General features: G+C 64.3%; 58 protein-coding genes (2 of these 58 cut by a window edge). 39 read left to right on the forward strand and 19 right to left on the reverse strand.

The features are described 5' to 3' along the window. Positions 1-1,999 carry the 3' portion of a methionine synthase gene (gene metH, locus RQH62_RS12560; RefSeq protein ID WP_311269092.1) on the forward strand. 602 nt of this gene lie to the left of the window's left edge, so 1,999 of the gene's 2,601 nt are visible here — the last part of the coding sequence; its start codon lies beyond the left edge, outside the window; its stop codon occupies positions 1,997-1,999. A 107-nt stretch (positions 2,000-2,106) separates the two neighbouring features. On the opposite strand, the gene RQH62_RS12565 is transcribed toward metH, so the two are convergent. Next, complete coding sequence (locus RQH62_RS12565) at positions 2,107-2,517, reverse strand: hypothetical protein (RefSeq protein WP_311269093.1); 411 nt, start codon at positions 2,515-2,517, stop codon at positions 2,107-2,109. A gap of 162 nt (positions 2,518-2,679) precedes the next feature. Here RQH62_RS12565 and RQH62_RS12570 point away from each other — a divergent pair, with 162 nt between their 5' ends. The 4 genes from RQH62_RS12570 (at position 2,680) to RQH62_RS12585 (ending at position 4,884) form a co-directional block, all read left to right on the forward strand. Continuing rightward, positions 2,680-3,114, forward strand: coding sequence for a DUF488 domain-containing protein (locus RQH62_RS12570; protein ID WP_311269094.1), 435 nt, complete (start codon positions 2,680-2,682; stop codon positions 3,112-3,114). A 124-nt stretch (positions 3,115-3,238) separates the two neighbouring features. Continuing rightward, entirely contained in the window at positions 3,239-3,598 is a 360-nt protein-coding gene (locus RQH62_RS12575; protein ID WP_311269095.1) for an argininosuccinate lyase, read from the forward strand. Positions 3,599-3,707: 109 nt separating this feature from the next. Then, the gene (locus tag RQH62_RS12580; protein WP_311269096.1) at positions 3,708-4,646 is read left to right on the forward strand and encodes a right-handed parallel beta-helix repeat-containing protein; all 939 of its coding nucleotides are present in this window, start codon (positions 3,708-3,710) and stop codon (positions 4,644-4,646) included. Between the two features lie 43 nt (positions 4,647-4,689). After that, positions 4,690-4,884 carry a hypothetical protein gene (locus RQH62_RS12585; RefSeq protein ID WP_093013576.1) on the forward strand — a complete coding sequence of 65 codons (195 nt, stop codon included), beginning with the start codon at positions 4,690-4,692 and terminating at the stop codon, positions 4,882-4,884. Here RQH62_RS12585 and RQH62_RS12590 read toward each other — a convergent pair whose 3' ends face one another. Both RQH62_RS12590 and RQH62_RS12595 read right to left on the reverse strand, forming a co-directional pair. Then, entirely contained in the window at positions 4,885-5,913 is a 1,029-nt protein-coding gene (locus tag RQH62_RS12590; RefSeq protein WP_311269097.1) for a glycosyltransferase family 2 protein, read from the reverse strand. Positions 5,914-5,946: 33 nt separating this feature from the next. Continuing rightward, positions 5,947-7,344 (reverse strand): short-chain fatty acyl-CoA regulator family protein, encoded by a 1,398-nt coding sequence (locus RQH62_RS12595; protein ID WP_311269098.1) that lies wholly within the window; start codon positions 7,342-7,344, stop codon positions 5,947-5,949. Positions 7,345-7,487: 143 nt separating this feature from the next. Here RQH62_RS12595 and RQH62_RS12600 point away from each other — a divergent pair, with 143 nt between their 5' ends. After that, positions 7,488-9,086 carry an isocitrate lyase gene (locus RQH62_RS12600; RefSeq protein WP_311269099.1) on the forward strand — a complete coding sequence of 533 codons (1,599 nt, stop codon included), beginning with the start codon at positions 7,488-7,490 and terminating at the stop codon, positions 9,084-9,086. Between the two features lie 365 nt (positions 9,087-9,451). Here the strand turns inward: RQH62_RS12600 and RQH62_RS12605 are convergent, their stop codons facing one another. Next, positions 9,452-11,260 carry a DUF885 family protein gene (locus tag RQH62_RS12605; protein WP_311269100.1) on the reverse strand — a complete coding sequence of 603 codons (1,809 nt, stop codon included), beginning with the start codon at positions 11,258-11,260 and terminating at the stop codon, positions 9,452-9,454. A 298-nt stretch (positions 11,261-11,558) separates the two neighbouring features. Here RQH62_RS12605 and RQH62_RS12610 point away from each other — a divergent pair, with 298 nt between their 5' ends. The 9 genes from RQH62_RS12610 to RQH62_RS12650 all read left to right on the forward strand — a co-directional run bounded on the left by RQH62_RS12610 (position 11,559) and on the right by RQH62_RS12650 (position 18,366). Next, positions 11,559-12,245, forward strand: a complete 687-nt coding sequence (locus tag RQH62_RS12610) for a glutathione S-transferase family protein (protein ID WP_311269101.1) — start codon at positions 11,559-11,561, stop codon at positions 12,243-12,245. An 89-nt stretch (positions 12,246-12,334) separates the two neighbouring features. Continuing rightward, positions 12,335-13,786 carry a 3-isopropylmalate dehydratase large subunit gene (leuC, locus tag RQH62_RS12615; protein WP_311269102.1) on the forward strand — a complete coding sequence of 484 codons (1,452 nt, stop codon included), beginning with the start codon at positions 12,335-12,337 and terminating at the stop codon, positions 13,784-13,786. Then, positions 13,783-13,911: a hypothetical protein gene (locus RQH62_RS12620; protein WP_311269103.1), complete on the forward strand. Its 129-nt coding sequence runs from the start codon at positions 13,783-13,785 to the stop codon at positions 13,909-13,911. The genes leuC and RQH62_RS12620 overlap by 4 nt, the downstream gene beginning before the upstream one ends. Further along, positions 13,911-14,507, forward strand: a complete 597-nt coding sequence (leuD, locus tag RQH62_RS12625) for a 3-isopropylmalate dehydratase small subunit (protein WP_311269104.1) — start codon at positions 13,911-13,913, stop codon at positions 14,505-14,507. The genes RQH62_RS12620 and leuD overlap by 1 nt, the downstream gene beginning before the upstream one ends. Before the next feature lie 57 nt (positions 14,508-14,564). After that, on the forward strand, positions 14,565-14,888 hold the full coding sequence (locus tag RQH62_RS12630; RefSeq protein ID WP_311269105.1) for a DUF1476 domain-containing protein: 324 nt from the start codon (positions 14,565-14,567) through the stop codon (positions 14,886-14,888). Between the two features lie 11 nt (positions 14,889-14,899). Further along, positions 14,900-15,133 carry a BolA family transcriptional regulator gene (locus RQH62_RS12635; protein WP_311269106.1) on the forward strand — a complete coding sequence of 78 codons (234 nt, stop codon included), beginning with the start codon at positions 14,900-14,902 and terminating at the stop codon, positions 15,131-15,133. Between the two features lie 54 nt (positions 15,134-15,187). Further along, a complete protein-coding gene (gene grxD / locus RQH62_RS12640) occupies positions 15,188-15,520 on the forward strand; it encodes a Grx4 family monothiol glutaredoxin (protein WP_311269107.1) in 333 nt (110 codons plus the stop codon). A gap of 798 nt (positions 15,521-16,318) precedes the next feature. Next, positions 16,319-16,687 carry a BlaI/MecI/CopY family transcriptional regulator gene (locus tag RQH62_RS12645; protein ID WP_311269108.1) on the forward strand — a complete coding sequence of 123 codons (369 nt, stop codon included), beginning with the start codon at positions 16,319-16,321 and terminating at the stop codon, positions 16,685-16,687. Continuing rightward, the gene (locus RQH62_RS12650) at positions 16,684-18,366 is read left to right on the forward strand and encodes a M56 family metallopeptidase (RefSeq protein WP_311269109.1); all 1,683 of its coding nucleotides are present in this window, start codon (positions 16,684-16,686) and stop codon (positions 18,364-18,366) included. The genes RQH62_RS12645 and RQH62_RS12650 overlap by 4 nt, the downstream gene beginning before the upstream one ends. Before the next feature lie 62 nt (positions 18,367-18,428). On the opposite strand, the gene hemW is transcribed toward RQH62_RS12650, so the two are convergent. Next, positions 18,429-19,604 (reverse strand): radical SAM family heme chaperone HemW, encoded by a 1,176-nt coding sequence (gene hemW / locus RQH62_RS12655; protein WP_311269110.1) that lies wholly within the window; start codon positions 19,602-19,604, stop codon positions 18,429-18,431. Between the two features lie 117 nt (positions 19,605-19,721). On the opposite strand from hemW, the gene RQH62_RS12660 reads away from it, so the two are divergent. Continuing rightward, the gene (locus RQH62_RS12660) at positions 19,722-20,516 is read left to right on the forward strand and encodes a hypothetical protein (RefSeq protein WP_311269111.1); all 795 of its coding nucleotides are present in this window, start codon (positions 19,722-19,724) and stop codon (positions 20,514-20,516) included. Positions 20,517-20,520: 4 nt separating this feature from the next. On the opposite strand, the gene rdgB is transcribed toward RQH62_RS12660, so the two are convergent. Both rdgB and rph read right to left on the reverse strand, forming a co-directional pair. After that, positions 20,521-21,150 (reverse strand): RdgB/HAM1 family non-canonical purine NTP pyrophosphatase, encoded by a 630-nt coding sequence (gene rdgB, locus RQH62_RS12665; protein WP_311269112.1) that lies wholly within the window; start codon positions 21,148-21,150, stop codon positions 20,521-20,523. A 126-nt stretch (positions 21,151-21,276) separates the two neighbouring features. Next, positions 21,277-21,993, reverse strand: coding sequence for a ribonuclease PH (rph, locus tag RQH62_RS12670; RefSeq protein ID WP_311269113.1), 717 nt, complete (start codon positions 21,991-21,993; stop codon positions 21,277-21,279). 133 nt (positions 21,994-22,126) lie between these two features. Between rph and RQH62_RS12675 the strand changes: the two genes are divergently transcribed. The 6 genes from RQH62_RS12675 (at position 22,127) to RQH62_RS12700 (ending at position 26,686) form a co-directional block, all read left to right on the forward strand. Further along, positions 22,127-22,633, forward strand: coding sequence for a DUF6438 domain-containing protein (locus tag RQH62_RS12675; RefSeq protein WP_311269114.1), 507 nt, complete (start codon positions 22,127-22,129; stop codon positions 22,631-22,633). Between the two features lie 31 nt (positions 22,634-22,664). Continuing rightward, a complete protein-coding gene (gene hrcA / locus RQH62_RS12680; protein ID WP_311269115.1) occupies positions 22,665-23,708 on the forward strand; it encodes a heat-inducible transcriptional repressor HrcA in 1,044 nt (347 codons plus the stop codon). Then, the gene (grpE, locus tag RQH62_RS12685) at positions 23,705-24,259 is read left to right on the forward strand and encodes a nucleotide exchange factor GrpE (protein ID WP_311269117.1); all 555 of its coding nucleotides are present in this window, start codon (positions 23,705-23,707) and stop codon (positions 24,257-24,259) included. Before hrcA ends, grpE begins: the two co-directional genes overlap by 4 nt. A 160-nt stretch (positions 24,260-24,419) precedes the next feature. Further along, the gene (locus RQH62_RS12690; RefSeq protein ID WP_311269118.1) at positions 24,420-25,661 is read left to right on the forward strand and encodes a threonine synthase; all 1,242 of its coding nucleotides are present in this window, start codon (positions 24,420-24,422) and stop codon (positions 25,659-25,661) included. A gap of 96 nt (positions 25,662-25,757) precedes the next feature. Then, positions 25,758-26,405 (forward strand): PadR family transcriptional regulator, encoded by a 648-nt coding sequence (locus RQH62_RS12695; RefSeq protein ID WP_311269119.1) that lies wholly within the window; start codon positions 25,758-25,760, stop codon positions 26,403-26,405. A gap of 2 nt (positions 26,406-26,407) precedes the next feature. Beyond that, complete coding sequence (locus tag RQH62_RS12700) at positions 26,408-26,686, forward strand: DUF2218 domain-containing protein (protein WP_311269120.1); 279 nt, start codon at positions 26,408-26,410, stop codon at positions 26,684-26,686. Positions 26,687-26,807: 121 nt separating this feature from the next. On the opposite strand, the gene RQH62_RS12705 is transcribed toward RQH62_RS12700, so the two are convergent. Together RQH62_RS12705 and RQH62_RS12710 are read right to left on the reverse strand one after the other, a co-directional pair. After that, positions 26,808-27,938 (reverse strand): M14-type cytosolic carboxypeptidase, encoded by a 1,131-nt coding sequence (locus RQH62_RS12705; protein WP_311269121.1) that lies wholly within the window; start codon positions 27,936-27,938, stop codon positions 26,808-26,810. Beyond that, positions 27,935-28,552, reverse strand: a complete 618-nt coding sequence (locus tag RQH62_RS12710) for a hypothetical protein (RefSeq protein ID WP_311269122.1) — start codon at positions 28,550-28,552, stop codon at positions 27,935-27,937. Before RQH62_RS12710 ends, RQH62_RS12705 begins: the two co-directional genes overlap by 4 nt. Positions 28,553-28,764: 212 nt before the next feature. Between RQH62_RS12710 and ykgO the strand changes: the two genes are divergently transcribed. Further along, positions 28,765-28,890 (forward strand): type B 50S ribosomal protein L36, encoded by a 126-nt coding sequence (gene ykgO / locus RQH62_RS12715; RefSeq protein WP_004210176.1) that lies wholly within the window; start codon positions 28,765-28,767, stop codon positions 28,888-28,890. Between the two features lie 174 nt (positions 28,891-29,064). On the opposite strand, the gene pyk is transcribed toward ykgO, so the two are convergent. Continuing rightward, complete coding sequence (gene pyk / locus RQH62_RS12720; RefSeq protein ID WP_311269123.1) at positions 29,065-30,522, reverse strand: pyruvate kinase; 1,458 nt, start codon at positions 30,520-30,522, stop codon at positions 29,065-29,067. A gap of 110 nt (positions 30,523-30,632) precedes the next feature. On the opposite strand from pyk, the gene RQH62_RS12725 reads away from it, so the two are divergent. The 5 genes from RQH62_RS12725 (at position 30,633) to ruvC (ending at position 33,120) form a co-directional block, all read left to right on the forward strand. Further along, on the forward strand, positions 30,633-30,932 hold the full coding sequence (locus tag RQH62_RS12725; protein WP_311269124.1) for a DUF1244 domain-containing protein: 300 nt from the start codon (positions 30,633-30,635) through the stop codon (positions 30,930-30,932). A gap of 62 nt (positions 30,933-30,994) precedes the next feature. Beyond that, positions 30,995-31,237: a DUF2312 domain-containing protein gene (locus RQH62_RS12730; protein ID WP_056683669.1), complete on the forward strand. Its 243-nt coding sequence runs from the start codon at positions 30,995-30,997 to the stop codon at positions 31,235-31,237. A gap of 30 nt (positions 31,238-31,267) precedes the next feature. Continuing rightward, positions 31,268-31,594, forward strand: a complete 327-nt coding sequence (locus RQH62_RS12735) for a heavy metal-binding domain-containing protein (protein WP_184269933.1) — start codon at positions 31,268-31,270, stop codon at positions 31,592-31,594. Between the two features lie 112 nt (positions 31,595-31,706). Then, the gene (locus tag RQH62_RS12740; RefSeq protein ID WP_311269125.1) at positions 31,707-32,450 is read left to right on the forward strand and encodes a YebC/PmpR family DNA-binding transcriptional regulator; all 744 of its coding nucleotides are present in this window, start codon (positions 31,707-31,709) and stop codon (positions 32,448-32,450) included. A gap of 178 nt (positions 32,451-32,628) precedes the next feature. Further along, positions 32,629-33,120, forward strand: coding sequence for a crossover junction endodeoxyribonuclease RuvC (gene ruvC, locus RQH62_RS12745; protein WP_120250768.1), 492 nt, complete (start codon positions 32,629-32,631; stop codon positions 33,118-33,120). 9 nt (positions 33,121-33,129) lie between these two features. Here the strand turns inward: ruvC and RQH62_RS12750 are convergent, their stop codons facing one another. Genes RQH62_RS12750 through RQH62_RS12760 form a run of 3 tightly spaced genes read right to left on the reverse strand, consistent with a single transcriptional unit; the run spans position 33,130 to position 36,227 of the window. Continuing rightward, positions 33,130-33,846: a dienelactone hydrolase family protein gene (locus RQH62_RS12750; RefSeq protein WP_311269126.1), complete on the reverse strand. Its 717-nt coding sequence runs from the start codon at positions 33,844-33,846 to the stop codon at positions 33,130-33,132. Positions 33,847-33,857: 11 nt separating this feature from the next. Beyond that, positions 33,858-34,853 carry a 50S ribosomal protein L11 methyltransferase gene (locus RQH62_RS12755; protein WP_311269127.1) on the reverse strand — a complete coding sequence of 332 codons (996 nt, stop codon included), beginning with the start codon at positions 34,851-34,853 and terminating at the stop codon, positions 33,858-33,860. Between the two features lie 39 nt (positions 34,854-34,892). Beyond that, positions 34,893-36,227: a methyl-accepting chemotaxis protein gene (locus RQH62_RS12760; protein ID WP_311269128.1), complete on the reverse strand. Its 1,335-nt coding sequence runs from the start codon at positions 36,225-36,227 to the stop codon at positions 34,893-34,895. Positions 36,228-36,424: 197 nt separating this feature from the next. On the opposite strand from RQH62_RS12760, the gene sdhC reads away from it, so the two are divergent. From sdhC to RQH62_RS12780, 4 genes are all read left to right on the forward strand, one after another. Then, positions 36,425-36,820, forward strand: coding sequence for a succinate dehydrogenase, cytochrome b556 subunit (sdhC, locus tag RQH62_RS12765; protein ID WP_311269129.1), 396 nt, complete (start codon positions 36,425-36,427; stop codon positions 36,818-36,820). Then, positions 36,820-37,212 carry a succinate dehydrogenase, hydrophobic membrane anchor protein gene (sdhD, locus tag RQH62_RS12770; protein WP_311269130.1) on the forward strand — a complete coding sequence of 131 codons (393 nt, stop codon included), beginning with the start codon at positions 36,820-36,822 and terminating at the stop codon, positions 37,210-37,212. The genes sdhC and sdhD overlap by 1 nt, the downstream gene beginning before the upstream one ends. Then, positions 37,209-39,011: a succinate dehydrogenase flavoprotein subunit gene (gene sdhA, locus RQH62_RS12775; RefSeq protein ID WP_311269131.1), complete on the forward strand. Its 1,803-nt coding sequence runs from the start codon at positions 37,209-37,211 to the stop codon at positions 39,009-39,011. Before sdhD ends, sdhA begins: the two co-directional genes overlap by 4 nt. An 84-nt stretch (positions 39,012-39,095) precedes the next feature. Beyond that, entirely contained in the window at positions 39,096-40,151 is a 1,056-nt protein-coding gene (locus RQH62_RS12780) for a biotin carboxylase (protein ID WP_311269132.1), read from the forward strand. 306 nt (positions 40,152-40,457) lie between these two features. Here the strand turns inward: RQH62_RS12780 and RQH62_RS12785 are convergent, their stop codons facing one another. Further along, positions 40,458-40,913, reverse strand: coding sequence for a vgr related protein (locus RQH62_RS12785; protein ID WP_311269133.1), 456 nt, complete (start codon positions 40,911-40,913; stop codon positions 40,458-40,460). Beyond that, a complete protein-coding gene (locus RQH62_RS12790; protein WP_311269134.1) occupies positions 40,910-41,377 on the reverse strand; it encodes a copper chaperone PCu(A)C in 468 nt (155 codons plus the stop codon). The genes RQH62_RS12785 and RQH62_RS12790 overlap by 4 nt, the downstream gene beginning before the upstream one ends. Positions 41,378-41,552: 175 nt before the next feature. Here RQH62_RS12790 and dnaK point away from each other — a divergent pair, with 175 nt between their 5' ends. Both dnaK and dnaJ read left to right on the forward strand, forming a co-directional pair. Beyond that, a complete protein-coding gene (dnaK, locus tag RQH62_RS12795; protein ID WP_311269135.1) occupies positions 41,553-43,454 on the forward strand; it encodes a molecular chaperone DnaK in 1,902 nt (633 codons plus the stop codon). 66 nt (positions 43,455-43,520) lie between these two features. After that, positions 43,521-44,666: a molecular chaperone DnaJ gene (gene dnaJ, locus RQH62_RS12800; RefSeq protein WP_311269136.1), complete on the forward strand. Its 1,146-nt coding sequence runs from the start codon at positions 43,521-43,523 to the stop codon at positions 44,664-44,666. A gap of 99 nt (positions 44,667-44,765) precedes the next feature. On the opposite strand, the gene RQH62_RS12805 is transcribed toward dnaJ, so the two are convergent. Further along, positions 44,766-46,061, reverse strand: a complete 1,296-nt coding sequence (locus tag RQH62_RS12805; protein ID WP_311269137.1) for an amino acid permease — start codon at positions 46,059-46,061, stop codon at positions 44,766-44,768. A gap of 408 nt (positions 46,062-46,469) precedes the next feature. Between RQH62_RS12805 and RQH62_RS12810 the strand changes: the two genes are divergently transcribed. Further along, a complete protein-coding gene (locus tag RQH62_RS12810) occupies positions 46,470-46,625 on the forward strand; it encodes a hypothetical protein (RefSeq protein WP_311269138.1) in 156 nt (51 codons plus the stop codon). A gap of 59 nt (positions 46,626-46,684) precedes the next feature. Here the strand turns inward: RQH62_RS12810 and RQH62_RS12815 are convergent, their stop codons facing one another. Next, positions 46,685-48,487, reverse strand: a complete 1,803-nt coding sequence (locus tag RQH62_RS12815) for an acyl-CoA dehydrogenase C-terminal domain-containing protein (RefSeq protein ID WP_311269139.1) — start codon at positions 48,485-48,487, stop codon at positions 46,685-46,687. Positions 48,488-48,535: 48 nt separating this feature from the next. Continuing rightward, complete coding sequence (locus RQH62_RS12820; RefSeq protein WP_311269140.1) at positions 48,536-48,946, reverse strand: MerR family DNA-binding transcriptional regulator; 411 nt, start codon at positions 48,944-48,946, stop codon at positions 48,536-48,538. 106 nt (positions 48,947-49,052) lie between these two features. On the opposite strand from RQH62_RS12820, the gene RQH62_RS12825 reads away from it, so the two are divergent. From RQH62_RS12825 to RQH62_RS12840, 4 genes are all read left to right on the forward strand, one after another. Then, complete coding sequence (locus RQH62_RS12825) at positions 49,053-49,463, forward strand: DUF2946 family protein (RefSeq protein WP_311269141.1); 411 nt, start codon at positions 49,053-49,055, stop codon at positions 49,461-49,463. Positions 49,464-49,604: 141 nt separating this feature from the next. Next, entirely contained in the window at positions 49,605-51,626 is a 2,022-nt protein-coding gene (locus RQH62_RS12830; protein ID WP_311269142.1) for a TonB-dependent receptor, read from the forward strand. Then, a complete protein-coding gene (locus RQH62_RS12835) occupies positions 51,626-52,864 on the forward strand; it encodes a PepSY domain-containing protein (RefSeq protein ID WP_311269143.1) in 1,239 nt (412 codons plus the stop codon). Before RQH62_RS12830 ends, RQH62_RS12835 begins: the two co-directional genes overlap by 1 nt. A 35-nt stretch (positions 52,865-52,899) precedes the next feature. After that, positions 52,900-54,525 (forward strand): NAD(P)/FAD-dependent oxidoreductase, encoded by a 1,626-nt coding sequence (locus RQH62_RS12840; protein WP_311269144.1) that lies wholly within the window; start codon positions 52,900-52,902, stop codon positions 54,523-54,525. A gap of 24 nt (positions 54,526-54,549) precedes the next feature. On the opposite strand, the gene RQH62_RS12845 is transcribed toward RQH62_RS12840, so the two are convergent. Further along, a protein-coding gene (locus tag RQH62_RS12845) for a calcium-binding protein (protein WP_311269145.1) crosses the window boundary here: on the reverse strand, positions 54,550-54,829 show its 3' end. Its footprint extends 2,519 nt past the window's final position; the window shows 280 of its 2,799 coding nt (coding positions 2,520-2,799); the start codon falls outside the window, past its right edge — the gene reads right to left on this strand; it ends in the stop codon at positions 54,550-54,552.

A 54,829-nucleotide genomic window follows, 5' to 3' on the forward strand; every position in this document is an offset into this window, starting at 1 on the left:
CAAGAAGCGCTGCCCGCATGTCCATATTTCGGGCGGCCTCTCAAACTTCTCCTTCTCCTTCCGCGGCAATGAACCGGTGCGTCGGGCGATGCACAGCGTGTTCCTGTACCATGCGATTCCCGCCGGCCTCGACATGGCGATCGTCAATGCCGGGCAACTGGACGTCTATGACGCGATCGACCCGGCGCTGCGCAAGGCGTGCGAGGATGTGCTGCTGAACAGCGATCCCGAAGCGGGCGACCGGCTGGTGACGCTGGCCGAATCCTTCAAGGGCAAGGATGCGGCGTCGGAGAAGGCCGCGCAGGAATGGCGCGGCTGGCCCGTCGCCAAGCGCCTCGAACATGCGCTGGTCAAGGGCATCGACATGTATGTGGTGGAGGACACCGAAGAGTGCCGTCTCGCCGCGGCAAAGCCGATCGAGGTGATCGAAGGGCCGCTGATGGACGGCATGAACGTAGTCGGCGACCTGTTCGGCGCCGGCAAGATGTTCCTGCCGCAGGTGGTGAAATCCGCCCGCGTCATGAAGAAGGCGGTCGCCCATCTGCTACCCTATATCGAGGCGGCGAAGGAACCGGGCGCCAAGGGCAAGGGCAAGATCATCATGGCGACCGTGAAGGGCGACGTGCATGACATCGGTAAGAATATCGTCGGCGTGGTGCTCCAGTGTAATGGCTTTGAAGTCATCGACATGGGCGTGATGGTCCCCTGGCAGGACATCATCAAGGCCGCGAACGAGAATGACGCGGATATGATCGGCCTGTCCGGCCTCATTACCCCGTCGCTGGACGAGATGGTGACGGTGGCGCAGGAAATGCAGCGCGCCAATATGGTGATGCCGCTGCTGATCGGCGGAGCGACGACGTCACGCGTGCATACCGCGCTGCGCATTGATCCGGCCTTCACCGGCCCGGTCGTCCATGTGCTGGATGCCAGCCGCGCCGTGGGCGTGGCCACCGCGCTGGTGTCCGAAACGCAGAAGAATGACTTCGTCCAGAAGACCAAGGATGATTATGAACATGTCCGAATCGCCCGCGCCAACAAGGGGCAGAGCGCGCTGATCAGCATCGCCGACGCGCGCGACAATGGGTTCGAGATCGACGAGAGTCTGAAGGCGCCGCGCCCGCGCCTGCCCGGCGTGCATAAATTCCCCGACTGGGACTTGAAGGATCTGGTCCAATATATCGACTGGACGCCCTTCTTCCGCGCGTGGGAACTGGCGGGCAATTATCCCGCGATCCTGACCGATCCGGTGGTGGGCGAAAGCGCCACCAGCCTGTTCGCCGATGCGCAGAAGATGCTGGACAAGATCGTCAACGACAAATGGCTGACCGCGCGGGGCGTGGCGGGCCTGTGGCCCTGCCGGCGCAAGGGCGACGACATCATCGTCCATGTCGAGGACGAGAAGCACTACACCCTGCCGATGCTGCGCCAGCAGATCCAGAAGCGGGAAGGGCGGGCGAACATGTGCCTCGCTGACTTCATCAGCCATGATGGCGACTGGATGGGTGGCTTTGCCGTGTCGATCCACGGCATCGAGCCGCATCTGGCGCGGTTCAAGAATGCGATCGATGACTATTCGGATATCTTGCTCAAGGCGCTGGCCGATCGTCTGGCCGAAGCCTTTGCCGAGCGGCTGCACCATTATGTCCGCACCGCGCTCTGGGGCTATGCCGAGGGCGAGCAGCTGACCAATGAAGCGCTGATCAAGGAGCAGTATCGCGGCATCCGCCCGGCGCCCGGCTATCCCGCCTGTCCGGAACATAGTCTGAAGCCGATCCTGTTCGACATGCTGGACGCGCATCATGCCACTGGTGCGACCCTGACGGAGAGCTTTGCGATGTTGCCGACGGCGGCGGTCAGCGGCTTCTATTTCGGTCATGCGCAGGCGGAATATTTCGGCGTGGCGCGGGTCGGCCGCGATCAGCTGGAAGATTATGCCCAGCGGCGCGGCATCGATCTGGACACGGCCGAGCGATATCTGCGGCCGAATCTGGATTAAAACGCTCTCCCTTCTTACCCCCTCTTGCGCGGGCGGGGGCGAATGCCGTGCGCGTCCTGCGTTAGCGGGGGGCAAGGCCGGTCTATGTTTCCGTCATGCGCCCGCGCTCAGAAGCATCTCACTTCGAGGATCAGGTCCGTCAGGCGGTGGTCGATGCCTTCTGTTTTCAAGGCAGCAGACAGCGCATCTATCTCCTGCGTCTGCACCACCCATTTTTCCGGATTTCCATTCTTATCCGGATGCTCGCAGCCCCATTTTCTTGGAATGATGACATGGGCAAGTTGATCGAATGAAAATGGCTGTCCCCAAGTGCCGCCATCGGTGATCCAAGCTTCGTCTATTTCCTTTTTGTGCGGCAAGCCGGATTGCCAATAATGTAAATCTTCTTCAAGCCGCGTGAAAACCGTCCATGCGCAAAACGACTTGCTTCGGGGTAGCCGAATATCGCCCGGCCCCAGAATGTCAGCGCATAATAAGAAGAAGGTTCGCCATTGCGGCACGGTCAAACTGTGCGTCATCAAATTGCTCCGCACTGTAATAGTGGGTCGAATATATGGCGTAAGCGCGCTGCGGTACGCCATGACCATTGGGGGCAAGATGGAGCATCCATTGCACTCTGGCAATCTGGCGTTCGCGGCCAGATGGTTGGCACGCAGCCCTCCACTCCCCATCTCCTGCCCATGAAAATCTTCACGATCGGCTATGAGGGCGCGACCCAGCCCGAGTTGGTCGCCGCGCTGCAAGCGGCGGGCGTGCGCCTGCTGGCCGATGTGCGGGCGGTGCCTTTGTCGCGGCGGCCGGGCTTTTCCAAGAATATCCTTGCCGCGGGCCTGCGTGAGGCGGGGATCGACTATGTCGGGCTGAAGGCGCTGGGGACGCCGGCCGAAGGGCGGGAGGCGGCGCGCAAGCACCAGCATGCGCGGCTGGCCACCATCTACGCCCGTCAACTCGACCTGCCCGAAGCGATCGTGCAGGCCGAACAGTTGAAGGATATGGCGGCACACACGCCCACCGCCTTGCTCTGCTTTGAGCGCGATCCGTCCGGTTGCCACCGGTCGCTGTTGGTCGATAGTATCCTGCCTGATGCCGAGCGGGTGGACCTTTTTCCCGGCTAAAAAAACAAGGCGGGCGGGATTTCCATAATTTGGGTTAAGTATAACAGAATCCATCTATTCTGGCTGCCGATAATATGATTATCTCCGCGCCGGACCGGCAACCTGCCGGATCGGGGGGAAATTCATGAAATTCATTGCCATCATAATGGGCGCCTGCGCCCTTTCTTTTGCTGCGCCTGCGTTCGCCGGGGATCAGGACTTCACGCTGTTCAACAAGACCGGTTACGATATTGCCGAAGTCTATGTCTCGCCCGCCAAGGCCAAAAATTGGGGCGACGACGTGATGGAGGATGAAGTGCTGGAGGACGCCCATTCCGTGCCCATCACGTTCAAGGCGAAGAATGCGATCTGCAATTACGACCTGAAGGTCATCTTCACCGACGGCGATGAGGCCTATTGGACCAATTTCGATCTGTGTACGATCAGCAAGATCCAGATTTTCTGGAACGCCAAGACCCAGAAGGCGACCGCCAAGTGGGAGTGATGGTCCGCGGTTAACCTGACAAGTCCGGTCCGTCCCTTTATGGGGCAGTCGGATATTGGATCATGCCGGGCCATTGGCCCATCGGGGCGGGCGCTATAGCCTGCCCTGCATGCGCATCATCTCTACCAGCCTCCTCGTCTCCGTTGCCATCGCCTCGACCGCGCTGGCGCAGGGCAACGCCGCCCCTTTCACCGTCGCCGAGACAGGGCAGGGCTTTGCCTCCATCGGTGACGCGCTGGCCGCGATCGGCGATCGGCGTGGCACGGTGGTGGTGGCACCCGGCACCTATCGTCAGTGCGGCGTGCAGCAGGGCGGCGACGTCACCATCCGCGCCGCGACGCCGGGTACGGTGATCTTCGACGGGGTGCCGTGCGAGGGGAAGGGCGCGCTGGTGCTGCGTGGGCGGGCCAGCACGGTCGATGGCATCATCTTTCAAAATATCCGCGTGCCCGATGGCAATGGTGCGGGCATTCGTCTGGAAAGCGGGAACCTGACCGTCCGCAACAGCCTGTTCCGCAACAGCGAGGAGGGCATATTGACCGGCGATTATGACGGCGGACAGGTGGTGATCGACAAGTCGACCTTCCGCAAGCTGGGCCGGTGCGACCGCGATCTGGATTGCGCGCATGGTATTTATATCGGCCGGCTGGCCGGCCTGTCCGTCACCAACAGCCGTTTCGACCAGGGCGATGGCGGCCATTATCTGAAGACCCGCACCGCCCGCGTCACGATTAGCGGCAACAGCTTCGACGATAGCGGCGGGCATCTGACCAATTATATGATCGACCTGTCCAATGGCGCGACCGGCACCATCACCGGCAATGAAATGGTGCAGGGCAAGGACAAGGATAACTGGTCCGCCTTCATCACCGTCGCGCCGGAGGGCCGGGAACATTCAAGCGCGGGCCTTGTGATCGAGGGGAACAAGGCGGGATTCGTGCCGGGGCTGGAGCGTGGCTCCACCTTCGTCGCCAATTTCACCGACGATGCGGTGCGGATCGGGACGAACCAGCTGGCGCCGTCGATGAAGGTCAAGGATCGTCGTTAGTCCGGGCGCTGACTTCGCTGTGCCGATCTGATAAGGCAGTAGCATGCGAACTACCTATGACAGCGCGACCGTCCGCCTCTATCATCTGGGCGATGATGGGGCGGCCATGACGATCATGTATGGCCCGCTGAGCCAGGCCCTGCATGTCGCTGAACAGCAGCCGGCTGAGGTGCAGGACGGGCTGTTTCTGGCGACCGACAATGATGTGGTCGCCTATCTGGATCTGATCGAGAGTTGATTACCCGCCGAGCAGCGCGAGCTGCTGGCGGATGACGTCCAGATTATGCTGAGCCAGATGGCTGCCGCGCCCCTCGACCGACCCGTCCAGATCGGGCCGCTCGCCAATCTCCAGGCAGCGTTCCCACGCCGTTGCGGCCAGTGGCAGCCATTCGGTCAGGGCATGCGCCGGCTCCTCCAGCGCCCGGTCCATGGCGAGGTTGCCGAGCACGAAGAAAAAGTCGGGTGAGTCCTGCCAATGGGCCATCTGCTGCCCGGCGATGGCGATGCCCTGTTCCGATGCGCCAGACTGGCCAAGGCAATGAAGCTGACGGATCAGCAACGCGTGGGTCCATGCTGCGCCATCGGGGGTGCGGGCGCTCGCCTGTTCGTACCAGTCCGCCGCGCGGGCATAGTCGCGCGCCGTCTCCGCCTCCTTGCCCAATTGGTAGAGGATGTAGGGGTTTTCGGGATCGGCCTGCAATTCCGCCAGCAGCATCGGCGTGTTGCGGTCGCGCTTGCCCGCTGCCTGTGCATCCTCATAGCCGTCATGGTCGAGGATCAGGGCGATCCGCTCGACCGGCAGGTCCGATACTGGCTGTTCATGGATGCGCCCGGCATAACGCACGCCGCGCGGCAATAGTCTGGCGATCCAGCTGCGGGTCGAGGGCAGGGCGGGGCTGCCCGCTTGCGGCAGGTCGAAGCTGCTGCGGATGCAGAGCGCGCCCAGCCGTGGCGGCCCATCGCACCAGTTGCGTAGCGCCTCGCCACCCTCCGCGATCCATTCGTCGGCGTCGATGATCAGGTTCCAGTCGGCATCGGCCAGCGCCAGCACATGATTGCGCGCGGCCGAGAAATCGCCGGGCCAGTCGAGATGATGGACCTGCGCGCCGTACGCCCACGCGATCGCGACGCTGTCGTCGGTCGATCCGGTGTCGAGCACGACCATGGCGTCGACATAGGGACGCACGCTGTCGAGGCAGCGGGCGATGCAGCGCGCCTCGTTGCGCATGATCAGCGTCGCGGCGATGCGGGGACGGTCGGCGGTCATGCCCCTGTTTCGCCTCGCCGGCCTAAAAAGCCGTTAACCATCGGCAAAACCGAAGGGCGCGCGGGTTCGGCGGTAGTCGTCGGGGAGCATGTCGCGGCCGATCGGCGGGGCGGATCGGGCCATGCACTGGGCGCGGTGGCAGAGGCGACAGGTGACGCCGATCAGCGTGGGGTCGGGCGCGGGGGCATCCTGCGTGTAGATCAGCCGGTGGGCATGTTCCGCTGCGCAGCACAGGGCGATGGCGCGCTCCACCTTGGGCGCGCCCCAGCCGCCGCCGCCCGCCGTCACCGTGCGGGCGATCGAGAAGAAGCGCTGGCCGTCGGGTAGCTCCAGCCATTGGGTGACAACCTCACGCGGGGTTTCGAACACGCGATGGACCGACCAGAGCGGGCAGGAACCGCCATGGCGGGCGAAGGGGAAGCCCGCGCCGTCGAGCCGCTTGCTGACATTGCCGGCCGGATCGACCCGCAGGAAGAAGAAGGGGACGCGCTCCTGCCCCGGTTTTTGCAGGGTGGTCAGGCGATGGGCGGTCTGTTCGAAACTGGCGCCGAACTGGCGGGCCAGCGCCTCCACATCATAACGGCGCGCCTCCACCGCCTTGGCAAAGGCGGTATAGGGCATCAGGATGGCGGCGGCGGCATAGCTGGCCAGTGCCCGGCGGGCGAGGCGGCGGCCGCTTTCATGGGAGAACTGGCCGTCCTTCAGGATCGCGTCGAAATTTTTGCGCAGGTCGAGATAGGCGATCTGGAGCGCCAGCTGGAATTGCGAACTCGCGCCGTCGAGCGCATCGTCCAGCAGCACCGCGTCGCGATGCCGGTCGAGCCGGCGCATGGAACCGGCCATCACGTCGGAGGGCAGACGGCGGACGCGCAGATTATGCTTCGCCTTGAGCCAGGCGATGAGGCCGCCTTCGGCTTCCGCTTCGGTCGCCAGTTTTTCCGCCGCATCGTCCAGTAGCGGGAAGCTGTTGCGCCGGGCGGCGAGGAAGCGGCGCGATTCGGCGACGGGATCGGCCGCATCTTCGGTCGGTTCGGGTGACGCGCCGCGATCGGCGAGCGCCAGATGTTCCTCCCGATAGCTGGTATAGAGGCGCAGCAGCGCTTCGGTGATGCCGGGATAGTTGACCGCGACGTCGCCAGTGGCGAGCGTGGGCAGGTCGATGTCGGCGAACATCGGGTCTTTCAGCACCGCCTGCAACCGCGCCGTCTGTTCCGCGCCGCCGTCGCCCGCCACTTCGGCCATGTCGAGTTTGTACGTCCGCGCCAGCCGCAGCAGCATGTCGGCGGTCAGCGGCCGCTGATTGCGTTCCAGCAACGCCACATAGGAGGCGGATATGTCGAGATCGGCGGCCATGTCCGCCTGCGTCAGGCCCAGGTCGCGCCGCAACCGCCGCAGGCGCGGCCCCATGTAAACCGGGCGATCCTTGGCCATGACTCATGCTCCTGTGCAGGCTTTACAACTTTACAGCAGATTTTTGTAAAGATCGACAACTGAACTTCAGGAGGACTGCCGCACCGCAACAGAGGCGATTAGGTCGGCCGCAACAGCTCATTCCCAATCCAAAGGACAAGGCCATGACGACCTATCAGGACAGCATTGCGCAGGCGCAGAGCCTCATCGGCAGCCACCCCGGCACCTGGGATGGCATCAACGCCGAATCCGTCGCGCGCATGAAGTTGCAGAACCGCTTCAACACCGGCCTGGATATCGCCAAATACACGGCGGGCATCATGCGCCGCGACATGGCCGCCTATGACCTCGACCCGGCCAACTACACCCAGTCGCTGGGCTGCTGGCATGGCTTCATCGGTCAGCAGAAGCTGATCGCGATCAAGAAGCATTTTGGCACGACCCGCCAAAAATATCTGTATCTGTCCGGCTGGATGGTCGCCGCGCTGCGCAGCGATTTCGGCCCGCTGCCCGACCAGTCGATGCACGAAAAGACCAGCGTCGCGGCGCTGATCGAGGAACTCTATACCTTCCTGAAGCAGGCCGATGCCCGCGAACTGGGGATGATGTTCCGCGATCTCGACAAGGCGCGCGAGAGCGGCAACGAGGTCGAGGCCCAGCGCCTGACCCACGCCATCGACAATTATGAGACGCATGTCGTGCCGATCATCGCGGATATCGACGCGGGCTTCGGCAATGCGGAGGCGACCTATCTGCTGGCCAAGAAGATGATCGAGGCGGGCGCCTGCGCGCTCCAGATCGAAAATCAGGTTTCGGACGAAAAGCAGTGCGGGCATCAGGACGGCAAGGTCACGGTGCCGCATGAGGACTTCCTGGCGAAGGTCCGCGCCTGCCGCTACGCTTTCCTGGAGCTGGGCGTCGATGATGGCGTCATCGTCACGCGGACGGACTCGCTGGGCGCGGGGCTGACCAAGCAGATCGCCTATAGCAAGGAGCCAGGCGATATCGGTGACCAGTATAACAGCTTCCTCGACTGCGAGGAGATCAGCGACATCGCGCAGGCCAATGGCGACGTCATCATCAATCGGGGCGGCAAGCTGCTGAAGCCCAAGCGCCTGCCCAGCAACCTGTTCCAGTTCCGCGAAGGGACCGGTGCGGATCGCTGTGTGCTCGATTGCATCACCAGCCTTCAGAATGGCGCGGACCTGCTGTGGATCGAGACGGAAAAGCCGCATATCGAGCAGATCGCGTCGATGGTCGACCGCATTCGCGAGGTCATCCCCAATGCCAAGCTGGTCTACAACAACTCGCCCAGCTTCAACTGGACGCTGAACTTCCGCCAGCAGGTTTTCGACGCATGGGCGGAAGCGGGCAAGGATGTCGGCGCCTATGACCGGGCGAAGCTGATGAGCGCGGATTATGACGGCACGGAACTGGGCGTCGAGGCCGATGAGAAGATCCGTACCTTCCAGAAGGATGCGGCGGCACGGGCGGGTATCTTCCATCACCTCATCACCCTGCCGACCTATCACACGGCGGCGCTGAGCACCGATAACCTCGCCAAGGAATATTTCGGCGAGGCTGGCATGCTGGGCTATGTCGAGGGCGTGCAGCGCAAGGAAATCCGTCAGGGTATCGCCTGCGTGAAGCACCAGAATATGTCGGGCAGCGATATCGGCGACGATCACAAGGATTATTTCGCCGGGGAAGCCGCGCTGAAGGCGGGCGGCGCGCACAACACGATGAACCAGTTTGCGGCCTAAAGGCCGCAGGGGAACCAGTTTGCGGTCTAAAGGCCGCTGGGGAACCAGTTCGCGGCTTAATAACTGAATAGGTCATTCCCGCCTTCGCGGGGCTGACGACCGTTTTTGCGGCGTGCAGGCCGCAAGAAAAGCCAGGGCGCGGGGACTTCGACACTCCCTTCGCGCCTTTGGGTGGAAGAAACTGGACGACCCGGCGGCGCACCGCCGGGTCGTTTTTTTGTGCCTGCCCCTCCGCGCCGTTCGTCCTGAGTGCCCCTGAGCGAAGTCGAAGGGGCGTATCGAAGGATGGGGATGGAATGATGCTTCGATACGGGCCTTCGACAAGCTCAGTCCCTACTCAGCACGAACGGCTTCTTTATTGATGCTCAGGCAATCCCCGCCCGCTGGCGCACGGTCTGCTTCAGGATATCGAGCGGCATGGCGCCCAGCGTCAGCACCTCATGGAACGCCTTGAGGTCGAACCTGTCGCCCTGCTTCGCCTTCACCGCGTCGCGCAACTGGGTCCAGACGGTATGGCCGATCTTGTAGCTGCACGCCTGACCCGGCCAGACGGTGTAGCGGTCGATTTCGCCCTGGCTGCGGCCGCGGGCGATACCGGTGGTGGCGATGAGGTAATCGGTCGCCTTTTCGCGGCTCCAGCGCTTGGCGTGCATGCCGCTGTCCACCACCAGACGGGTGGCGCGGAAGAGGAGCGACTGGAGATAGCCGACCTGCCCCAGCGGATCGCCTTCATACATGCCCATTTCGTCGGCCAGCTGCTCCGAATAAAGCGCCCAGCCTTCCGAATAGCCGCTGTAGAAACCGCGCCGGCGGATCATGGGGATGGAATCCGATTCCAGCGCCACCGACACCTGCAAATGATGGCCCGGCACCGCTTCATGATAACTGAGCGTCGCGAGGCCGAATTTCGGCCGGTCGAACGTGTCGCGCAGGTTGATGAAGTAGATGGCCGGCCGCGAGCCATCGAGCGAGGCATTCTGATAATAGCCGCCCGGCGCGCCTGCCTGAATCGTCACCGGCACGCGGCGGACCTCGACCGGGGCCTTGGGCACGGTGTTGAACGCTTCGGGGAGGCGCTTCTGCATGGCGATGATCTGGCGGTTGAGCTGCGCCAGCAGCGCCTCGCGACCCGGATCGGTGTTGGGGAACAACTGGTCGGGACGCTTGTTGAGTGCGACCAGACGGTCGCCGACGCTGCCCTGGCTCATGCCCTGACCCTTCAGGATCGCGTCGATACGGGCCGAGATGTCGGCCACCTGATCGAGGCCCATCTGGTGAATTTCATCGCCGGTGAGCCGGGTCGTGGTCGCAGCCTCAGCGGCGGCGGCGTAGAAGGCTTCGCCATCGGGCAGGCGCCAGCAACCCGCATCATGGCTGGCCTTGGCGCGCAGTTGCGCCACCAGTGCGCGCTGGCGATCGACGGCGGGGAAGATCTGCTCGGCGACGATCTTCTCTGCCTGCGCGGCGCGTTCGGGCGGCAGGTTGGCGGCGGCCAGCTTCTTGACGAAGCTGGTGACCAGCACGGTCTGCGCGGCGGGCTGGTCGCGCAGTGCGGCCTGCATCTTCATCGTCGTGTCGAGAATATAGTCGGGTGCGAACACGCCCCTGGCCGCGTCCGCCTTTTGCCGGGCCAGTTCGCCGTCCATCGCAGCGGGGAAGGCTTCGAGGCGGGAAAGATAGGCGTCGGCGTCGGCCGCATCCTTCACCCGGTGCTGGGAATCGAGGAAGTCGGGGACTTCGCGATAACTGCCGGTCAATTGGCTGAGGATATAGGGGGCGTAGCGGCCCGCCGTTTCGCCATAGCCGAAGCGTTCGCCGCCGACCGCGCGGTCCATCTGATAGGCGACGACGTCATAGTCGAGCTGGCTGGCGGGGCTGAGTGTGGCGCGATCGACGCTGGCCAGTTGCTTCACCTGTGCCTTGGTCCGGGCCAGATCCTTGGCCGCGCCCGCTGCGCTGGTGTCGGAGAGTTTGCTGCGCAACGCCGCGCGCGCGCCGGTGTCGAGGCCAAGGCGCGTCGCGCTTTCCGGGGATTCGTCCAGACGGCCGTAGAAGAAATCGTCCAGCATGGCGCGGAAACGGGCATCGGCGCTGCCCGCTTGCGCAAAAGCGTTGGGCGTGGCGGCGGCGATGGCGGTGGCACCGCTGGTGACGAGAAATTGGCGTCGGTTCACGACAGGGGACTCCATTATGGGATTGATGGGCGGCAAGGGGGCGCCGCCCGCGACGCACTCTTTTGACGGCTGTTCAACAGCTTGGCTAGACCTGCAACTGACCCCCCGTTCGGTTCGAGCCCTTCGACACGCTCAGGACAGGCCTGTCGGGAACTTTGCGCGCTGTTCTCGACAGGCTCGAACCAAACGGGCTTTGCGCTCTGATAAGCTCAGCTTGTGAGCTGTATGGATCGTTGCGGCTGTCCCGCCGTTTCCTCCTGCGATATGGCGCGCGTGCCTTACAGAAAGGGGAAAGCCGATGTCCTACACGCTCATCACCGCCAACCGGAACTACAGCAGCTGGTCGCTGCGCCCATGGGTGCTGATGCAGGCGCTGGGAATCCCGTTTGAGGACCGGCTGGAACCCTTCGCCGCCGCGACCAACTATGCCGCTTTCCGCAGCTTTTCGCCCACCGGGCAGGTGCCCGCGCTCATCGACGGGGACCGCACCGTCTGGGACTCGCTCGGCATCATCCTTTATCTGGCCGATCGCCATCCCGGCGTCTGGCCGGCGGACGAAGCCGCGCGCGCCTTCGCCCAATGCGCGACGGCCGAAATGCACAGCGGGTTCACCACGCTGCGCAACGATTGCACCATGAATGTCGGCGTCCGCGTTGAGCCGCATATGCCCTCGCCCGCGCTCAACAAGGATATCGCCCGGCTGCGCGAATTGTGGGAGCAGGGGCTGGATCGCTTCGGTGGGCCGTTCCTTGCGGGCAGGGTCTTCACCGCGATCGACGCTTTCTACGCCCCGGTGGCCTTTCGCGTGCGCACTTATGGTCTGGATGTTGGCCCCGCTGCACAAGTCTGGGTCGATCATATGCTGGCCCATCCCGCCATGCAGCAGTGGGAGGAGGAGGCGTTGGCCGAAACATGGCGCGAGGACAGCCATGAGGCAGAGATCGGCGCGGCGGGGCGGATCGTGGAAGACTTTCGGGCAGTGTAACATTCTTGCCCGGTTGAAAGCAAAAACAGGTCAAATCGGTCGCTCACCCCCTTTCCCGATCCGCCCGACGGGTCTAGGGGGTGGACATTATGGTAAAGTCTCGCACCCTGTATGAAAAGATTTGGGACGCGCACGTTGTCGAACGGCGTCCTGACGGCACCTGCCTCATCTATATCGACCGTCACCTCGTCCATGAAGTGACGAGCCCGCAGGCGTTCGAAGGCCTTCGTCTCGCCGGCCGCAAGGTGCGCCGGCCCGATCTGACGCTGGCGGTGCCGGATCATAACCTGCCCACCACGCCGCGCCGCGACGCGGATGGCCATCGCATCCCGATCGCCGATCCGGAAAGCGCGCAACAACTGGCCGCGCTGGAACGCAACGCGCCCGAATTTGGCGTCCGCCTGATCGGTGACGCCGATCTGGAACAGGGCATCGTCCATGTCGTCGGCCCGGAACAGGGCTTTACTTTGCCGGGCACGACTTTGGTGTGCGGCGACAGCCATACGTCGTCGCACGGCGCGCTGGGCGCGCTGGCCTTCGGCATCGGCACGTCGGAGGTCGAGCATGTGCTCGCGACCCAGACCTTGCTGCTGAAACAGTCGAAGACCATGGAAGTCGTGGTCGATGGCGAACTGGCGCCCGGCGTCACGCCCAAGGATGTGGCGCTGGCGATCTGCGGCACGATCGGCACGGCGGGCGGCACCGGCTATGTCATGGAGTATCGCGGCTCCGTGTTCCGCGACATGTCGATCGAGGGGCGGCTGACCGTCGCCAACATGTCGATCGAGGCGGGCGCGCGATCGGGCCTGTTCGCGCCGGACGACAAGACCTTCGCCTATATCAAGGGCCGCCCGATGGCGCCCAAGGGCGCGGATTTCGACGCGGCCGTCGCCTATTGGAAGACGCTTGTCACTGACGAAGGCGCCGTCTTCGACAAGACCGTGGTGATCGACGCCGCCGACATCGTCCCCAACGTCACCTGGGGCACCAGCCCGGAGGACGTCGTGGCCGTGACCGGCGTGGTCCCTGATCCGCAGAGCTTCGCCGATCCGTCCAAGCAGGCGGCTGCGCAGAAGTCGCTGGACTATATGGGCCTGAGCGCCGGCCAGAAAATGGCCGACGTCGCGATCGAACATGTCTTCATCGGCAGTTGCACCAACAGCCGGATCGAGGATCTGCGCGCCGCCGCATCCCTGCTGAAGGGCCGGCACATCGCGGCCGGCATCAAGCATGCGATGGTCGTGCCGGGTTCCGGTCTGGTCAAGCAGATGGCGGAATCCGAGGGGCTGGACCGCATCTTCCTCGACGCCGGGTTCGAATGGCGCGAGCCGGGCTGCTCGGCGTGCCTCGGCATGAACCCGGACAAGGTGCCGGCGGGCGAACGCTGCGCATCGACCAGCAACCGCAATTTCATGGGCCGTCAGGGGCCGGGATCGCGCACCCATCTGGTGTCGCCCGAAATGGCGGCGGCGGCGGCCATCACTGGCCGGCTGACCGACGTTCGGGAACTGCTGAAAAACAAAGAGGGCATGGTCGCATGAAGAAGATTTTCTGGCTGCTGACGCTGGGCGCGCTGGCGAGCGCGGCGATGGCCGCGACCCTGGGCCGCGCCGAAGACACGCCGGCTGGCCAGCCTGAAAAAGTGCAGGCGAAGAAGGTTCACTGATGGACAAGCTGACGACCGTCGACGGCCGGGCCTATCCGTTCGGGATGAAGAATGTCGACACCGACATCGTCATCCCCGCGCATTGGCTCAAGACCATTTCGCGCAACGGCCTTGGCAAGGGCGCGTTCGAAGTGCTGCGCAAGGAACCGGGCAACGTCTTCGACGATCCCAAATATGCCGGCAGCCCGATCCTGATCGCGGGCGACAATTTCGGCTGCGGCTCCAGCCGCGAACATGCCGCCTGGGCGCTCGGCGACCTGGGCATCAAGGTGGTGATCGCGCCCAGCTTCTCCGACATCTTCTCCGGCAACGCGTTCAAGAACGGTATATTGACGGTGGTCCTGCCGCAGGAGGCGGTCGACCGGCTGCTGGAAGTCGCGAAGACGGATCCGATCCATGTCGATCTGGAATCCCAGTCCGTCACCACCCAGTTTCAGGACCGTTTCAGCTTCGAGATCGACCCGTTCCGCAAGCACTGCCTGCTCGGTGGCCTCGACGAAATCGGCCTGACGCTGGATCAGGGCGATGTGATCGACGGCTATGAAGCGAAAGTCGCGCAGGATCGTCCCTGGATCGTCCCCGCCGCCGTTGCGTAATTCCCCGCTTCTGCCTATCTGTTGTACCTTATACCGCTTTGAACGGGGCATAGACGCATGACCACTTTCGACGATCGCGAAAAGGCGTTCGAAAACAAGTTCGCCCATGACCAGGAACTGGAATTCCGCATCCAGGCGCGCCGCAACCGGCTGCTGGGCGAATGGGCGGCGGTCAAGATGGGCCTGACCCCGGAAGAAACCGACGCCTATGCCAAGGCGGTGGTGCAGGCCGATTTCGAGGAAGCGGGCGACGAGGACGTCATCCGCAAGCTGCTGGGCGACATGACGTCGGCCGGGATCGACATCGACGAAGCCGGTGTGCGCACCGCGCTGGACGAGCAGGCGGTGATCGCCCGCCGCCAGTTCATCGAAGTCCAGTAAGGCTTAATCCCATGCCTATGGCAGCCGACGATATTGCGGACATGATCCGCGCGGCCATCCCCGACGCGCAGGTCGAAATTACCGACCTGGCCGGCGATGGCGATCATTATGCGGCGAAGGTCGTATCGGAGAGTTTTCGCGGACTTAGTCGGGTTGCGCAGCAGCGCGCCGTCTATGCGGCGCTCGGCGGGCGCATGGGCGGCGTGCTTCACGCCTTGCAACTGACCACCGCCGTTCCCAACTAACGGGCCAGAGATTTGCGCCCATCGGATGGGCGCCAGACAGGAATGGAAATTCACATGACCGACGCCGTACAGCAGCGGATCGCCGAGATCGTCCAGGGCAGCGACGTGGTGCTCTTCATGAAGGGTACGCCGCTCTTTCCTCAATGCGGTTTTTCCAGCCGTGCCATCGCGATCCTGGAACATCTGGGCGTGACCTATGAAACGGTCGACGTCTTGCAGGATCAGGCCGTGCGTCAGGGCATCAAGGCCTTCTCCGACTGGCCGACCATTCCCCAGCTCTATGTGAAGGGTGAATTTGTCGGCGGTAGCGACATCATGATGGAAATGTATGAAGCGGGCGAACTGAGCCAGCTTCTGGCCGATCAGGGCATCGCCGCCGCTAACTGAGCGGAGTGCGATCGGGAATAGGGAAGGCGGTCCGGGAGGGCCGCCTTTTTTGTTGGGGCTTTTGGGTGGTTTGTTGCCATTCCCCTCCCGCTTGCGGGAGGGGCAACGAGACTTACGCGCGCAGCGCGTTGGTCGCAGCGGGGTGGGCTGTCGCGGCGTCCAGCCCACCCCCTAGCCCCCTCCCGTAAACGGGAGGGGGAACTGTCCACTAGTGGTCCTTGGCAGCCATTTCCATCATCCTTCCAATGTAGGATTTTCTCTGATCTATCCTGTGGGATGACGCCATTCGCATCCGTCCACCAATCGCCCAAAGCCCGTTACGAACGGAGGCGGGGGTGTCGTGTCACTGTCACGTTGATGGTGTGCGCCTGCCGCGCAGGCGGCGCGCCGGTGGCGCTTTGCGAAAGCCTCGCGAGGGCTTTACGAACGCTAAAGCCCCGCGACGGTGTGAACTTCGCGCGTCGCGTTGGTCTGACCTGAAATGGGGGAGGGGCCACCGGGTGGGGGATGCCTGCGGAGACGTGCCTGCATCCCCCGGTAGTTGAACGGTGGGAACGCGACTAAAGTCGCAATGGCCGTGCCAATTTGGGGCGATCGCGGGAAGCTGCGGGTTCCAAAGGTTAACGCGCTGACCCCCGCCGCGCCATCTGTCAAAATTTCCGACATTTTGCGCCTTTTCAACGGTTAGGCCCACGCATCACCCTCTGCGAACGGCTATTGACTACATCTGTAATCAATGCGACTACATCTGTGGTTGTTAAACATCGAGTCGGGTATCCGGCCAGCGGGTAAAAAGACGTGAGCGAGAAGATCAGCGAAGCGGAACTGGTGGTGATGGAGGCGCTGTGGGAAGCTGCGCCGCAGACCGCCAACGACGTTGCCGACCGCGTCGCCACCGACCGCGACTGGAGCCTGCAAACGGTCAAGACCCTGTTGTCGCGGCTGATGGCCAAGGATATCATCGCCGCCGATCAGGATGGCCGTCGTTTTCTCTATCGCCCGATGGTGGCCCGCGACGATTATGTCGCGGGTGAAGGCGGGCGTCTCGTCAACCGGCTGTTCGGCGGGCGCATATCGCCGCTGGTCGCCCAACTGGCGCAACAGGATCAATTGACGGCGGACGATATCGCCGAGCTTGAGGCAATCCTGAAGGGGCTGAAATCATGAGCGTCTGGCTGGCCGAAACGCTGATCGCCACCACCTTGCTGATGGCATTGGTCATGATGTTGCGGCGGCCGGTCGCGCGCTGGCTGGGGGCAGGGGCAGCCTATCTGCTCTGGGCGCTGCCGCTGGCGCGGATGGTGATGCCGGCTCTGCCCTGCGACATAGATCCCTCGCCGCTGCATCTGGCGGTCGATCAGGCGGGTCTGCCCGACCTGTTGACCGTGCCGCCCGTAGCACCCGTCGTCGCCACGACCCCGACTTTCCCCTGGCTGGAGGCTGGCCTGTCGCTCTGGTTCGCCGGCATGGTCGTTTTTCTGATCGTGCAGGCGGTGGGCTATACCCGTTTCCGCCGCCATATGCTGGACGGCGCCACGCCGATCGGGGAGGAACGGCGCATCCGCCTCATTTCCAGCCCGCATGCGTCCGGTCCGCTCGCCTTTGGCGTGTTGCGCCCGTACATCGTGTTGCCGGCCGATTTCGCCCTGCGCTACGACGCGCAGGAGCAGGATATGGCGATCGCCCATGAACGGGCGCATCATGAGCGGCGCGATCTGGCCGCCAATATGATCGCCTTGCTGTTGCTGGCCGTCCATTGGTGCAATCCCGTCGCCTGGATCGCCTATCGCGCCTATCGCGCCGATCAGGAAACCGCCTGCGACGCCCGCGTTCTTTCGCTTTACGGCCGCGATCAGGCTCATGCCTATGGTCGCGCCATATTGAAGGCGGCCGGCGGCCGGCAATTTGCCGGCGCCTGCCATCTCACCCGTATCACCACGCTCAAGGGGAGGCTGAAAATGCTGTCCAACCATGACATTTCGCTTCAGCGCATCAGCTGGGGCATGGCCGCCGTCGCGATCGTCACCGCCACCGGCCTCGCGCTCACCGCATCGGGCAGCCGCGCTGCGCAACAGATGGCGGCGATCACCGACAAGGTGGAAAGCGCCGACTTCGCCAAATTGTCCAACCTGGTGTCGCAGCCCGCCACCGCCAGCGTGCCGGCGAACGCCGACGTCGCGGCGGTCCCCGCTGTACCGACGGCGCCTGCCGTCCCTGCGGTGAAGGCGGGCGATGATATATGGCCCTCGCCAGCACCCATGGCTCCGCCCGCGCCGATGGTGCCCGCCGCCGACATGATCGCCCCGGTTGCGCCCGTACCGCCCGCTCCACCGATCGTGCGTAGCGAAAAGAATCGTATCACTGTGACCTATGCCGACGGCCGTGTGGAAACCCATCGCATTCCGACCGAGGCGGAGATTGCGCGCATGGTCCCGGTGGTCGATGTCCGCAACGGCTGCGACGGCAGCGGCCGGACGACCAGCCGCAGCGAAACGGTCGATGCCAATGGTCAGCGCCACATCAAGGTGCGCATCTGCCAGGACGTGATCGATCGTACAGTAGAACGGGCGCAGGCGCAGGCCGAGCGCGGCCGCGCTCAGGCTGAACGTGGCCGGGCACAGGCGGAGCGGGCGCGGATTCAGGCGGATCGCGCCGGGCGTCTGGCCGATGCCGACATGGTCCGCGCCGATCAAGCCCGGCGCACGGCCCATGTCGCGGCATTGAGCAGCCTGCGCGCCAGCCGCGCCCAGATCGCCAACAACTGGTCCATGCCCAGGGAAGCGCGCGCTGAAGCGCTGCGCGATCTGGACGAGTCCATCGCCGAACTGCGCAGCGAGCAGGACTGAATTTAGCGTAACATCCGTTCGGGCCGAGCCTGTCGAAGGGCCGAACAGAGGAGGGGAAAGCCCTAAACCGCCACCACTTCGGGCAGTATGGCGTCGAGCAGGAGCATGCCTGCCGGCGCCACCTGCAAATGGTCGCCGGTCAGGCGGATGAGGCCGAGGTCGGTCAGTTGGGCGATCGCCCGTTCGTCGACAAGACGGTCCGTCCTGATGCCGGACTGGGCGGCGATCCGGGCCAGATCCACGCCTTCGCCGAGGCGCAACCCCATCAGCAATGCCTCACGGGCGCGGTCTTCCGCCGCCAGCGGCTCTTCAGTCTGGATGCCATGGCCATTGCGGGCCACCGCGCCCATCCAGTTTTCCGGCTTCTTGTGGCGCAGCGTCGCCATCCCGCCGCGCCGCCCATGTGCGCCCGGCCCGATCCCGGCATAGTCGCCATAGCGCCAATAGACGAGATTATGGCGGCTTTCCTGCCCTGGCCGGGCATGGTTGCTGATCTCATAGGCGGGGATGCCGGCTGCGCCGGTCATCGCCTGCGTCAGTTCATAAAGGGTCGCGCCATGATCGGGATCGGCGGGCGTCAGCTTGCCCTGCGCGACCAGGGTGGCAAAGCGGGTGCCCGGTTCGATCGTCAGTTGATAGAGCGACAGATGGCCGGTGCCGAAGGACAAGGCGCGCGCCAGTTCCGCTTCCCAGTCCGCCTCGCTCTGATCGGGGCGGGCATAGATCAGGTCGAAGCTCACCCGGTCGAACACGCGCTGCGCCGTGTCGAGTGCGGCCAGCCCCTCGTTCACGTCATGAGCGCGGCCGAGAAAATGGAGGGCTTCGTTGTCGAGCGCCTGAAGGCCGAGCGAAGTGCGGTTGACCCCGGCAGCGGCGAGGTCGGCAAAGCGCGCCGCCTCGACCGAATTGGGATTGGCCTCCAGCGTGATTTCTATGTCCGGGGTGAAGCCCCAATGGCGCTCTGCCGCGCCGATCAGCGTTTCGACCAGCGCGGGCGGCATCAGCGACGGGGTGCCGCCGCCGAAGAAGATGGACGAGAGCGGCCGGCCCGGCGTCAGCGTCGCCTCATGCGCCATGTCGGCCAGCAGCGCGGCTTCCCATGCGGGGATATCCACGCCGTCGCGGACATGGCTGTTGAAATCGCAATAGGGGCATTTGGAGATGCAGAAGGGCCAGTGGATATAGAGGGCCTGGGCATCGGCTATCGCTGGCAGGCTGGGGAGGCTTTGGGATGACATGGCGGGCCTGCCCTTAGAGGCTTTTTGCGCGGCGGGCTATCGGGGGAAATCGGGCGGGCATGGATATTTCTCCCGCCGGCGGGCATTGAACAGGTGAAGTCGCGATAGGAGAAGAGAATGCGTCGTGGGGCATGGGCATGGACTTCGGGGGCATGGATTTCGGGCTGTGCGCTGCTGGCGCTTGGGGCCTGCGGGGCGCCGTCGCAGCCGGAGGGCAAGGCGGACGAGGTGGCTGGCAATAATAGTGTTGCGCCGGTGGCCGATGCGCCGCGCAACGAGAGCGTCGGGCAAAGTCCGATGCCGGACGCCACGCCGGTTGCCGACAGCGCTAGCGCGGAACCATTGTCCTGTGCGGCTGATATCGGGGTCACCGCAGCAGCAAAGCGGGTCGCCGTCTGCCGCAACGTGTCGCCCGCCACCCGGCCACCCTGCAACGCGGCCAACAGCTGTGCCATGATCGAGGACGAGATTGCGCGCAGCTGTGCCCTGTTCGATGGCAAGGGTGAACCGATGCAGGGATGCGATCCCGCGCCCAAGAGCATGGCGGCGGCGGTCGCGGTGGTGCAGCGTTATTATTCGGCGCTCAATGCCCGTGATTATGGCACGGCCTGGGCGCAATGGGGGGAGGATGGTCCGCCCAATCAGACATTGGACAAGTTTCAGTCGGGTTTCGCCGGCACCCGGTCGACGCGGGTGACGATCGGCAGCAAGCTGGAGCCGGGCGATGGCGGCGCGGGTTCGATCTACCAGACGGTGCCGGTGACGGTCGATTCGCAGTTGGCGGACGGGACGCGCCAGCGCTTCGTCGGCGATTATGTCGTGCGGCGCGTCAATGATGTGGACGGCGCCACGCCCGCCCAGCTGCGCTGGCATATCGGCCAGGCGAAGCTGAAGGCGGTGCCGGTTAGCTGAAAGGTCAGATGACCGCCGCAACCAGTTGCTCGAAGGCCCTGGCGCGGTGGCTCATGGCGTGTTTGGCGTCCGGGTCCATTTCGCCGAAGCTGATGGCGTGGTCCAGCGGCTGGAACATGGCGTCATAGCCGAAGCCATTCTGCCCGCGCGGCGGCCAGACCAATGTGCCGTCGATCCGCCCTTCGAACGCCTCGACATGGCCGTCGGGCCAGGCGAGGGCGAGGGCGCAGATGAAGTGGGCGCTGTGGCTGGCGTCTGGCCCCTTGGTCTGTACGCCGTCCCAGACCAGTTGCATGGCCATGCCGAAATCCTTGGTCGGGCCGGCCCAGCGTGCGGAAAACAGGCCGGGGTCGCCGCCCAGTGCTTCGACGCACAGGCCGCTATCGTCGGCAAGGGCAGGAAGGCCGGAGAGGTCCGCTGCCTGCATCGCCTTCAATTCGGCATTGGCGATGAAGGTGGTGCCGGTTTCTTCCGGCTCCGGCAGGTCGAGCGACGCGGCGGAAATAGGCTCGATCCCGTAGGGGCCGAGCAGGGCGGCGATTTCCCGCACCTTGCCGGGATTATGGCTGGCGATCACCAGCTTGCCCGGCTTCAGCTTGCGGATCGCCTGTTCCTGTCCGAAATCGTCGCTCATTTTTCTACCCTGCACGTGTTTCCCGTCATCCCAGCGAAGGCTGGGATCTCGCTTCTTTCTAACCTTAGAGCCGAAAGAAAAGGGAGATACCAGCCTTCGCTGGCATGACGGCATTGTGTGTTTGGCTTAACGCCCGGTCGCCACATCCTGCGCGGCGAAAATCTTCGCGCAGCCGATGCGGGCGAGGCGGAGCAGGCGGAGCAGCTCTTCCTCGTCATAGGCCGCGCCCTCGGCGGTCGCCTGCACTTCGGCGAACTTGCCGTCGCCGGTCAGGATCAGGTTGGCGTCCGTCTCGGCATTGCTGTCTTCGGCATAGTCGAGGTCGAGGACGGGGGTGCCGTTATAGATGCCACAGCTGATCGCCGCGACCTTCTGGATGATCGGGTCTTCGGTGAGGGCACCCGATGCCAGCAGCTTGTCGACGGCGATGCGCAGCGCAACCCAACTGCCCGAGATCGCGGCGGTGCGGGTGCCGCCATCGGCCTGGATCACGTCGCAGTCGATCACGATCTGGCGCTCGCCCAGCTTCTTCAGGTCCACGACCGTGCGCAGCGAGCGGCCGATCAGGCGCTGGATTTCCTGGGTACGGCCCGACTGCTTGCCCTTGGCCGCTTCACGGCTGCCGCGGGTGTGCGTTGCGCGGGGCAGCATGCCATATTCGGCCGTGACCCAGCCAGATCCCTTGCCGCGCAGGAAGGGAGGCACCTTTTCCTCGATCGAGGCGGTGCAGAGCACGCGGGTGTCGCCGAAGCTGATCAGGCAAGACCCTTCCGCGTGGATGGTGAAACCGGGTTCCATGGTGATATCGCGCATCTGGTCGGGCGCGCGGCCGGAAGGACGCATAATTTCTACTCCGAAGCGTTCGAGGGGCAGCAGGCGCCGCCAATGCGCCCAACGGCGCACTTAAAGCGCCGCTTAGCGGTCGATGGAACGAGTTGCCAGTGTCCAGACCGCAATTTGGACGATATGAGGGGTTATGACGATAAAAATCTGGGTCGCCGCCGGGCTGTTGGCATTGACGGGGTGCATGGCGGAGCAGGAAGGGCTGGAACCGCCCAAGGCGCCGGGCGACGTGATCCGCTTTACGGCGGGTCGCTGCTTCGGGGCGTGTCCGGCCTATACGGTGCAGGTGTCGCCAGATGGCGCGGGCCTGTTGACGCCGGAACGCTTCACATCGGTGCCGGGGCCGACCCGCTTCACCATCAGCCGGGTGCAATATCGCAAGCTGCTGGCGACGCTCGCGCCGCATCGCCCCGCGACGGGCACGACCGAAAAGATCGACCAGAAAAACTGCACCCGCTTCGCGACGGACATGCCCAGCTATAGCGTGGAATGGAGCCGGCCGGGACAGCAGCCGACGCGGCTGGATTTCCAGTCGGGCTGCATGGACCCGCGCTATGGCAAGCTGCGTGTGGCGATCGCGTCGGTGCCCAAGATATTGGACGTGCAGCATATGCTGAACCCCAAGGCGGTGGCGCCTTGAGCCTGCACGCCCTCTTGCCTAGATAAGGCGCATGTCGGTCACGCCCATATCCGAATTGAATGATCGCGCGCGCGATGTCTTTCGCCTGGTGGTGGAAAGCTATTTGGGCACGGGCATGCCGGTGGGATCGCGCACGATCAGCAAGATTGCGTCGCTCAGCCTGTCGCCCGCCTCGATCCGCAACGTGATGCAGGATCTGGAGGAACTGGGCCTGCTTGCGGCGCCACATACGTCCGCCGGGCGGATGCCGACCGAAACGGGGCTGCGGCTGTTCGTCGACGGGATGATGCAAGCGGCGGAGCCGTCGCCCGAGGAGCGTCGCGCGATCGAGGCCGGGATCGCGGAAAGCGGACCGATCGAGGAAGCTTTGTCCGCCGCCACGGCTACGCTGTCGGGCTTGTCAGCCTGCGCCGGCATCGTCATGGTGCCCAAGCGTGAGCCGGTGCTGCGCCAGTTCGGTTTCGTCCCGCTGAACGCGCGGCAGGCTCTCGCGGTGCTGGTCGGGCAGGATGGATCGGTCGAAAATCGCGTGCTGGATCTGCCTGAAGGCGTCAGCCCGATCGCGCTCAACGAAGCGGCCAATTTCATGTCGGCGCGCTTTGGCGGCCTGACCTTGCGGCAGGCGGGCGAGGCGCTGGCGCGGGAGATGGAGGCGGAGCGGCATGCGCTCGACCATAGCGCGCGGGATCTCGCGGCGCGGGGGCTGGCCATCTGGTCGCATGATGCCGACGACCGCCCGGTGCTGATCGTGCGCGGCCAGTCGCACCTGCTGGACGATGGCGCGGCCGCCGACCTGGAACGCGCCCGGCAATTGCTGGAGCAGCTGGAGGGCAAGCAGGAAATATTGGACCTGCTGCGCGGCGCATTGGCCGGCAGCGCGACCAAAATCTTCATCGGTTCGGAAAACAAGCTCTTTTCCCTGTCGGGGTCTTCGGTCATAGCCGCCCCCTACCGTGGCGCGGACGGCCGGGTCGTCGGCGTTGTCGGCGTGATCGGCCCCACACGCTTGAACTATGCGCGGGTGATCCCCATGGTGGATTTCACTGCACAGACGCTGTCGAGATTGATGAGATGACCGAGAACACAGACAATATCGAAAATACCGAAGTCGTGGACGCGCTGCCCGAGGATGCGGCACCGGCCGGAGACGCCGCCGCGGAGAAGATCGCGGCGCTGGAGGCGGAACTCGCCACCGCGAAGCAGGATATTCTCTACGCCCATGCCGATACGCAGAATGTGCGCCGCCGGCTGGAAAAGGAACTGGCCGATGCGCGGTCCTATGCGTCGACCGCCTTTGCGCGCGATATCCTGTCGGTGGCCGACAATCTGAGCCGTGCGCTGGCGACCATCCCCGCTGAATTGCGGGATGATGAGAAGTTCAAGAGCCTGGTCGTGGGCCTGGAAGCCACCGGCCGCGAACTGGACAGCGTGTTCGGCCGCAACGGCGTGACCCGGCTGGAGTCGGTCGGCCAGCCGCTCGACCCCAACAAGCATCAGGCGGTGATGGAAATCCCCTCGGCCGATGCCGAACCGGGCACCGTGCTGGTCGAAATGCAGGCCGGCTATATGATCAAGGACCGCCTGCTGCGCCCCGCCATGGTGAGCGTGGCGAAGAAGCCGGACTAATATATTCTTCTCCCCTCCCGCTTGCGGGAGGGGCCGGGGGTGGGCTGGACATAGCGACAGCCCACCCCGCTGCGACTAACCTCGCCTTCGGCTCGGCAAGTCTCGCGCCCCTCCCGCAAGCGGGAGGGGGAGTCAGGAGGTTGACCTGACGGAGACGATCATGCGCCACGACCTCAACCTCACCACCGATCGCCCGACCTTTGTCACGCATCTCGAATGTTCGCTGACTGGCGAGCGCTATGAGGCGGATCGGCTGCATGGGTTGTCGGCGGCGGGCAAGCCGCTGCTGGTGCGCTATGATCTGGACGGTGTGCGGGCCACGCTGACCAAGGATGCGCTGGCTGCCCGGCCGATGGACCTGTGGCGCTGGCGCGAATTGCTGCCGGTGCGGCAGACCAGCAATATCGTCAGTCTGGGCGAGAATGCGACGCCGCTCATTCCGCTGCCGCGCACGGCCAAGCGATTGGGCGGGGCGCAGTTGCTCGCGAAGGATGAGGGGCGGTTGCCGACCGCTTCGTTCAAGGCGCGCGGCCTTGTCATGGCGGTGTCCATGGCCAAGGAACTGGGCGTGACCCAGGTGGCGATGCCCACCAACGGCAATGCCGGCGCGGCGCTGGCCGCCTATGCCGCCGTCGCGGGCATGGAATCGGTGATATTCTGCCCAGCCGATACGCCCGAAGTGAATGTGCGCGAGATCGCGGCGCAGGGCGCGCGGGTCTATCGCGTCAACGGCTATATCGACGATTGCGGCGCGATCGTGGGGCAGGGCGTCAAGGCGCGCGGCTGGTTCGACTTTTCGACGCTGAAAGAGCCCTATCGGATCGAGGGCAAGAAGACGATGGGGCTGGAACTGGCCGAACAGCTCGGCTGGGAACTGCCAGACGCGATCTTCTATCCCACGGGCGGCGGCACCGGCCTGATCGGCATGTGGAAGGCGTTCGACGAGCTGGAGAAGATCGGCTTCATCGGCTCCAAACGGCCCAAGATGTTCGCGGTACAGGCCGAAGGCTGCGCGCCGATGGTCCGCGCCTTCGAGCAAGGCGTGGAATTTGCCGAGCGTTGGGAGGATGCGCAGACCATCGCCATGGGCATCCGCGTGCCCAAGGCGGTGGGCGACTTCCTGATCCTGCGCGCGGTGCGGGCAAGCGGCGGCGCGGCGCTGGCGGTGTCCGACGCGGCGATCGCGGCGGCGGTGCAGGACGTGGCGCGCGACGACGGGTTGCTGCTATGCCCCGAAGGTGGCGCGACGTTGGCAGCCTACCAGCGCGCATTGGACGAAGGCCTGATCGGGCGGGATGAGCGGGCGATGCTGTTCAACTGTGCCAGCGGCCTCAAATATCCGCTGGAGGATCATAGCCGCACGCTGGACCGCCACGCGTCGATCGATTTTTCGGCACTATAAGATATCTTGATACACTTAAGATCTATCTTATCTCTTGACGAGTGCGATTTTTAAGATATATCGCAAAGCATCATGACATATATGAAAGAGCAAATGATGCGTAACCCCCCTAATTCTCACGGTCGCCATGGCGGCCATCATCGCGGTCTGCATGGGCATGACCGCTCGGCTTTCCCCGGCGGCTTCGGCCGTGGCCATGGCGGCCCGTTCGGCGGCGGCGATCCTTTTGGCGAGGATGGCCCGCGTGGCGGCGGTCGCGGTGGACGCGGCGGCGGTGGTGGTCGTCGGCGTCTGTTCGACAATGAGACGCTGCGGCTGATCCTGCTGAAGCTGATCGCCGATGAACCGCGCCACGGCTATGAACTGATCCGCGCGATCGAGGCGCTGTCGGGCGAGGCCTATGCGCCCAGCCCCGGCGTCGTCTATCCGACGCTGACGCTCCTGTCCGAGATGGACCTGATCGCCGAAGAGCCGAGCGAGGGCAGCCGCAAGCGCTTCGCCATCACCGACGCGGGCCGGGCGCAGATTGCCGAGCGCAAGGCTGCGCTCGACCTGGCGCTGGAGCGGCTGGCGTCCCTGGCGCAGAAGGCCGAGCGGGTCGATGGCGGGCCGGTGCGCCGCGCGATGCACAATCTGCGCTTTGCTATCCAGCAACGCCTTGAAAAGGAAGGGGCGGATAACCAGACCATGTTCGACGTCGCCGCCCTGATCGACGAAGCCGTCGCCAAGATCGAAAGGCTCTGAACATGACCCTGACCGCAACCGTGCCGACCACCCATGGCAGCCGCTATCTCCAGCAACTGTGCAAGCATTGGAGTCATAAGTTCGAGGTCGATTTCGACGCTGAAAAGGGCGAGATCGCTTTCCCGATGGGGCCGATCCGCATGACCGCCCAGCCGGAAGCGCTGCTGGTCGTGCTGGAGCCGAACCCGGACGCGGATATCGAGACGTTCAAGAAGGTGGTCGCCGACCATCTCGACCGCTTCGCCTTCCGGGAAGCCCCGCTGCCGTTTGAGTGGCAGTGAATATATTTCGTCATCCCAGCGAAAGCTGGGATCTCTCTTTTCTTTCAAGTGCTTGACTGAAAGAAGGGAGATGCCAGCTTTCGCTGGCATGACGGAAGAGGGAGGGCGCTTGGTTGCCCTCTCAAATATCCTCGATCATCTCCGCCAGCACGGCCAGGCAATCCTTGCCCAACTGGATGGAACGGGCGGGGGACCAGCCGAAATCGGCGTCGGGCAGGTCGTCATTGTCCTTGAACGGCATTTCCAGCGTCATCGCCACCGCGCCGAACCGTTCGGCGACCTGATTGGTGGACATGGACAGGTTCGCCTTGCCCGCGCCCGCCACCGGATAGCCCAGCCGCGTCTGAAAATCGGGCGTCCGCGCGGCCAGCGTGTCGCGATAGCGATGATAAAGCTGGACCTGCTTGTCGGTGATCGAGGGGATACCCTCGAACCCGGCGATGAAGACCGCAGGGATTGCCTCGTCGCCATGTACATCCATGGCGAAGTCCACGCCGCTTTCGTCCATCGCATTGCGGACCAGCAGGACTTCGGGGCTGCGCTCGGCGGTCGGCTCATGCCATTCGCGATTGAGGTTCACGCCCACCGCATTGGTGCGCAGATGGCCGCGACGGCTGCCGTCCGGATTCATATTGGGGACTAGGTGAATCGTCGCCTTCTGCCGTAGCAGGCGGGCGACGGCGTCTTCCTCGTCGGTCAGCCGTTCCAGCGCGCCTTCCATCCACCATTCCGCCATCGATTCGCCTGGATGCTGGCGGGCGTAGAGCCACACCTGCTTGGGGCCTTCGCCGATAGTGAGCTTGTCGAGCGGCTGGCCGTCCAGCGTCAGGCCCAGTTCGCGATGCTCGACGCCCGGCTGGCTGGCCGCCCAGGCGATCAGATCGTGATGGCGCTCCATCGAATAGGGCGCGAAATAGGCGATCCAGACGGCATTACTGTCCGGCTCCAATCGGATGGTCAGCGTGCCATCGGCATAGCTGGTATCGGCCAGCAGCCAGTTTTCGCGATCTTCGCTGACACGGGCGCTATAGCCTGCCCAGCCGTCGGGATAGGCCGACTGGCTGCAATTGACGATGGCCAGTTCCACCGCGCGCCCTGCCGCATTGGCGACGCGGAAATGGAACCACTGATAAAAGTCGCTCTGATGATCCGTCACGATCTCCAGTTCGGCGCGGACGCCGGCCGGAGACTCGGTGATGGAGAGGGTGCGAATATTGCCGCTGTCAAAGCCGCTGGAGATGCTGATGGTCATTTGACCATTATAGTGCGCCCCGATTCACCGGGATAGCCCCCGATCAGCGATGCGGCGAGTTTCTGCGCGGCGGCGGCGGGCTGGGCGGCGGGCGATCCCTGCTTCGCCTGAGTCGAGGCGCGGCCTTCCCAGATGGCGGTCGAATCGGAACGGCGGCGCAACTGCACATGCAATTCGGTGGTCACGATATCCTTGGGCTTGCCCGACAGGTTGATGCCGACGCCCAGGCCGAGGCCGCCGAAGGTGCCGCCACGACGGCCACCGCCGCTGCCGATGCCGCCGCTCATGCCGACGCTGACCGGCTTGTCGCTGCTGCGATCCGGGCCGGACGGCCGGAAGGTGCGGCTGAAGCTGACCAGCGCGACATAGTCGCTCTGCGCGCCGTCACCGGCGGCGGTGAAGCCGACCCGCTGGAATTCCTGCGATACGGCGGCGGCATAGGTGCGGAATTCCAGGCTGATGTCCGGATTTCCGGGCATTTCTTCAACCGCGACGGTGCCGGACTGGGCCGGATTGCCGGTATGGAATCGCGTCACCTCCACACGCGGCGCGGCCGTCGCGCAGGCGCCGAGGGGGAGGGCGATGGCGGCGAGGAACAGAAGGCGCTTCGACATGGGTTCAACTCCAACGGGCATTCGGCTTATTATGTCGTGCTATAGACGGTACGGGGCCAGTAAACCCCTCCAACGCGTGAAGCCATGAACTTGCTGCATGGAGGATGAACAGAGTCAAAAGAGCGGCTGCCGCCCTTGACTTTGGTCCGTGTCACCCATAGGGGCTGCGCTTCGATTTTCGAACATATTCAGATTCCATCAAGGGCCTAGCCATGAAGATCCGCAACTCGCTCAAGTCGCTCAAGGGACGCCACCGGGACAACCGCGTGATCCGTCGTCGCGGCCGCACCTACGTCATCAACAAGACCAACCGCCGCTTCAAGGCCCGCCAGGGCTAATAGCAGGCGCTGCTCCTTCGGGGGCAGGTCTTGTAATGCAGAAAAGCGCCCGATCGTGGATCGGGCGCTTTTCTGCGTTTGTTTGTGTTTAGCGCGGCAGGCGAATCGTTCGAATCGCTTGCCTTGGCTTCTGGAAACGCGGGGTGGGGAAGGCCATGGCCTCCCCCGATATCCTCAGCCTTCGTCGCGGCCCTTGAGTTCGTCGCCGCGCACCGCCGCGACATGCAGCACATTGGTCGAGCCCGGCGTGCCGAAGGGGACGCCGGCCAGCACGACGATCTTGCCGCCCTTTTCGGCCATGCCATGGCGCAGTGCCATGCGCCGGGCCTTGCCGATCATCTCTTCGAAATTGCCGATATCCTTGGTGCGAATCGCATGCACGCCCCAGGTGAGGCCTAGCTTGCGGGCCGTGTCCGACCGTGGCGTCAGCGCCAGAATCGGCGCGGAGGGCCGTTCGCGGGCCACGCGGCGGACCGTGCTGCCCGACGAGGTGAAGCAGGTGATGGCGCTGGCGCCCACGACATCGACGATATTGCCGGTCGCCTCCGCCAGTGCGTCGGCCGTGGTCGGGTCCGGGCGCGTTTCGGTATAGTGAAGCCGACCGAAATAGCCGGGGTCGCGCTCGACGCTGTGGGCGATGCTGTCCATCATCGCGACCGCCTCGACCGGCCAGTCGCCCGCCGCCGTCTCCGCCGACAGCATGATGGCGTCGGCGCCGTCATAAACGGCGGTGGCGACGTCCGACACTTCGGCGCGAGTCGGGGAAGGGGACTTGATCATCGATTCGAGCATCTGGGTCGCGACGACGACCGGGCGACCCATGCGCCGCGCGGTGGCGACGATCTGCTTCTGGAGCGGCGGCACCGCCTGCGGGGGCAGTTCGACGCCCAGGTCGCCGCGCGCGACCATCACGCCATCGGCCAGTTCGATAATCTCCTCCAGCCGCTGCACGGCCGACGGCTTCTCGATCTTGGCCATGAGCGAACCATAACCGCCCATCAGCTTGCGCGCCTCGGCCAGATCCTCGGGGCGCTGCACGAAGCTGAGCGCGATCCAGTCGCAGCCCTGTTCGACCGCGAAGCTGAGGTCGCGCCGATCCTTGTCGGTCAGCGCCGGTACCGGAACCACCACGTCGGGCACGTTGACGCCCTTGCGATTGGACAGGGTGCCGCCGACCTCCACGATGGTATCGATGCGGTCTTCGCTGATGGCCTTGACCCGCAGCACCATCTTGCCGTCGTCCAGCAGCAGCCGGGTTTCGGGCACCAGCGCAGCGTAGATTTCCGGGTGGGGCAGGTTGACGCGGCGGGCGTCGCCCGGCGCTTCATCCCGGTCCAGCACGAATTTCGCGCCGGTTTCCAGGATCGCCAGACCCTTCTCGAACGTGCCGACGCGCAGTTTTGGCCCTTGCAGGTCGCCCAATATGGTGGTCGGCCGGGCAAATTCCTTTTCCAGCGCGCGGATGCTGGCGATGCGCGCGGCATGATCCTCATGCGCGCCATGGCTCATATTGATGCGGAAGGCGTCGGCCCCGGCGACGAACAGCGCCCGGATCATCTCGGGCGTGTCGCTCGCAGGACCAAGGGTCGCCAGGATGCGAACCTTGCGAGAGCGGGGCGGTAACTTCGTCATGTCTTCTCCTGAGCGTCATGATCGCTCCCGGTTTGCCGGGGCGAGGTTATGCGTTATCCATGCTGCACGACAGGATGATGTAGTTTTCAGCGAAAGGGTCCCTCGCGCCGATGTCCGATACCATAGTCACAGATGCCGTTGCTGCAACCGCCTTCCGCCGTCTGGTCGCGCATTTGCAGCATCGCACCGATGTGGAGAATATCGACCTGATGGGATTGGCGGGCTTTTGCCGCAACTGTCTGGCCGACTGGATTGCGGAGGCGGATGGCGATCTGACGCGGGATCGGGCGCGCGAAATCATCCATGGCATGCCCTTTGCGGAGTGGAAGGCCAAGCATCAGGGCGAAGCCACGCCTCAGCAGATCGCAAAGATGCAGGAGAGTGTGGCGAAGAACGCGGACAATCATTAGAGGCGTCCGCCAACCTGATTCATTCAGCCCGATTCACATTTTCACAACGAACGGAGATTCCCATGAGCGAGGGCAACGTCGCAGCCGACCAGCTACGTCTTCTCATCGAGCGCATCGAGCGCCTGGAAGAGGAAAAGAAGGGCATCGGCGACGACATCAAGGACGTCTATCTGGAAGCCAAGGCGACCGGTTACGATGCCAAGATCATGCGCCAGATCATTCGCCTGCGTAAGATGCAGCCGCATGACCGGCAGGAAATGGAAGCGATCCTCCAGACCTATCTTTCCGCGCTGGGCATGGAATAAGATAGGGGTCGCGTAACAGGAGAAGCGCCCATGTCCGAGATCATCGTCAGCACCACCAGCCGTCTGGAAGGGCGACCGGCGAAGGAGTATCTCGGCATCGTCACCGGAGAGGTGATCGTGGGCGCCAACCTGTTCCGCGACCTGTTCGCCAGCGTCCGCGATATCGTGGGCGGGCGATCGGGCGCTTATGAAGATGTGCTCCAGCGCGCCCGCGAACAGGCGATCAGTGAAATGCGCACCCGCGCGGCGACATTGGGCGCCAATGCCGTGGTCGGCGTCGACCTCGACTATGAAGTGATCGGCTCCAACGGGTCGATGCTGATGGTGTCGGCTTCGGGCACTGCGATCCTCTACTGATCCTGCAAACTACCGGCGAATGACGGCGCACGCGCGCTGGCGGTTGCCCTTTGGGCGGCCGCTGGTGTAAGGGCGCCCATCCTATTTCAACGGCAGATAAGAATTCAGGACCATGGCAGGCCATTCCAAATTCAAGAATATCATGCATCGCAAGGGCGCGCAGGACAAGAAGCGCTCCTCGATGTTCTCCAAGCTGAGCCGCGAAATCACCGTCGCGGCCAAGATGGGCATGCCCGATGTGGACATGAACCCGCGCCTGCGTCTGGCGGTCAACGCCGCCAAGGCGCAGTCCATGCCCAAGGATAATATCCAGCGCGCCATCGACAAGGCGAGCAAGGGCGATACCGAGAATTACGAAGAAGTGCGCTATGAGGGCTATGGCCCCGGTGGCACCGCGATCATCGTCGAAGCGCTGACCGACAATCGCAATCGTACCGCGACCAACGTGCGCACCGCCTTCTCCAAAAATGGCGGCAATCTGGGCGCATCGGGCGCGGTGAGCCATGGCTTCGATCGCCTTGGCCTCATCACCTATCCCGCCAGCGCGGGCGACGCCGAAGCCATCTTCGAAGCGGCGCTGGAAGCCGGCGCGGAGGACGTGTCGTCCAATGAGGACGAGCATGAAATCTGGACCGCGATGGACGCGCTCCACGAAGTCGCCAAGGCGCTGGAAGTCACGCTGGGCGCCGCTGACGGCGCGAAGCTGGCCTGGAGGCCCACTACCACCGTCGAAGTCGACGAAAGCAACGCTGCCACGCTGATGAAGCTGGTCGACACGCTGGAAGATGATGACGACGTCCAGACCGTCTGGGGGAACTACGAAGTTTCCGACGAAGTGATGGAGAAGCTGGGCTGATGCCTATTCCCTCTCCCCATGGGGGAGAGGGTTGCGCAGCCTTGGCGGCTATGCCGCTTAGGCGAAGCTGGGAGAGGGGGCCATGCCTGCCGCGCCTGCTGCACCCCTCTCCAAGCGCGGCTAGGCAGCAGGCTGCCAAGCCTTGCTATCCTCTCCCCCAAGAGGAGAGGAGAAGAGCATGATCCTTCTCGGCCTCGACCCTGGACTTGGCACCACCGGCTGGGGGCTGATTGCGGCGGATGGCAATCGGTTGACCCATATCGGCAATGGCCAGATCAAGACCGACAGCGCCATGTCGCTGGCGACGCGGTTGCTGGCGCTCGATCTGGCGCTGACCGACCTCATCCTTGAACATAAGCCCGATGGTGCGGCGGTCGAGGAGGTGTTCGTCAATGTGAACCCGCAATCGACGCTGAAGCTGGGGCAGGCGCGTGGTGTGATCCTGCTCAATGCCTCGCGATCGGGCATGGAGGTCGGCGAATATGCCGCCCGTCTGGTCAAGAAATCGGTCGTCGGCGTCGGCAATGCGTCGAAGGATCAGGTGCATGCGATGGTGCAGCGCCTGCTGCCCGGCGCGAAGATCGCCGGGCCGGATGCGTCCGATGCGCTCGCCGTGGCGATCACCCACGCCCATCATCTGGCTAGCGCGCGGCGTATCCCGACCCGCTGACCATCGAGGTCAACCGAACAGGTCGCCCAGAAAATCCTTCATCGCGCGGAAGCTGCGGCGGTCGGCGTCCGGGCTGTAGGCCAGCCCCTTTTCCGGCATGTTGACCGCCTCGTCGGTGAAGGCGTGGCCGGTATGGCCATAGGCGTGGATCTGCCAGTCGCAGCCGGCTTCGGTCAGTTCCTTCGCCAGTCCTACGGTGGCCGCCGGCGGCGCGATCGGGTCGTCCCAGCCATGGCAGATGAGCAGCTTGGCGCCGATCTTCGCATTGGGAAAGGGGGGCGCTTCATAAACGCCATGGAAGCTGACGCCGCCGGCGATATCTGCGCCGGAGCGGGCAAGGTCGAGCACGCATTTGCCGCCGAAGCAGAAACCGATCGCTGCCGTCTGTGTCGGGTCGACCGCGTCCAGCCCCTTGAGCAGGGCATGGGTCGCATTCACCCGGTCGCGCAGCAGGATGCGGTCGGCGTTCAGTGCATTCATGTAGAGCGCCGGATTGGCGTCGGCGCGCGTGGTGCGCTTGCCCTGTCCGAAGACGTCCGCGACCAGCACTGTATAGCCCAAAGCCGCGACCTTCTCCGCATAGGCGAAGTCCGCTTCCTTGGTCCCCAGCACATTGGGGAAGAGCAGGATGCCGGGGCGGGGAGCGGCGGTGCTGTCTGCCACGACGACATGCTCGAAGGGCGCGCCGGCCATGTCCTGGACGATGACGCTACGGGTGATGCTCATGCGCTAATCCTTCAGATGCTGCCGAAACCGGGCGCTTCGCCGCGCGCGGCGCTGTCGATACGCTTCGGCCGTTTCCAGCCGATGACCGGCCGCTTGCGCAGGCGTAGCGTCGGCCAGTCGCCCCGGTCGCTGCGTTCGGCCAGCCGCATGCCCTGCGCGCGATAGGCGGCGATCACGGCATCAGCCTGTTCGTTGAGCAGGCCGGCCAGCACGATGCTGCCGCCTTCTTCCACCAGTGCACACAATGCCGGCGCCAGTTCGATCAACGGTCCGGCCAATATGTTGGCGATCAGCAGGTCGTAGGGCGCGCGGCCGATCAGCGCGGGATGATTGCCGCCCGCTGCCGTCACCAGCGCCAGCCGACCCGCTCCGTCGCCCAGTTTCACGCTGTTGGTCCGCGCATTGTCGGCGGTGATTTCGACGGCGACGGCGTCGATGTCGGATGCGATCGCATGGGCGCGGGGCCACAGATGCATGGCGGCGAAGGCCAGCAGGCCGGTGCCGGTACCGATGTCGGCGACGTGGCGGAATCGCATGCCGACCCGGCGCATTCGGTCGAGCATGGCAAGGCAACCGGCGGTCGTCTCATGCTGCCCGGTGCCAAAGGCGCGGCCCGCTTCGATCAGCAGATTGACATGGCCGGGCAGTTCCGGGTCGGTCGCGATGTTGCGGACATGGAAACGGCCGGCCGTCACCGGCTCCAGCCCCTGCTGGCTCAGCGTCACCCAATCCTCGTCGGGCAGCGCCTCCACGACCGGCTTCACCCGCGCGGCGCTGGGCACCAGCGTGCGCAGCAGCTTGATCGCGGCGGGGCTGGGCTTGCCTTCAAAATAGGCGTCCAGTTGCCAGATCGTGTCGTCGTCCGGCGCTGCCTCGCTGGTCATCAGCACTGGCGGCCGGTCCATCATTGCGAAGGCTGCTATGTCGCCATCCAGCGCCTCCGCTTCGGCGCGGGTGCAGGGCAGGGTGACTTTCCAGCTTTGGGCTGTGTTTGCGACATCGTTCATCCCGCCGCCTTTAGACCAGCGGCGGGGGCAGGGGAAGCGTTACGCCACCTGCCGTCCGAAGTCGGAGGAGGCATGGCGCAGGCTGGCGAGCTTGCCCTCGACGCTGACGAAGCCGCGTTCCAACTGGTCGATTTCCGATGCCACGACCTCCGTGTCCTGACGGATCGCGGAAATGGTGGTCGACATCGAATCGGCGGCCAGCGCGGTTTCGTCCACGGCGGCGGTGATCATGGTGACGGTCTGCGCCTGCGCGTCCATGGCGTGGCGAATGCGCTCGGCGCTGGCCTGCACTTCGCCCACCGTGTCGCGGATGCGTTCGTTCGTTTCGACCGACTGACGGGTCGATGCCTGAATGTCGGCGATCTTGCTGGCGATTTCGTCGGTGGCGCGGGCGGTCTGGTTGGCGAGGCTCTTAACCTCCTGCGCGACGACGGCAAAGCCACGGCCGGCGTCACCCGCGCGGGCGGCTTCGATCGTGGCGTTGAGGGCAAGCAGATTGGTCTGGCCAGCAATATCGCGGATCAGGCCCAGGATCGATTCGATCGACTTGGCATGCTCGGACAAGGTGACCGACATGGCGACGGCGTCGCCCGACTGGGTCGATGCGCGGCGCGCGACTTCGGCGGAGCTTTCGACTTCGGTGCGGGCATCCTCGATCGCGCGGATCAGGCCGGCGGAGGTGCGGGCGGCTTCGCGCATGGCGAGCGCTGACTGTTCGGCAGCGGCGGCGACTTCGGAGGCCTTGCCCAGCATGCCGCGGGTGGCGGCGGACGCATCCTTGGCCTGTTCGCGCAGCGATTCGCCCAGCTTCGACGCGCCGTCGATCTCGCCGACGATGCGCTGTTCGAACAGCGTACCATAGCGCTGGCGCTCGGCGCGCTGCGTCTCAGCCTGATCGGTGGCCAGCACATTGCTCATGAAGCCCGAATCGATCATCGCGATCTGTAGCATCATGCTGAGCAGCTTGCGGCAGCGGGCGCCATCGTCATGGCAGCGTTCCCAGATCAGGTCGGTTATGCGTTCGTTCGCGGCGGCCACGGCAGTCATCACCGAACGGACCGATACATCATGTTTGCGCGCATGGCGCACGCAGTCAGCGGCCGATCGTGCCCAGCGCCCTTCGGCAAAATGCAGCAGTTTTTCGCGGACATAGCGGTCCGCTTCCTGCTCGATCCGCGCAATGATGGCGTTGCCCAGCCGATCCCGCAGCCCGGTTTCCCGCATATAGGTGGTGAAGAAGGTCGCGCTGACGCTGCCCAGGTCCGCCTCGATCAGGTCGCCGACCTCGCGTGCGGCGCGGGCGATCGCACCGGTGGGGTCGACGTCCGCCATATAGTCCGATGTGATGGCGGCGGGGGAGAGACTGGACGGCATGAGGGGACGGCCCTTGCTGAAGACATGATCGGTTCGCGTTCGATCATTAGCGTGGGTTGGTTAATCACTTCTTATGCGTGATGAAGGTTGCGCAAAAGCATCAGCAACTTTCTGTCGCCTTCCGCTGCTTGCCCTTCCGGCGCTTCGCTCTTAAGGGGAGCGGACTCAGGGACAAGTATCTAAGGACTAGGGTAGACATGGCGCGTTCCACCAGCCGGCCACTCTCGCCGCATTTGACGATCTGGAAATGGGGGCCGGCCATGGCCGTCTCCATCATGCACCGCGTGACGGGCAACGGTCTGGCGACCGCTGGCGCGCTGGGCCTCATCTGGTGGCTGATGGCCGCCGCGACCGGGCCTGAGGCCTATGCGACCTTCGTGGCCTGCGCGACCTCGCCGATCGGCTATCTGGTGATGATCGGCCTTTCCTGGTTCTTCTTCCAGCATCTCTTCTCGGGCCTCCGCCACTTCGTGCTCGATATGGGCGCGGGTTATGAGCTGAAGAACAACAAGATGTGGTCGATCGCGACCTTCATCCTGTCGCTGCTCACGACCGGCTTCGTCTGGCTCTACATCTTCGGAAAGGCGCTCTGATGGGTACCGGTACTGGCATCGGTCGCGTTCGCGGCCTCGGCTCCGCCAAGCATGGCGCGCATCACTGGCTGGCGCAGCGCTACACCGCCGTCGGCAACCTGCTGCTGGTTCTGTGGCTGGTCTTCAGCCTGATCAGCCTGCCCGGCCTCGACTATGAAAGCGTCGTCAGCTGGATCCACAATCCGCTGGTCGCGGTGCCGCTGATGCTGATGGTGGTCAGCATCTTCATGCACCTGCGCCTCGGCATGCAGGTGATGCTGGAGGATTATGTCCATGACAAGGGTCTGGCCTTCTTCTCCATGCTCGTGCTCAATTTCTATGCCTTTGGCGGCGCGGCCGCAGGCGTTTTCGCGATCGCCAAGATCGCCTTCATCGGGATCGTCAAGCCATGACCGAAGCCTATAAGATCATCGACCACACCTACGACACGGTCGTGGTGGGCGCTGGCGGTTCGGGCCTGCGCGCGACCATGGGCAGCGCCGAAGCGGGCCTCAAGACCGCCTGCATCACCAAGCTGTTCCCGACCCGCAGCCACACCGTGGCGGCGCAGGGCGGCATCGCCGCGTCGCTGGGCAACAACAGCCCCGACCACTGGACCTGGCACATGTACGACACCGTCAAGGGGTCGGACTGGCTGGGCGACCAGGATGCGATCGAATATATGGTGCGCGAAGCGCCCGCCGCCGTGATCGAGCTGGAACATGCCGGCGTGCCGTTCAGCCGCAACGAGGATGGGACCATCTATCAGCGTCCCTTCGGCGGCCACATGCAGAATATGGGCGCCGGCCCGCCGGTGCAGCGCACCTGCGCCGCCGCCGACCGTACCGGTCACGCCATGCTGCACGCTCTGTATCAGCAGAGCCTGAAGTATGATGCGGACTTCTACATCGAATATTTCGCCATCGACCTCATCATGGAAAATGGCGAATGCCGCGGCGTCATCGCCATCTGCATGGAGGATGGTTCGATCCATCGGTTCCGCAGCCATGCGGTCGTGCTGGCGACGGGCGGCTATGGCCGCGCCTATTTCTCGGCCACCTCGGCGCACAGCTGCACCGGCGACGGCGGCGGCATGGTACTGCGCGCTGGCCTGCCGCTCCAGGATCTGGAGTTTGTGCAGTTCCACCCGACCGGCATTTACGGCGCGGGCGTGCTGATCACCGAAGGCGCGCGTGGCGAAGGCGGCTACCTCACCAACTCCGAAGGCGAGCGTTTCATGGAACGCTATGCTCCTTCGGCGAAGGATCTGGCGTCGCGCGACGTCGTGTCCCGCTCGATGGCGATGGAAATGCGCGAAGGGCGCGGTGTTGGCGAGCATAAGGATCATATCTTCCTGCACCTCGACCATATCGACCCCAAGGTGCTGGCAGAGCGCCTGCCCGGCATCACCGAAAGCGGCAAGATCTTCGCGGGCGTCGACCTGACCCGCCAGCCGCTGCCTGTGACGCCGACCGTCCATTACAATATGGGCGGCATCCCGTGCAATTATCATGGTCAGGTGGTGACGAAGGTCGGCGACGATCCGGAAGTCATCGTCAAGGGCCTGTTCGCGGTCGGCGAAGCGGCTTGCGTGTCGGTCCATGGCGCGAACCGCCTCGGCTCCAACTCGCTGATCGACCTTGTCGTGTTCGGCCGTGCGACTGGCCTGTTCCTCAAGGACAATCTCAAGCCCAACGCGCCGCACAAGGCGCTGCCAGCCGATGCCGCCGATCTGGCGCTCAGCCGCCTCGACCATTATCGCAATGCGAAGGGCAGCACGCCGACGGCGGACATCCGCATGGACATGCAGCGCACCATGCAGAAGCATGCCGCCGTGTTCCGCGACAGCGCGCTGCTGTCCGAAGGCGTGACGCAGATGCAGGCTGTCAACAAGCGGTTGCAGGACGTCAAGGTCAGCGATCGTTCGCTGATCTGGAACACCGACCTGATCGAGACGCTGGAACTCGACAACCTCATGAGCCAGGCCATCTGCACGATGGAAGGCGCCGAAGCCCGCAAGGAATCGCGCGGCGCCCACGCGCATGAGGATTTCCCGAACCGCGACGACGAAAACTGGATGAAGCACACGGTCAGCTGGTTCGAAGGCTGGGGCGGATCGGGCGGCAAGGTGACGCTCGATTATCGTCCGGTCCACGACTATACGATGACCGACGAAGCCGAATATGTGAAGCCCAAGGCGCGCGTCTATTAAGACATTGCGTTTCAAGGCAGATATTTGAGGAGGGGGCGAGCCGCAGGGCTGGCCCCCTTTTCGTTTCAGGGATTTCCAGACAGTATGACGCAGCAGCAGGACATGATCGCCATCCTCTACCAGGCATTGCCGCCGCCGGTGATCGACGGCCTGCGCAAGGATGCCAAGCCCGGCGGCTATTCGGATGGCGGCGCGGATATCGGCTTCGTGCTGCGTGGGCAGGGGTATAGGGTGCTGACGCCTGTGGCCGATCCCGACCCTGCGCGGCCGCTCGACTGGGTGTTTCCTGACACGGCCGAAGGCATCGCCGCTGCGATGGATGCAGGCGCGACGATCCTCTGGGCCAACAGCGTGCTGTTCGAAGGCCATCCGCTGGAGGCCGTGCTGGGGCAGGTGCGGATCGTCGGGCAGTTGCCCGAATTGATGCAGTGCTATGACGACAAATTCGCCACTAACCGGATGCTGGAGGCGGCGGGTCTGCCGGTCGCGCGATCCTTCCTGATGGCGCAGGTAGCGCGGCCGGGCGTCCGGGCGCTGGTCGACGTAGAGACGGCAGTGGCCGAGGCTGGTTTGACCTTCCCGTTGATCGTGAAGCCGGTGCGTGGGCGCGGCAGCCAGGGCGTCACGCGGGTCGCCGATCTGGCGGCGCTGGTAACGGCAGCGGCCGGCCTGATCGCGGACGCGAAATTCGGCGATACGCTGATCGTCGAGGAATATCTGGCCGGCGAAGAGGTCACGGTGACGGTGATGCCGCCAGTCGATGGCGCTTATCGCGCGTTGCGCCCGGTGCGCCGCTTCAACCAGAAGGATGGCGTCGCCCCCTATAATGGCGACGTTGCGGTGACGGCGAACAGCGTGGCGATCGAAGCAGCGGAACTGGCGTCGCCGGCCGTGCAGACGATGCTGGACGCCTGCATCCGGGCGGCGGCGCTGGTCGGCGCGCGCGCCGTCATCCGCATCGACTGCCGCGCGGACGCCAGCGGGGACTACAAGCTGTTCGACCTCAACATGAAGCCCAACATGACCGGCCCCGGCCGCCCCGGCCGCGACGATCAGGACTGCCTGTCCGCCATCGCCGCCCGCGCCGACGGCATGGACTTCGCGCAACTGCTGGAGGGAATGCTGGAGGGGGCTTGGTGAGGCACCAATAGTTCACCATTTGTGGCCACCGCATATCCGTTCGGGCTGAGCCTCTTTCCTTTGGGTGTACGTCCGACGAAGAGTATAGTCCTTCGACAAGCCCAGGACGAACGGATGTTTGGGTCTGGAAACGACCAGAAATGGACATGTTCCCCCTCCCGTTCACGGGAGGGGGTTAGGGGGTGGGCTGGACGTTGCGACAGCCCACCCCGCTGCGACTAACGCGCTGCGCGCGCAAGTCTCGCTGCCCCTCCCGCGAGCGGGAGGGGGATGGCAGCAAACCACCCAAATCAGTCCCACTCACCCTCAAAACGGCAGCAGCGCCTCATACACTTCCGCGCCCGGCTTCCCCGCCACGGCAACACCCTGCCGTAGCAAAAATGCATGGCGCACGATCTCCGCCTGCTGCTCGATCCCGTATCGCTCGAACGGCTTGCCCGGCACGACATCATAGCCATAGCGGCAGAACGGATGGCGCATTAGCGGCAGCCACCAGCGCCCTGATCGCTGGGCCTGCCACACATGGGTCATTTCATGGATGAAATGGCCCTGTATGTGCAGCGGGCTGTCGCAGAAATCGGCGCAGAACAGGCCGCCATCCGGGTGGAACCACAGGTCGCCGTCCGGCGCCATGGTCACGCCCTTGGGCTGGAACGGCCACCATTTGCGGTCATGCACCCGCACCCGGCCATAGTCGATCGCCGACCCGAACATGGTCCGGGCGAGCGCCGCCTCCTGCTGCGTCAGTACGCGGCTGATCAATGTGCCGCGTTGTCGGCGGGCGTGGGCGTGCGTGCCGCTTCGGGCTTGCGGATCACCGCGTCCACCAGCAACCGGTCGCCATTGCCCATCAGGAAGGTGAACTGCATCTTGCCCCGGCCGATCGCCGTGTCATTGATGCCCCAGATCATCAGATGCTTCCCGCCCGGCGCGAAGGCGACCTGGCCCTTGGGCGGCACATCGACGCTCTCGACACGCTCCATGGTGGTCATGCCGTCCTTGCTGATCGTCTCGTGCATCTCGACCTTGAGCGCATAGTCGGTCAGCACGCCGCGCAACTGCACGCCCGCATCGCCGCCATGGACGACGAAATAGCCGGCCGATGGCGTATCCTTGTTGGGCGACAGCCGTACCCAGGCCTGATCGATATAGGATGGCGCGGGGTTGCCGCAGGCGCTGAGCGCGAGGGGAGCCAACAGGGCAAAAAGGGCAAAGCGCGCGCGCATCCGACACTCCATAACTTGTCTCGTTTCCGGTCGATCCGTGACGCTAATCGTCCCAGCGTCTTGTGCCAAGCGCAACCGCGCCTATATCCCGCTTTGCAGACCGGCCTTGCCTTGGCGCTTTAGTGAGGTATGGGCCGTCAACCGCTGAGTATATTTGGGGTTACAAGAGGAAGAGATGGCAAAAGTAATCGGTATTGACCTTGGCACCACCAACAGCTGTGTCGCTGTGATGGACGGCGGCAAGCCTAAGGTCATCGAAAATGCGGAAGGGGCGCGGACCACGCCCTCGATCGTCGCCTTCGCCAAGGATGGTGAGCGTCTGATCGGTCAGCCGGCCAAGCGTCAGGCGGTCACCAACCCGGACAACACGATTTTCGCGGTGAAGCGCCTGATCGGCCGCCGCTTCGACGATCCGTTGACCAAGAAGGACATGGAACTCGTCCCCTACGACATTGCCAAGGGTCCGAATGGCGACGCCTGGGTCAAGGCCGGTGGCGAACAATATAGCCCGTCGCAGATCAGCGCCTTCACGCTTCAGAAGATGAAGGAAACCGCAGAGTCGTATCTCGGCGAAACCGTGACGCAGGCGGTCATCACCGTGCCCGCCTACTTCAACGACGCCCAGCGTCAGGCGACCAAGGACGCCGGCCAGATCGCCGGCCTTGAAGTGCTGCGCATCATCAACGAGCCGACCGCGGCCGCGCTGGCCTATGGCCTCGACAAGCAGGACGGCAAGACGATCGCGGTCTATGACCTTGGTGGTGGCACGTTCGACATTTCGATCCTCGAAATCGGCGACGGCGTGTTCGAAGTGAAGTCGACCAACGGCGACACTTTCCTGGGCGGCGAAGATTTCGACGCCAAGCTGGTGGAATATCTGGCCGCCGACTTCAAGAAGGCGGAAAGCATCGACCTGACCAAGGACAAGCTGGCCCTTCAGCGTCTGAAGGAAGCCGCTGAAAAGGCGAAGATCGAGCTGTCCTCGGCCCAGACGACCGAAGTCAACCTGCCCTTCATCACCGCCGACCAAAATGGTCCCAAGCATCTGGTGAAGACCATCACGCGCGCCGATCTGGAACGCCTTGTGGCCGACCTCATCAAACGCACGATGGAACCCTGCAAGAAGGCGATGGCGGACGCGGGCGTTTCGGCCAGTGAAATCAGCGAAGTCGTTCTGGTCGGCGGCATGACCCGCATGCCCAAGGTGCGCGAAGCCGTGAAGGAATTCTTCGGCAAGGAACCGCACACCGGCGTGAACCCGGACGAAGTCGTCGCCATGGGCGCCGCCATTCAGGCGGGCGTGCTTCAGGGCGACGTCAAGGACGTGCTGCTGCTCGACGTGACCCCGCTGTCGCTGGGCATTGAGACGCTGGGTGGCGTGTTCACCCGCATGATCGACCGCAACACCACCATCCCGGCGAAGAAGTCGCAGGTCTATTCGACTGCCGACGACAATCAGCAGGCGGTGACGATCCGCGTGTTCCAGGGCGAGCGTGAAATGGCGGCGGACAACAAGATCCTTGGCCAGTTCGACCTGCTCGGCATCCCGCCAGCCCCGCGCGGCGTGCCGCAGATCGAAGTCACGTTCGACATCGACGCCAACGGCCTCGTCAACGTGTCGGCCAAGGACAAGGGCACCGGCAAGGAACAGCAGATCCGCATTCAGGCGTCGGGTGGCCTCAGCGACTCCGACATCGATCAGATGGTCAAGGATGCCGAACGCTTTGCCGAAGACGACAAGAAGCGTCGTGAAGCGGCCGAAGCCAAGAATAATGCCGAAAGCCTCGTTCACACGACCGAAGCGCAGCTGGCGGAACATGGCGACAAGGTCGACGCCTCGCTGAAGAGCGAGATCGAAGCGGCGATCGCGGAAACCAAGGCCGCGATCGAAGGCGGCGACGCCGAAGCCATGAAGACCAAGGCGCAGGAACTCGCCACGGTCGCCATGAAGCTGGGTCAGGCGATCTACGAGAAGGAGCAGGCCAATGCGGCGGCTCCGGGTGCTGACGCGCCCAAGGCCGATGACGATGTCGTCGACGCCGAATTCTCGGAAGTCGACGAAAACAACAAGGCGTAAAACTATGCCCATCGCCCGTCATTCCGGCACAGGCTGGCATGACGGGCGATGCAGGCGGGGGCCTCTATGACCACCGAAGTTGATTATTACGAGCTGCTCGAAATCGAGCGCACTGCCGATGGCGCGCAGATCAAGAGCGCCTATCGCAAGCTGGCGATGAAATATCACCCCGACAAGACGGGGGGATGCACGGACAGCGAAGCCAAGTTCAAATCCGTGTCCGAGGCCTATGAGTGCCTGAAAGACCCGCAGAAGCGCGCGGCTTATGATCGTTATGGCCATGCGGCCTATACCAATGCCCAGTCGGGCGGCGGTGGTGGCGGTGGGTTCCGTGGCGGCGGTGCGGGCGGCTTTTCCGACCTTGGCGATATTTTCGAGACGATCTTCGGCCAGTCCGGTTTCGGCGGACAGGGCGGCGGGCGTCAGGCCAATCGCCGTGGCGCGGACTTGCGCTACGACATGGAAATCACGCTCGACGAAGCCTATCATGGCAAGAAGACCGAGATCGCCATCGACGTTTCGGCTGCCTGCGACAGTTGCGAAGGATCGGGCGCGCAGCCCGGCACCGGGGTCAAGACCTGCGGCACCTGCCATGGTCATGGTCAGGTTCGCGCACAGCAGGGCTTCTTCGTGGTCGAACGCACCTGTCCGTCCTGTCATGGCGCGGGTCAGGTGATCGAAAGCCCATGCCGCTCCTGCCGGGGCGAAGGGCGGGTGGACAAGCCCAAGACCCTGTCGGTCAACATCCCGGCCGGCGTGGACGAAGGTACCCGTATCCGCCTGTCGGGTGAGGGAGAGGCCGGGGCACGCGGTGCGCCTGCGGGCGACCTCTATATCTTCCTGCATGTGAAGCGGCATGCGCTGTTCGAACGCGACGGCACGACGCTCTTCTGTCGCGCGCCGGTCAGCTTCACCACGGCGGCGTTGGGCGGATCGATCGAAGTGCCGGGCCTCGACGGCATTCGGCATGAGATCAAGATCCCGAGCGGCATCCAGTCGGGTAAGCAACTCAAGCAGCGCGGCGGCGGTATGCCGGTGCTGAACGGGCGTGGTCAGGGCGATCTGGTCATTCAGATCGAGGTGGAAACCCCGACCAAGCTCACCGCCAAGCAGAAGGAACTGCTGGAAGCCTTCCGCGAGACGGAAACCGGAGAGGAATGCCCGCAGGTCAGCGGATTCTTCTCCAAGCTCAAGGATTTGTGGGCGGACTAAGTTTCCCTAAAAAATTCCGTTCGGTTCGAGTAGCCTTCAAGCGAAGTCGAGAAGGCGTATCGAGAACAGTTCTCGACAGGCTCGAACCGAACGGATGATTTACAACGCCTTACGCCCCCGACGTGCCCACCAGTAGAAGGGCAGGCCAGCCAGCATCAGCAGGATGCTCGACCCGCTGGCTACCAGCCCGGCACCCCACAGCGTCCAGAGCGCGTAACCTAACCCGATCACCGCCGCCGGCACCACCAGCTTGAACCGCAAGCTCGCCAGCGCACAGCCCACATAAAGCCACAGGGTCGCCGACGTCGCCAGCAGCGCCATCGCCGTGAACAGCGCCACCAACCCCTGCAAGCTGTTGGCGACCAGCATCAGGCTGGCCAGCACGGTGGACAGGATCAGCCCGCGTACCGGCGTCCCCTTGGCATCCGTAGCGGCCAGCCAGCGCGGCAGTTCGCCTGCGCGCGCCATGGCCAGCGGGACTTCGCCTTGCAGCAGCGTCCAGCCATTGAGGGCGCCAAGGCAACTGATGACCACGAAGATGGCGATGAAGCTGGCTGGCCCCGCCGACCAGTAATGGCTGACGAATGCGCCGAAGGGGGAGCCGGTCTGGGTTTCCGCCGCCGGCAGGGTCAAGGCGATGCCGGAACAGACGACCAGATAGATGAGGCCGGTCGCCGCCGTGCCGATCAGCGTCGCGCGCGGAATGGTGCGGGCGGGATCGCGCACCTTGTCCGCCGCGACGCTCGCCGATTCAAAGCCGAGCAGCGCCCAGAGCGTCAGCGCCGCCGAGGCGGTGATGCCCGCGCCGGTCAGGCCCTGTGGCGGGAAAGGTTCGACCTGCGCGCTGCCATCGCCCAGGATGATGGCCAGCAGCACCAGCACGACCGCGATCGGGATCAGCTTGATACAGGTGGTGGCGATCTGCGTCAGGCCCGCGGCGCGCGCGCCGATCAGGTTGATGCCCGTCATCGCCCACAGGAATGCGATGGAGCAGACCGCGCCAAGGCCCGGCTTGGCCAGCACCGGCAGGATGCTGCTGAGGTTCGCGGTCGCCGCCACCGCAATGGTGACATTGGTGATGATGATGGAGATCCAGTATATCCACCCAATCGCAAAGCCCGCCAGCGGCCCATAGGCGCGTGCGATCATCTGCGACGCATTGGCGTCCGGCATGGCCACGGTCAGCCGCGCGATGACGAAGGCCAGCACCAGCGACCCGGCGATGGTGAACACCCACCCCGCCACCGCATCCCAGCCGAACGGCGCGAGCGATGCAGGCAGCAGGAACACGCCAGACCCGATCATATTGCCCATGACGAGGGCAATGCAGGCGGCAAGGCCCAATGTGCGGGAGGATGAGGGGGCGGCGGGGGCCGCAGGTGACGGATTGCTCATTCTGAAGTTCTAAAGGCGTGTCTGAACGATTGCTAGGCGGCGCCCGCCGTTCGATGAATTTGAACGCGGGGATCGGACGTTCCCATTCTCAACATCCGTTCGGGCTGAGCCTGTCGAAGCCTGTCCTGAGCGCCTGCCTTGGCAGGCAGTCGAAGGGGGCTACACTTCTTCAAACGGCGCTGCTTCAGTGTAAAGAGCGGGGCTTCGACAGGCTCAGCCCGAACGGGTGTTGGGTGATGGCGTCTGGCCATCGGCGGGCAATCCCGATCAGGCATGCGGCGGGGAGCCAAGCATGGAAGATACATTTCCTGCAATCGCCTTTGCCCGCATTGCATTTGCGAAAGCACCCACAGAAGCCCAGATAGGCTGCGATGCTGCAACGCAGCAAATTGCAACAAAGGCTCTGTGATGTTTTCGCTAATCTCGCTCTACTTCTCCTATCGTCGCGACGTCGTGTCTGCCGAGCGCTACATTGCTGCGCTCAACAAGACCAAGGCGACCGCGCCGGTCGCTGACGATGTGACGCCGGTTCCGGTCGAAGAACAGTTGCCGCTGGCCGCGTAACGCGCATGCGAAAAGGGCGGCCCAACGGACCGCCCTTCGCGTGATACCAGCCGGTCCGATCAGGCCGCCAGGAACATGTCCGGGTCCAGCGCCATCAGCGCATCGGCACCGCCCTCGATCTTCCGACGCAGCGATCCCGCATCGGGCATGACCCGCTCGGCAAAGAAGCGCGCGGTCACCAGCTTGGCTTCCAGATATTTGGCGTCGCCTTCGCCCGCTGCGATCAGCGCGGTCGCGGCCTTCGCCATGCGCAGCCACATCAGGCCGGTCGCGACGATGCCTAGGATGTGCATATAGTGATGTGCGCCGGCCCCGGCATGTTCGGGGTTCTTCATCGCATTCTGCATCAGCCACATGGTCGCCGCGCCAAGCTGGCCGCTGGCCTTCTCCAGCGCTTCGGCGATCGGCGTCAGCTTTTCGTCGCTCTTGGCGGTGGCGACGTCCTCCGCCACCATCTTCAGGAAGGACTGGAGCGCCCGGCCGCCATTCATTGGCAGCTTGCGGCCGACGAGGTCCATCGCCTGTACACCATTAGTGCCTTCGTAAATCTGGGCGATGCGTGCGTCGCGGACATACTGCTCCACGCCATTTTCCCAGATATAGCCATGGCCGCCGAACACCTGCTGGCAGGCGACGGCGACGTCAAAGCCCTTGTCGGTGCCATAGCCCTTCACCACCGGGGTCAGTAGCTGAAGCATGTCGTCCGCCGCCTGACGCTCTTCCTCGGTCGCGGCGTGGTGCGACAGGTCGACTTGCAGCGACGTCCACAGGATCAGCGCGCGGAGTCCTTCGGTGATGGACTTGGCCTCCATCAGCATCCGGCGCACGTCGGGATGGACGAACAGCGTGTCGGCCTTCTCGTTCGGCTCCTTGGGGCCAGTCAGCGCGCGGCCCTGACGGCGATCCCTGGCATAGTGGACAGCGTTCTGGAACGCGATCTCGGCCTGACCCAGCCCTTGCAGGCCCACGCCCAGCCGCGCAGCGTTCATCATGATGAACATCGCGGCCAGGCCCTTATTCTCCTCACCCACGATCCAGCCGGTCGCGCCGTCATAATTCATGACGCAGGTGGCGTTGCCATGGATGCCCATCTTATGCTCGATCGAGCCGCAGGATACGGCGTTGCGGTCGCCCAGCGTATCGCCATCCTCCACGAAGAATTTCGGCACCACGAACAGCGAAATGCCCTTGCTGCCCTCCGGCGCATCCGGCGTCTTGGCCAGCACGAGGTGGATGATATTTTCCGACAGGTCATGCTCGCCCGCCGAAATGAAGATTTTCGTGCCGGTGATCGCATAGCTGCCATCGGCCTGCGGCACAGCCTTGGTCTTGATGAGGCCGAGGTCGGTGCCGCAATGCGGCTCGGTCAGGTTCATCGTGCCGGTCCATTCGCCCGACACCATTTTGGGGATGTAGCGCTGTTGCAGTTCGTCGCTGCCCTTGGCGATCAGCGCCGCGACCGCGCCGGCGGTCAGGCCATGATACATTTCGAACGCCTGATTGGCCGACAGCACATATTCGTCCACCGCCGTCGCCAGCACGCTGGGCAGGCCCTGTCCGCCAAATTCCGCCGGGCCGTGGATGGTGGTCCACCCGCCCGCGACAAACTGGTCGAACGCCGCCTTGAAGCCGGTCGGCGTCGTCACGCTGCCATCCGGGTGGCGGGTGCAGCCTTCCTTGTCGCCTACGGCGTTCAGTGGGAACAGCACTTCGGCCGCCATCTTGCCGCCTTCGGTCAGGATCGCCTCGACCAGATCGGGCGTGGCATTTTCGAAACCGGGCAAATTGGCATAGCGGTCCAGCCCGACGATATGATCCAGCACGAAGCGGGTGTCGCGAACAGGGGCGGCATAGCTGGGCATGATCTTCTCCTGATTATTCTTCTGATTCTCCCCGGCGGGGGAGGGGGATTATTGTTGTTCGATGGCGGCGACGAAGCTGGCCAGTTCGGCAATGGCCGCGTCGATATCGTCCTTCTGGCGGGTCAGCAGGTCGATCCGCGCCTTGCACTTGTCTACGGTGACGCGGCGCTGTTCCTCATGCGCCTCGTCGGCGTCATACAGGTCGATCATCTCGCGAATTTCGGTCAGGCTGAACCCCACCCGCTTGCCGCGGAGAATCCATGCCAGCCGGGCGCGATCGCGGCGCGAATAGATGCGGGCCAGCCCCTGCCGTTCGGGCGAGATCAGACCTTCATCCTCATAGAAGCGCAGCGCACGGGCGGTGACCCCGAATTCCTCGGACAGGTCGGTGATCGTGTAGCTTTGTCGTTCGCTATGGTCGGGCAATTCGATGCCGGCGATGCTGCTGCGCGTGTTCATGACAGAGGATGTAAATCGACTTTACGTTTACGTCAAGGTGAGTGAGTCGGCGACTTGGACCTTTTGTCTGGGTGACAGGGTAGGCTGTCGCCGCTACGGCAGGGACATGATGGGGGCGATCAGACAGTCGGAGAGGGCACGCGCGCTGCTGGCGGCGCTGGCCCTGCTCGTGCTCGCCATCCAGATGATTGCACCATCCGGCTTCATGCCCGTGCGCACTGACCGGGGTGTCGTGGTGACGCTTTGTACCGGCACTGGCCCCGTCAATGTCGTCGTGCCGCGCGGTGCGGCACCGGACAGGGGCGACCATCATTCCGATGACGGCATGACCGGCCAGCAGCATTGCCCTTTCGCTGTATCGGTGCAACCGGTGGTGCCACCGCTGATTGCGGCGGACTTGCCGCTGCCGGCGTGGCAACTGGCCTTCGGTCCGATCGCCTTCGCGCTCAAGACCGGGCTGATCGCCCGCCTTGCCGCGCCGCCGCCACCGTCATCGGGGCCACCCGTCCCTTTCTGAACCAACTTAACCTCCGTTCGCCCTGAGCTTGTCGAAGGGCGCGGGCGTGCTTCGACAAGCTCAGCACGAACGGAAATTATGTTTGAGGCATATGCTCGACGCTTGGATGCGTGCGAGTATTTTCAGAAAGCCATTCTCTCCATGCGTCATCACCATGTCGCGCGCAGCCTGCCGCTGTGCGCTCTGATCCTTATCCTGTCCGCCACGCCTGCCTTCGCCGACGAAGCCGAGCAAAGCGCCATCATCGTTACCGCCAGCCCGATCGTCGAGGAAGCCGCCGCCCGCGTGCAGCAGACCCCCGGTGGCGTCGATGTCGTCGCGGCCGACGACTTCGCGAACAAGGCCGCCGTCTCATTGCGCGATGCGCTGGTCTTCTCCCCCGGCGTCTATACCCAGCCGCGCTTCGGGCAGGAGGTGCGCATCTCCATCCGCGGCTCCGGCCTGTCGCGCGGCTATCATATGCGGGGCCTCACGCTGCTCCAGGATGGTATCCCCATCAACAGCGCCGATGATAATGGCGATTTCCAGGAACTGGACCCGCAGGTCTTCCAGCATCTGGAGGTCTATCGCGGCGGCAATGCGCTGCGTTTCGGTGGATCGACGCTGGGCGGGGCGATCAACGCGGTGACGCCGACCGGACGCAGCATGCCGGGCGCGGAGATACGCATCGACGGCGGCAGTTTCGATACGCTCCGTGGCAAGATCGCCTATGGCCATGCCGATGCGCGCGGAGATGTCTATCTCGCTGTCTCAGGCGACCGGTCCGACAGCGATCGCGCGCATGGCGACCGTAAGGCGCTACGCTTCAACGGCAATGTCGGGCTGAAGCTGGGAGAGGGCGTCGAAACCCGATTCTATGCCAGCGCCCAGACCATCCGTCAGCATCTGGCCGGCGCACTGAGCGAGGCGGACGCGATCGACCATCCCGGCAAGGGCAATTTCACCGGCAATCAGGCCCGCGATATCGACTCGATCCGGCTCCAGAATCGCACCACCATCGACCTTGCCCATGGCACACTGGCCTTCGGCCTGTTCTACAATGCCAAGGCACTGTCCCATCCCATCTACCAGTTGATCGACCAGACGTCGGAGGATCGCGGCCTTTTCGCCAGTCTCGACCTGACCGGCGACCTTGCCGGCATGCCGGTGGCGCTGACGCTGGGCAGTCAGGCACGATTCGGTCGCACGGTGGCGCGCCAGTTCGTGAACCTGAATGGCAGGTCCGGCGCCTTGACTGCCGACGCCCTGCAAAAGGCGCAGACGATCAACAGCTATGCCGAAGCGCGCATCGCACCAGTCGCCGATCTGTGGCTGATTGCCGGTGGCCTCTACAGCCATGGCGAACGGCGGATGGCCAATCGCCTCGTCCCGGCGCGCAGCGGTGACGCCAGCTTCGACAGTTTCGCGCCGAAGCTGGGACTGCTCTATCAGCCGGCCGAAACCCTGCAATTCTATGCCAATTACAGCCGGTCGATCGAAATGCCGGGCTTTGGCGAACTCAGCCAGACGCCGACCGGCGGTGTGCCGGGCTTCACACCGGTCGGCCTGCAAAAGGCATGGACGGCGGAAGTCGGCACACGCGGCCGGCTGGGCATCGCGGCGTGGGATATCAGTCTCTATCGCGCGGACATACAGGGCGAGATGCTGCAATATAGCGTGGTGGCCGGCACCATTCCTGCCGCGACCTTCAACGCCGACCGTACCCGGCATCAGGGGATAGAGGCGGGGGTGGACCTGACCCTGACGCGCTGGGCCAGCCTGCGGCAGGTTTATCAGTATAGCGATTTCCGGTTCCGCAAGGATGTGCAGTTCGGCGACAACCGCCTGCCGGTGGTGCCGCGCCATTTTTACCGTGCGGAATTGAAGCTGGGCACGGATCGGCTCAGCATATCGCCGGCGGTCGAATGGCTGCCGCAGGGCGCCTGGGTCGATTATGCCAATAGCAAGCGGGTCGGCAGCTATGCGCTGCTCAATCTCGGCGCGCAGGCGCAGGTGCGCGATGGCGTTACCCTGTTCCTCGACGCCCGCAACCTGACGGGCGAGCGCGCGATCGGCGATATCAGCGCAGTGGTAAACTATGCCACGCTGCCCGCCAGCAGCCGCGCCATCTTCTACCCGGTCGAACGCCGCGCTTTTTATGCCGGCGTGCGGGCGCGCTTCTGATGGAGCGCGGCCTGTATCGGGCGATGTGGCGCTGGCATTTCTATGCCGGGCTGATTGTCCTGCCGGTGCTGGCGCTGATGGCGGTCACCGGCGCCCTCTATCTCTACAAGCCGGAGGTGGAAGCGTGGCTTTACCCGGTGCGGATCACGGCGTCGCCGGATGCGCGGCCATTGCCGCCTTCGCACCTCATCGCCGTCGCACAGGGGACGGGGGCACCGGCGACTCAACTGCTGGTGCCTGACACGCGCGACCAAAGCTGGCGCGTGACAAGCGGGACCAACACGATGTTCATAAACCCCTATGATGGGCGCGTGCTGGGCCAGATGCAGGGCGGCGGCATCATGCAGACCGTCCGCGATCTCCATAGCTTCGCTTTGACCGGCCCGATCGGCAACCGGCTGGTGGAGGTGGTGGCGGGCTGGACGATCCTGCTCTGCATTACCGGCCTCTATCTGCGCTGGCCCCGGCGCGGCAGCCCGGCGCTGGCGATCCGGGGGCGGGCTGGCGGGCGGCTCTTCTGGCGCGACCTGCATGGCACGCTCGGCTTCCTGTCGGCCGGCGTGATCCTGTTCCTGGCCGTCACCGGCATGCCCTGGACCGAGGTCTGGGGCGGTGGCCTGCGCGCCGTCATCGCCGCCAATGGCGCGGGCCGCCCGCCGATGAAGGTCAACCCCTGGGCAACGGCGGTAAAACAGGCGCTGCCATGGACCTTGCGAGAAGAGAGCGCATCAACCGGCAGTCCGGGCGATATCGGCGTCGATGCCGTCGCCCGCATTGTCGCCCGCCATGGCCTGGCCTCCGGCTATCAACTGTTCCTGCCGGCCAGCCCCGGCGCGCCCTATCTTGTCACCGCGCTCACCACCCGCGCCGACGAGGCCCGCGCCATCACCATCGACGCTGGCACGGGTGTGGTGGTGCAGGATATCGACTGGCGCCAGTTCGGGCGCGGAGCGAAGTCGGTCGAATGGGGCGCCGCCACCCATCAGGGTCAGCAATATGGTGAAGCGAACCGGCTGCTGATGCTGGCGGGCTGCATCTGTTTGCTGGCGCTCTGCCTGACCGCGCCGATCCTCTGGTGGAAGCGCCGCTTCGCCACGCCGCCGCCTGCACCACCGGGTACGGCGCGCATGGTCGTTGGACTGATGCTGGGCCTTGGCCTGCTCTTTCCGCTCACCGGCCTGTCGATGCTGGTGGCGCTGGCCGGCGAATGGCTGGCCGGGCGGATGCGGCGCAGCTAGTTTATTTTCAGGCCGCGAAAGACTATGGCGCAGCCATGATCCGTCTTTCCGGCCTGAAACTGCCCCTCGACCACCCGGCCGAGGCGATGCCCGCCGCCATTTGCACCCGCCTTGGCATCGAAGCGTATGAATTGCGCGGGCATAGCCTCGTCCGGCGCGGCAATGATGCCCGTCGCCGTTCTGCCATTCTGCTCGTCTACACGATGGACGTCGACGTCGTGGACGAGGCGGCCGTGCTGGCCCGTTTCGCCAATGACCATGACGTCCGTCCGACCCCGGACACCAGCTATAAATTCGTCACCCACGCGCCCGATGGCTGGCAGGGCCAGCGCCCGGTCGTCATCGGCGCCGGGCCATGCGGGCTGTTCGCGGGCCTCATCCTCGCCCAGATGGGGTTCAAGCCGATCATCCTCGATCGCGGCAAGGTGGTGCGCGAGCGGACCAAGGATACCTGGGGCCTGTGGCGCCGCGGCGAACTGAACCCGGACAGCAATGTCCAGTTCGGCGAGGGCGGGGCGGGCACCTTCTCCGACGGCAAACTTTACTGTCGTGTCAAAGACCCGCGCTTTCTGGGCCGCAAGGTGCTGGAAGAGTTCGTCGCCGCCGGCGCGCCCGACGACATTCTCTGGGAAGCGCATCCCCATATCGGCACGTTCCGCCTCGTCACCATGGTGGAGGCGATGCGCAGGCAGATCGAGGCGCTGGGCGGCGAGTATCGCTGGCAGCATCGCGTTGACGATGTGGTGCTGGAACGGCAAGGGGATGGGGCGCAGAAGTTGCGTGGTGTCGTGTTGCACGATGGCAGCGTGATCGAAAGCGATCATGTCGTGCTGGCGGTCGGCCACAGCGCGCGCCCGACGTTCGAGATGCTGCATGCGCGCGGCGTCCATATCGAACCCAAGCCTTTTTCGATCGGCGTGCGGATCGAACATCCGCAAAGCTGGGTCGATCGTGCCCGCTACGGCAAGTGCGCCGGCCATCCCGATCTGGGCGCGGCGGCCTACAGCCTCGCCCATCATTGCGCCAATGGCCGCACGGTCTACAGCTTCTGCATGTGTCCCGGCGGCCGCGTCGTCGCCGCCACATCGGAAGAGGGCCGCGTCGTCACCAACGGCATGAGCCAATATAGCCGCGCCGAATTCAACGCTAATTCCGGGCTGGTGGTCGGCATCGATCCGGCCACGGATTATCCAGATGGTCCGCTGGCCGGCATCGCGCTCCAGCGCCATTGGGAAAGCCTGGCCTATCAGGCTGGCGGCTCTTCCTACTGGGCGCCGGGCCAGACCGTCGGCGATTTCCTCGCGCGCCGGCCCTCCACGCAACTCGGCGAGGTCGTGCCCTCCTACAAGCCGGGCGTGACGCCGACCGACCTGTCGCTCTGCCTGCCCGACTATGTGATCGAGGCCTTCCATGAGGCGCTACCGGCGTTCGGTCGCCAGATCGCCCATTATGACCATCCCGACGCGGTCATGACCGGGGTGGAAACCCGCACCTCCTCACCGATCCGCATTACCCGCGGCAAGGATTATCAGAGCCTCAACGTCGCGGGCCTCTACCCGGCGGGTGAGGGGGCGGGCTATGCCGGCGGCATCCTCTCCGCCGCGATCGACGGGATCAAGGTGGCGGAAGCGGTGGCGCTGCAACTGACGGCGGCCGGCTGAGAAAGCCGTCCGCCGCGCTGCCGATCAGCCGATCAGGAAATCGCTGACACCCAGGCTCGCGGGTGCAATGGCGCCCAGGTCGGCGATCATATGCACGCCGGCATTGGCACCGCTGCCATCCGCGCTGGCGGTGTAATATAGAACGCTATGATTGTCGGCATCGCGCGCGACGACGAACAGGCCGGCATCGACCGTACTGTCATTGCCGCCCAGCAGCGACCGCACGGCTGCGCTGTCGTCCAATATGCCGTCATAGACCAGCAGGTCGGTCGTGCTCAGGTCGCCGGCCGCGTCGGTGGAGCGG

Origin of the sequence: Sphingobium sp. WCS2017Hpa-17 (genome assembly GCF_031843765.1) — a bacterium.
Taxonomy (GTDB): domain Bacteria; phylum Pseudomonadota; class Alphaproteobacteria; order Sphingomonadales; family Sphingomonadaceae; genus Sphingobium.

Excerpts from the sequence above, each read along its gene's own strand:
- RQH62_RS12565 (WP_311269093.1), bottom strand. The coding sequence starts at position 2,517 with ATGACGCACAGTTTGACCGTGCCGCAATGGCGAACCTTCTTCTTATTA.
- RQH62_RS12570 (WP_311269094.1), top strand. The coding sequence starts at position 2,680 with ATGAAAATCTTCACGATCGGCTATGAGGGCGCGACCCAGCCCGAGTTG.
- RQH62_RS12575 (WP_311269095.1), top strand. The coding sequence starts at position 3,239 with ATGAAATTCATTGCCATCATAATGGGCGCCTGCGCCCTTTCTTTTGCT.
- RQH62_RS12580 (WP_311269096.1), top strand. The coding sequence starts at position 3,708 with ATGCGCATCATCTCTACCAGCCTCCTCGTCTCCGTTGCCATCGCCTCG.
- RQH62_RS12585 (WP_093013576.1), top strand. The coding sequence starts at position 4,690 with ATGCGAACTACCTATGACAGCGCGACCGTCCGCCTCTATCATCTGGGC.
- RQH62_RS12590 (WP_311269097.1), bottom strand. The coding sequence starts at position 5,913 with ATGACCGCCGACCGTCCCCGCATCGCCGCGACGCTGATCATGCGCAAC.
- RQH62_RS12595 (WP_311269098.1), bottom strand. The coding sequence starts at position 7,344 with ATGGCCAAGGATCGCCCGGTTTACATGGGGCCGCGCCTGCGGCGGTTG.
- RQH62_RS12600 (WP_311269099.1), top strand. The coding sequence starts at position 7,488 with ATGACGACCTATCAGGACAGCATTGCGCAGGCGCAGAGCCTCATCGGC.
- RQH62_RS12610 (WP_311269101.1), top strand. The coding sequence starts at position 11,559 with ATGTCCTACACGCTCATCACCGCCAACCGGAACTACAGCAGCTGGTCG.
- leuC (WP_311269102.1), top strand. The coding sequence starts at position 12,335 with ATGGTAAAGTCTCGCACCCTGTATGAAAAGATTTGGGACGCGCACGTT.
- RQH62_RS12620 (WP_311269103.1), top strand. The coding sequence starts at position 13,783 with ATGAAGAAGATTTTCTGGCTGCTGACGCTGGGCGCGCTGGCGAGCGCG.
- leuD (WP_311269104.1), top strand. The coding sequence starts at position 13,911 with ATGGACAAGCTGACGACCGTCGACGGCCGGGCCTATCCGTTCGGGATG.
- RQH62_RS12630 (WP_311269105.1), top strand. The coding sequence starts at position 14,565 with ATGACCACTTTCGACGATCGCGAAAAGGCGTTCGAAAACAAGTTCGCC.
- RQH62_RS12635 (WP_311269106.1), top strand. The coding sequence starts at position 14,900 with ATGCCTATGGCAGCCGACGATATTGCGGACATGATCCGCGCGGCCATC.
- grxD (WP_311269107.1), top strand. The coding sequence starts at position 15,188 with ATGACCGACGCCGTACAGCAGCGGATCGCCGAGATCGTCCAGGGCAGC.
- RQH62_RS12650 (WP_311269109.1), top strand. The coding sequence starts at position 16,684 with ATGAGCGTCTGGCTGGCCGAAACGCTGATCGCCACCACCTTGCTGATG.
- hemW (WP_311269110.1), bottom strand. The coding sequence starts at position 19,604 with ATGTCATCCCAAAGCCTCCCCAGCCTGCCAGCGATAGCCGATGCCCAG.
- RQH62_RS12660 (WP_311269111.1), top strand. The coding sequence starts at position 19,722 with ATGCGTCGTGGGGCATGGGCATGGACTTCGGGGGCATGGATTTCGGGC.
- rdgB (WP_311269112.1), bottom strand. The coding sequence starts at position 21,150 with ATGAGCGACGATTTCGGACAGGAACAGGCGATCCGCAAGCTGAAGCCG.
- rph (WP_311269113.1), bottom strand. The coding sequence starts at position 21,993 with ATGCGTCCTTCCGGCCGCGCGCCCGACCAGATGCGCGATATCACCATG.
- RQH62_RS12675 (WP_311269114.1), top strand. The coding sequence starts at position 22,127 with ATGACGATAAAAATCTGGGTCGCCGCCGGGCTGTTGGCATTGACGGGG.
- hrcA (WP_311269115.1), top strand. The coding sequence starts at position 22,665 with ATGTCGGTCACGCCCATATCCGAATTGAATGATCGCGCGCGCGATGTC.
- grpE (WP_311269117.1), top strand. The coding sequence starts at position 23,705 with ATGACCGAGAACACAGACAATATCGAAAATACCGAAGTCGTGGACGCG.
- RQH62_RS12690 (WP_311269118.1), top strand. The coding sequence starts at position 24,420 with ATGCGCCACGACCTCAACCTCACCACCGATCGCCCGACCTTTGTCACG.
- RQH62_RS12695 (WP_311269119.1), top strand. The coding sequence starts at position 25,758 with ATGCGTAACCCCCCTAATTCTCACGGTCGCCATGGCGGCCATCATCGC.
- RQH62_RS12700 (WP_311269120.1), top strand. The coding sequence starts at position 26,408 with ATGACCCTGACCGCAACCGTGCCGACCACCCATGGCAGCCGCTATCTC.
- RQH62_RS12705 (WP_311269121.1), bottom strand. The coding sequence starts at position 27,938 with ATGACCATCAGCATCTCCAGCGGCTTTGACAGCGGCAATATTCGCACC.
- RQH62_RS12710 (WP_311269122.1), bottom strand. The coding sequence starts at position 28,552 with ATGTCGAAGCGCCTTCTGTTCCTCGCCGCCATCGCCCTCCCCCTCGGC.
- ykgO (WP_004210176.1), top strand. The coding sequence starts at position 28,765 with ATGAAGATCCGCAACTCGCTCAAGTCGCTCAAGGGACGCCACCGGGAC.
- pyk (WP_311269123.1), bottom strand. The coding sequence starts at position 30,522 with ATGACGAAGTTACCGCCCCGCTCTCGCAAGGTTCGCATCCTGGCGACC.
- RQH62_RS12725 (WP_311269124.1), top strand. The coding sequence starts at position 30,633 with ATGTCCGATACCATAGTCACAGATGCCGTTGCTGCAACCGCCTTCCGC.
- RQH62_RS12730 (WP_056683669.1), top strand. The coding sequence starts at position 30,995 with ATGAGCGAGGGCAACGTCGCAGCCGACCAGCTACGTCTTCTCATCGAG.
- RQH62_RS12735 (WP_184269933.1), top strand. The coding sequence starts at position 31,268 with ATGTCCGAGATCATCGTCAGCACCACCAGCCGTCTGGAAGGGCGACCG.
- RQH62_RS12740 (WP_311269125.1), top strand. The coding sequence starts at position 31,707 with ATGGCAGGCCATTCCAAATTCAAGAATATCATGCATCGCAAGGGCGCG.
- ruvC (WP_120250768.1), top strand. The coding sequence starts at position 32,629 with ATGATCCTTCTCGGCCTCGACCCTGGACTTGGCACCACCGGCTGGGGG.
- RQH62_RS12750 (WP_311269126.1), bottom strand. The coding sequence starts at position 33,846 with ATGAGCATCACCCGTAGCGTCATCGTCCAGGACATGGCCGGCGCGCCC.
- RQH62_RS12755 (WP_311269127.1), bottom strand. The coding sequence starts at position 34,853 with ATGAACGATGTCGCAAACACAGCCCAAAGCTGGAAAGTCACCCTGCCC.
- RQH62_RS12760 (WP_311269128.1), bottom strand. The coding sequence starts at position 36,227 with ATGCCGTCCAGTCTCTCCCCCGCCGCCATCACATCGGACTATATGGCG.
- sdhC (WP_311269129.1), top strand. The coding sequence starts at position 36,425 with ATGGCGCGTTCCACCAGCCGGCCACTCTCGCCGCATTTGACGATCTGG.
- sdhD (WP_311269130.1), top strand. The coding sequence starts at position 36,820 with ATGGGTACCGGTACTGGCATCGGTCGCGTTCGCGGCCTCGGCTCCGCC.
- sdhA (WP_311269131.1), top strand. The coding sequence starts at position 37,209 with ATGACCGAAGCCTATAAGATCATCGACCACACCTACGACACGGTCGTG.
- RQH62_RS12780 (WP_311269132.1), top strand. The coding sequence starts at position 39,096 with ATGACGCAGCAGCAGGACATGATCGCCATCCTCTACCAGGCATTGCCG.
- RQH62_RS12790 (WP_311269134.1), bottom strand. The coding sequence starts at position 41,377 with ATGCGCGCGCGCTTTGCCCTTTTTGCCCTGTTGGCTCCCCTCGCGCTC.
- dnaK (WP_311269135.1), top strand. The coding sequence starts at position 41,553 with ATGGCAAAAGTAATCGGTATTGACCTTGGCACCACCAACAGCTGTGTC.
- dnaJ (WP_311269136.1), top strand. The coding sequence starts at position 43,521 with ATGACCACCGAAGTTGATTATTACGAGCTGCTCGAAATCGAGCGCACT.
- RQH62_RS12805 (WP_311269137.1), bottom strand. The coding sequence starts at position 46,061 with ATGAGCAATCCGTCACCTGCGGCCCCCGCCGCCCCCTCATCCTCCCGC.
- RQH62_RS12810 (WP_311269138.1), top strand. The coding sequence starts at position 46,470 with ATGTTTTCGCTAATCTCGCTCTACTTCTCCTATCGTCGCGACGTCGTG.
- RQH62_RS12815 (WP_311269139.1), bottom strand. The coding sequence starts at position 48,487 with ATGCCCAGCTATGCCGCCCCTGTTCGCGACACCCGCTTCGTGCTGGAT.
- RQH62_RS12820 (WP_311269140.1), bottom strand. The coding sequence starts at position 48,946 with ATGAACACGCGCAGCAGCATCGCCGGCATCGAATTGCCCGACCATAGC.
- RQH62_RS12825 (WP_311269141.1), top strand. The coding sequence starts at position 49,053 with ATGATGGGGGCGATCAGACAGTCGGAGAGGGCACGCGCGCTGCTGGCG.
- RQH62_RS12830 (WP_311269142.1), top strand. The coding sequence starts at position 49,605 with ATGCGTCATCACCATGTCGCGCGCAGCCTGCCGCTGTGCGCTCTGATC.
- RQH62_RS12835 (WP_311269143.1), top strand. The coding sequence starts at position 51,626 with ATGGAGCGCGGCCTGTATCGGGCGATGTGGCGCTGGCATTTCTATGCC.
- RQH62_RS12840 (WP_311269144.1), top strand. The coding sequence starts at position 52,900 with ATGATCCGTCTTTCCGGCCTGAAACTGCCCCTCGACCACCCGGCCGAG.